54 protein-coding genes and 1 pseudogene (1 of these 55 running past the window's edge) are annotated in these 57671 nt (G+C 58.8%); 48 read left to right on the top strand and 7 right to left on the bottom strand.

Annotated elements, in window-relative coordinates; all coding sequences use genetic code 11:
- The 14 genes and pseudogenes from alaS to F4V54_RS01005 all read left to right on the top strand — a co-directional run.
- Nucleotides 1-2579, top strand: partial view of an alanine--tRNA ligase gene (gene alaS / locus F4V54_RS01070; protein ID WP_150385949.1) — the 3' portion only. The gene continues 91 nt to the left of window position 1, outside the view; 2579 of the gene's 2670 nt are visible here — the last part of the coding sequence; its start codon lies off the left edge, out of view; the stop codon is at nt 2577-2579.
- Between the two features lie 152 nt (nt 2580-2731).
- The gene (gene ruvX / locus F4V54_RS01065; protein WP_034663503.1) at nt 2732-3277 is read left to right on the top strand and encodes a Holliday junction resolvase RuvX; all 546 of its coding nucleotides are present in this window, start codon (nt 2732-2734) and stop codon (nt 3275-3277) included.
- Between the two features lie 2 nt (nt 3278-3279).
- The gene (gene mltG, locus F4V54_RS01060) at nt 3280-4434 is read left to right on the top strand and encodes an endolytic transglycosylase MltG (protein WP_150385948.1); all 1155 of its coding nucleotides are present in this window, start codon (nt 3280-3282) and stop codon (nt 4432-4434) included.
- 17 nt (nt 4435-4451) lie between these two features.
- Nucleotides 4452-5324 (top strand): shikimate dehydrogenase, encoded by an 873-nt coding sequence (locus tag F4V54_RS01055; protein WP_150385947.1) that lies wholly within the window; start codon nt 4452-4454, stop codon nt 5322-5324.
- Between the two features lie 35 nt (nt 5325-5359).
- The gene (locus F4V54_RS01050; protein ID WP_150385946.1) at nt 5360-5833 is read left to right on the top strand and encodes a prepilin peptidase; all 474 of its coding nucleotides are present in this window, start codon (nt 5360-5362) and stop codon (nt 5831-5833) included.
- Nucleotides 5834-5864: 31 nt separating this feature from the next.
- Nucleotides 5865-7085, top strand: a complete 1221-nt coding sequence (gene aroC / locus F4V54_RS01045; RefSeq protein WP_150385945.1) for a chorismate synthase — start codon at nt 5865-5867, stop codon at nt 7083-7085.
- Nucleotides 7078-7704 (top strand): shikimate kinase, encoded by a 627-nt coding sequence (locus tag F4V54_RS01040; RefSeq protein ID WP_249041185.1) that lies wholly within the window; start codon nt 7078-7080, stop codon nt 7702-7704. Before aroC ends, F4V54_RS01040 begins: the two co-directional genes overlap by 8 nt.
- 64 nt (nt 7705-7768) lie before the next feature.
- Nucleotides 7769-8836: a 3-dehydroquinate synthase gene (gene aroB, locus F4V54_RS01035; RefSeq protein ID WP_150385944.1), complete on the top strand. Its 1068-nt coding sequence runs from the start codon at nt 7769-7771 to the stop codon at nt 8834-8836.
- Between the two features lie 17 nt (nt 8837-8853).
- A complete protein-coding gene (aroQ, locus tag F4V54_RS01030; RefSeq protein WP_034663514.1) occupies nt 8854-9288 on the top strand; it encodes a type II 3-dehydroquinate dehydratase in 435 nt (144 codons plus the stop codon).
- Entirely contained in the window at nt 9285-10376 is a 1092-nt protein-coding gene (locus tag F4V54_RS01025; protein ID WP_150385943.1) for a M24 family metallopeptidase, read from the top strand. Before aroQ ends, F4V54_RS01025 begins: the two co-directional genes overlap by 4 nt.
- Before the next feature lie 91 nt (nt 10377-10467).
- Complete coding sequence (gene efp, locus F4V54_RS01020) at nt 10468-11031, top strand: elongation factor P (RefSeq protein WP_150385942.1); 564 nt, start codon at nt 10468-10470, stop codon at nt 11029-11031.
- A gap of 77 nt (nt 11032-11108) precedes the next feature.
- The gene (gene nusB, locus F4V54_RS01015; protein ID WP_102723807.1) at nt 11109-11705 is read left to right on the top strand and encodes a transcription antitermination factor NusB; all 597 of its coding nucleotides are present in this window, start codon (nt 11109-11111) and stop codon (nt 11703-11705) included.
- A gap of 14 nt (nt 11706-11719) precedes the next feature.
- Nucleotides 11720-12568 (top strand): PPK2 family polyphosphate kinase, encoded by an 849-nt coding sequence (locus F4V54_RS01010; protein ID WP_034663523.1) that lies wholly within the window; start codon nt 11720-11722, stop codon nt 12566-12568.
- A 104-nt stretch (nt 12569-12672) separates the two neighbouring features.
- Nucleotides 12673-14012, top strand: a pseudogene (locus F4V54_RS01005) (integrase core domain-containing protein).
- A 108-nt stretch (nt 14013-14120) separates the two neighbouring features.
- Here F4V54_RS01005 and F4V54_RS01000 read toward each other — a convergent pair.
- Nucleotides 14121-14324, bottom strand: a complete 204-nt coding sequence (locus tag F4V54_RS01000) for a hypothetical protein (protein ID WP_146014987.1) — start codon at nt 14322-14324, stop codon at nt 14121-14123.
- Nucleotides 14325-14608: 284 nt separating this feature from the next.
- On the opposite strand from F4V54_RS01000, the gene F4V54_RS00995 reads away from it, so the two are divergent.
- The 5 genes from F4V54_RS00995 (at nt 14609) to F4V54_RS00975 (ending at nt 21844) form a co-directional block, all read left to right on the top strand.
- Nucleotides 14609-15301, top strand: a complete 693-nt coding sequence (locus tag F4V54_RS00995) for a hypothetical protein (RefSeq protein WP_150385941.1) — start codon at nt 14609-14611, stop codon at nt 15299-15301.
- A gap of 79 nt (nt 15302-15380) precedes the next feature.
- Nucleotides 15381-16379 carry a substrate-binding domain-containing protein gene (locus F4V54_RS00990; protein WP_150385940.1) on the top strand — a complete coding sequence of 333 codons (999 nt, stop codon included), beginning with the start codon at nt 15381-15383 and terminating at the stop codon, nt 16377-16379.
- On the top strand, nt 16376-17428 hold the full coding sequence (locus tag F4V54_RS00985) for an ABC transporter permease (RefSeq protein ID WP_034663527.1): 1053 nt from the start codon (nt 16376-16378) through the stop codon (nt 17426-17428). The genes F4V54_RS00990 and F4V54_RS00985 overlap by 4 nt, the downstream gene beginning before the upstream one ends.
- 3 nt (nt 17429-17431) lie before the next feature.
- Nucleotides 17432-18190: an ATP-binding cassette domain-containing protein gene (locus tag F4V54_RS00980; RefSeq protein WP_150385939.1), complete on the top strand. Its 759-nt coding sequence runs from the start codon at nt 17432-17434 to the stop codon at nt 18188-18190.
- 192 nt (nt 18191-18382) lie between these two features.
- Nucleotides 18383-21844 carry a Cna B-type domain-containing protein gene (locus tag F4V54_RS00975; protein ID WP_211359440.1) on the top strand — a complete coding sequence of 1154 codons (3462 nt, stop codon included), beginning with the start codon at nt 18383-18385 and terminating at the stop codon, nt 21842-21844.
- A gap of 76 nt (nt 21845-21920) precedes the next feature.
- Here F4V54_RS00975 and F4V54_RS00970 read toward each other — a convergent pair whose 3' ends face one another.
- From F4V54_RS00970 to F4V54_RS00960, 3 genes are read right to left on the bottom strand one after another with little or no spacing between them, the layout of a single operon-like run.
- Nucleotides 21921-22193: a hypothetical protein gene (locus F4V54_RS00970; protein ID WP_034663532.1), complete on the bottom strand. Its 273-nt coding sequence runs from the start codon at nt 22191-22193 to the stop codon at nt 21921-21923.
- Between the two features lie 14 nt (nt 22194-22207).
- Nucleotides 22208-22690, bottom strand: coding sequence for a YbjN domain-containing protein (locus F4V54_RS00965; RefSeq protein ID WP_034663535.1), 483 nt, complete (start codon nt 22688-22690; stop codon nt 22208-22210).
- 1 nt (nt 22691) lies between these two features.
- Nucleotides 22692-23159: a YbjN domain-containing protein gene (locus tag F4V54_RS00960; protein WP_034663537.1), complete on the bottom strand. Its 468-nt coding sequence runs from the start codon at nt 23157-23159 to the stop codon at nt 22692-22694.
- A 164-nt stretch (nt 23160-23323) separates the two neighbouring features.
- On the opposite strand from F4V54_RS00960, the gene pyrR reads away from it, so the two are divergent.
- The 11 genes from pyrR (at nt 23324) to metK (ending at nt 36317) form a co-directional block, all read left to right on the top strand.
- On the top strand, nt 23324-23878 hold the full coding sequence (gene pyrR, locus F4V54_RS00955; RefSeq protein WP_034663539.1) for a bifunctional pyr operon transcriptional regulator/uracil phosphoribosyltransferase PyrR: 555 nt from the start codon (nt 23324-23326) through the stop codon (nt 23876-23878).
- Complete coding sequence (locus F4V54_RS00950; protein ID WP_034663540.1) at nt 23875-24822, top strand: aspartate carbamoyltransferase catalytic subunit; 948 nt, start codon at nt 23875-23877, stop codon at nt 24820-24822. The genes pyrR and F4V54_RS00950 overlap by 4 nt, the downstream gene beginning before the upstream one ends.
- On the top strand, nt 24800-26119 hold the full coding sequence (locus tag F4V54_RS00945) for a dihydroorotase (RefSeq protein ID WP_150385938.1): 1320 nt from the start codon (nt 24800-24802) through the stop codon (nt 26117-26119). The genes F4V54_RS00950 and F4V54_RS00945 overlap by 23 nt, the downstream gene beginning before the upstream one ends.
- Before the next feature lie 78 nt (nt 26120-26197).
- Complete coding sequence (gene carA, locus F4V54_RS00940) at nt 26198-27391, top strand: glutamine-hydrolyzing carbamoyl-phosphate synthase small subunit (protein WP_034663546.1); 1194 nt, start codon at nt 26198-26200, stop codon at nt 27389-27391.
- A gap of 15 nt (nt 27392-27406) precedes the next feature.
- On the top strand, nt 27407-30775 hold the full coding sequence (carB, locus tag F4V54_RS00935; RefSeq protein ID WP_150385937.1) for a carbamoyl-phosphate synthase large subunit: 3369 nt from the start codon (nt 27407-27409) through the stop codon (nt 30773-30775).
- Nucleotides 30776-31624, top strand: a complete 849-nt coding sequence (pyrF, locus tag F4V54_RS00930) for an orotidine-5'-phosphate decarboxylase (RefSeq protein ID WP_150385936.1) — start codon at nt 30776-30778, stop codon at nt 31622-31624.
- Nucleotides 31625-31858: 234 nt separating this feature from the next.
- Nucleotides 31859-32179 carry an integration host factor, actinobacterial type gene (gene mihF / locus F4V54_RS00925; RefSeq protein WP_034663551.1) on the top strand — a complete coding sequence of 107 codons (321 nt, stop codon included), beginning with the start codon at nt 31859-31861 and terminating at the stop codon, nt 32177-32179.
- A 3-nt stretch (nt 32180-32182) separates the two neighbouring features.
- Nucleotides 32183-32773 (top strand): guanylate kinase, encoded by a 591-nt coding sequence (gene gmk / locus F4V54_RS00920; RefSeq protein WP_150385935.1) that lies wholly within the window; start codon nt 32183-32185, stop codon nt 32771-32773.
- A gap of 6 nt (nt 32774-32779) precedes the next feature.
- Nucleotides 32780-33088, top strand: a complete 309-nt coding sequence (gene rpoZ / locus F4V54_RS00915) for a DNA-directed RNA polymerase subunit omega (RefSeq protein ID WP_034663556.1) — start codon at nt 32780-32782, stop codon at nt 33086-33088.
- Nucleotides 33089-33695: 607 nt separating this feature from the next.
- Entirely contained in the window at nt 33696-35012 is a 1317-nt protein-coding gene (coaBC, locus tag F4V54_RS00910; RefSeq protein WP_376998115.1) for a bifunctional phosphopantothenoylcysteine decarboxylase/phosphopantothenate--cysteine ligase CoaBC, read from the top strand.
- 90 nt (nt 35013-35102) lie between these two features.
- Entirely contained in the window at nt 35103-36317 is a 1215-nt protein-coding gene (gene metK, locus F4V54_RS00905; protein WP_102724484.1) for a methionine adenosyltransferase, read from the top strand.
- 12 nt (nt 36318-36329) lie between these two features.
- On the opposite strand, the gene F4V54_RS00900 is transcribed toward metK, so the two are convergent.
- Genes F4V54_RS00900 through F4V54_RS00890 form a run of 3 tightly spaced genes read right to left on the bottom strand, consistent with a single transcriptional unit; the run spans nt 36330 to nt 38564 of the window.
- Nucleotides 36330-37235: a hypothetical protein gene (locus F4V54_RS00900; protein WP_102724485.1), complete on the bottom strand. Its 906-nt coding sequence runs from the start codon at nt 37233-37235 to the stop codon at nt 36330-36332.
- 2 nt (nt 37236-37237) lie between these two features.
- Entirely contained in the window at nt 37238-37642 is a 405-nt protein-coding gene (locus F4V54_RS00895; protein ID WP_034663561.1) for a hypothetical protein, read from the bottom strand.
- A 40-nt stretch (nt 37643-37682) separates the two neighbouring features.
- Nucleotides 37683-38564 (bottom strand): polysaccharide deacetylase family protein, encoded by an 882-nt coding sequence (locus F4V54_RS00890; RefSeq protein ID WP_102724486.1) that lies wholly within the window; start codon nt 38562-38564, stop codon nt 37683-37685.
- 158 nt (nt 38565-38722) lie between these two features.
- Between F4V54_RS00890 and F4V54_RS00885 the strand changes: the two genes are divergently transcribed.
- From F4V54_RS00885 to secG, 18 genes are all read left to right on the top strand, one after another.
- Complete coding sequence (locus tag F4V54_RS00885) at nt 38723-40738, top strand: primosomal protein N' (RefSeq protein ID WP_150385934.1); 2016 nt, start codon at nt 38723-38725, stop codon at nt 40736-40738.
- Between the two features lie 32 nt (nt 40739-40770).
- Nucleotides 40771-41283 (top strand): peptide deformylase, encoded by a 513-nt coding sequence (gene def, locus F4V54_RS00880; protein WP_034663566.1) that lies wholly within the window; start codon nt 40771-40773, stop codon nt 41281-41283.
- Nucleotides 41284-41311: 28 nt separating this feature from the next.
- Nucleotides 41312-42238 (top strand): methionyl-tRNA formyltransferase, encoded by a 927-nt coding sequence (fmt, locus tag F4V54_RS00875; RefSeq protein ID WP_102724489.1) that lies wholly within the window; start codon nt 41312-41314, stop codon nt 42236-42238.
- Nucleotides 42235-43686, top strand: coding sequence for an RsmB/NOP family class I SAM-dependent RNA methyltransferase (locus F4V54_RS00870; RefSeq protein ID WP_102724490.1), 1452 nt, complete (start codon nt 42235-42237; stop codon nt 43684-43686). The genes fmt and F4V54_RS00870 overlap by 4 nt, the downstream gene beginning before the upstream one ends.
- Nucleotides 43687-43793: 107 nt before the next feature.
- Nucleotides 43794-44456: a ribulose-phosphate 3-epimerase gene (rpe, locus tag F4V54_RS00865; RefSeq protein WP_102723273.1), complete on the top strand. Its 663-nt coding sequence runs from the start codon at nt 43794-43796 to the stop codon at nt 44454-44456.
- Nucleotides 44457-44468: 12 nt separating this feature from the next.
- Complete coding sequence (ribD, locus tag F4V54_RS00860) at nt 44469-45470, top strand: bifunctional diaminohydroxyphosphoribosylaminopyrimidine deaminase/5-amino-6-(5-phosphoribosylamino)uracil reductase RibD (RefSeq protein WP_249041181.1); 1002 nt, start codon at nt 44469-44471, stop codon at nt 45468-45470.
- Nucleotides 45470-46072, top strand: a complete 603-nt coding sequence (locus F4V54_RS00855; RefSeq protein ID WP_034663578.1) for a riboflavin synthase — start codon at nt 45470-45472, stop codon at nt 46070-46072. The genes ribD and F4V54_RS00855 overlap by 1 nt, the downstream gene beginning before the upstream one ends.
- Nucleotides 46069-47316, top strand: a complete 1248-nt coding sequence (locus F4V54_RS00850; RefSeq protein ID WP_150385932.1) for a bifunctional 3,4-dihydroxy-2-butanone-4-phosphate synthase/GTP cyclohydrolase II — start codon at nt 46069-46071, stop codon at nt 47314-47316. The genes F4V54_RS00855 and F4V54_RS00850 overlap by 4 nt, the downstream gene beginning before the upstream one ends.
- Nucleotides 47317-47342: 26 nt before the next feature.
- The gene (gene ribH / locus F4V54_RS00845; RefSeq protein WP_150385931.1) at nt 47343-47840 is read left to right on the top strand and encodes a 6,7-dimethyl-8-ribityllumazine synthase; all 498 of its coding nucleotides are present in this window, start codon (nt 47343-47345) and stop codon (nt 47838-47840) included.
- A 91-nt stretch (nt 47841-47931) separates the two neighbouring features.
- Nucleotides 47932-48468: a PH domain-containing protein gene (locus F4V54_RS00840; RefSeq protein WP_034663585.1), complete on the top strand. Its 537-nt coding sequence runs from the start codon at nt 47932-47934 to the stop codon at nt 48466-48468.
- 4 nt (nt 48469-48472) lie between these two features.
- Nucleotides 48473-50554 carry an excinuclease ABC subunit UvrC gene (gene uvrC / locus F4V54_RS00835; protein WP_150385930.1) on the top strand — a complete coding sequence of 694 codons (2082 nt, stop codon included), beginning with the start codon at nt 48473-48475 and terminating at the stop codon, nt 50552-50554.
- A 55-nt stretch (nt 50555-50609) separates the two neighbouring features.
- Nucleotides 50610-51485, top strand: coding sequence for an RNase adapter RapZ (rapZ, locus tag F4V54_RS00830; protein ID WP_052092722.1), 876 nt, complete (start codon nt 50610-50612; stop codon nt 51483-51485).
- Nucleotides 51486-51552: 67 nt separating this feature from the next.
- On the top strand, nt 51553-52554 hold the full coding sequence (locus tag F4V54_RS00825; protein ID WP_102723279.1) for a gluconeogenesis factor YvcK family protein: 1002 nt from the start codon (nt 51553-51555) through the stop codon (nt 52552-52554).
- Nucleotides 52555-52589: 35 nt separating this feature from the next.
- Complete coding sequence (gene whiA, locus F4V54_RS00820) at nt 52590-53561, top strand: DNA-binding protein WhiA (RefSeq protein WP_249041180.1); 972 nt, start codon at nt 52590-52592, stop codon at nt 53559-53561.
- A gap of 151 nt (nt 53562-53712) precedes the next feature.
- Nucleotides 53713-54723: a type I glyceraldehyde-3-phosphate dehydrogenase gene (gene gap, locus F4V54_RS00815; RefSeq protein ID WP_034663592.1), complete on the top strand. Its 1011-nt coding sequence runs from the start codon at nt 53713-53715 to the stop codon at nt 54721-54723.
- A 134-nt stretch (nt 54724-54857) separates the two neighbouring features.
- On the top strand, nt 54858-56078 hold the full coding sequence (locus F4V54_RS00810) for a phosphoglycerate kinase (RefSeq protein ID WP_034663595.1): 1221 nt from the start codon (nt 54858-54860) through the stop codon (nt 56076-56078).
- A 28-nt stretch (nt 56079-56106) separates the two neighbouring features.
- Entirely contained in the window at nt 56107-56907 is an 801-nt protein-coding gene (tpiA, locus tag F4V54_RS00805; protein ID WP_150385928.1) for a triose-phosphate isomerase, read from the top strand.
- A 105-nt stretch (nt 56908-57012) separates the two neighbouring features.
- Nucleotides 57013-57249, top strand: coding sequence for a preprotein translocase subunit SecG (gene secG / locus F4V54_RS00800; RefSeq protein WP_034663599.1), 237 nt, complete (start codon nt 57013-57015; stop codon nt 57247-57249).
- Nucleotides 57250-57671: the final 422 nt, after the last annotated feature.

The following is a 57671-nucleotide window of genomic DNA, read 5'->3' as shown; positions in this document are numbered from 1 at the left end:
ACCCGACGCTGCTGTTTGTGAACGCCGGTATGGTGCCTTTCAAGCCGTACTTCCTTGGCCAGCAGAATCCGCCTTTTGAAAGTGGAACCGCAACTTCTATTCAGAAGTGCGTGCGCACCCTGGATATTGAGGAAGTGGGCATTACCACCCGCCACAACACTTTCTTCCAAATGGCTGGCAACTTCTCATTTGGTCAGTACTTCAAGGAAGGCGCCATCACTCTGGCGTGGGAGCTGTTGACTAAGCCTCGAGACAAAGGCGGCTTTGCACTTGATCCGGAGCGCTTGTGGGTGACCGTGTTCACCCAGGACGATGAGGCAGCGCAGATTTGGGAAAAGAAGATTGGCGTGCCAGCCGAACGCATTCAACGCATGGGCATGGAGGATAACTTCTGGTCCATGGGCGTGCCTGGCCCGTGCGGTCCCTGCTCAGAGATTTACTACGACCGTGGTCCGGAGCACGGTAAAGAAGGTGGCCCGATCGCTGATGACAACCGTTATATGGAGATCTGGAACCTCGTGTTCATGGAGTCCATTCGCGGTGAAGGCGATAAGAAGGGTGGCTTTGAGATTCTCGGGGAGCTACCGAACAAGAACATTGATACCGGCTTGGGTATTGAGCGTTTGGCCTGCATCCTCCAGGGCGTAGACAACGTCTACGAAACTGACCTGCTGGCGCCGGTGATCACCAGTGCGGAAAACCTCACCGGCACGAAGTACGGGGGAAGCCATGAGTCTGATGTACGTTTCCGTGTCATTGCGGATCACTCTCGTACCGCGATGATGATCATTCTCGATGGTGTGACGCCGTCTAACGAAGGCCGTGGCTATATTCTCCGCCGCCTGCTGCGCCGCATCATCCGCTCCGCACGTCTGCTGGGTGCGCAGAGCCACACCATTGAGACGTTCATGAACACCATCATGGACACCATGACTCCTTCCTTCCCGGAGATTGCTGACAACCGTGAGCGCATTCTGCGCGTCGCTGTGGCTGAAGAGAAGGCATTCTTGAAGACGTTGGAGTCCGGCACACACCGCTTCGATGAAGCAGCTGCGCACGTGAAGGAATCCGGCGCCACTGTTCTGTCCGGTGAGCAGGCATTCGAACTGCACGACACCTACGGTTTCCCGATTGACCTCACACTGGAGATGGCAGCGGAAGCCGGCTTGGACGTGGACATGGATGCTTTCCACGCCGCGATGGAGGAGCAGCGCAACCGCGCGAAAGCTGACAGTAAAGCCAAGAAGACCGGCAATATTGATGAATCGTTGTATCGCGAATGGGTGGATGCGCACCCGACTGAGTTTGTCGGCTTTGAAGAACTCGAACATGACTCCAAGGTCATCGGCCTTGTTCGTGGTGGGGCGAAGGTCAACGAAGCCGCCCAGGGTGATGAGGTTGAGGTCATTCTTGACGTCACTCCAATGTATGCGGAGGGTGGCGGGCAGCTGGCTGACCGTGGCCGCATTGTCATCGGCGATACCGTTCTGACAGTTCATGATGTGCAGAAGGTGGGCAACAAGAAGCTCTGGGTGCACAAGGCAACCGTGGAAAACGGTGGTTTAGATGTAGGTCAGGTTGTGCGCGCCGAGGTTGATCCGAAGTGGCGTCACGGCGCACGCCAGGCACACACCGCTACCCACCTCATCCACGCGGCTTTGCGCCAGGTGCTTGGCCCCACAGCAGTTCAGGCTGGTTCCATGAACAAGCCGGGTTACCTGCGCTTTGACTTCAACTACACAGAGCAGCTCAGCCCGGCGCAACTGGAAGAGATCTCCCTCATTGCCAACCAGGCAGTGGACGCAGACTTTGCTGTGAATACCTTTGAGACCTCCCTGGCAAAGGCCAAGGAGATGGGTGCTATGGCTCTGTTCGGCGAGAACTACGGCGACCAAGTACGCGTGGTGGAGATTGGCGGCCCGTTCTCCATTGAGCTGTGCGGTGGTACTCACGTGGAGCATTCCTCCCAGATCGGCCCGGTGGCCGTGCTGGGTGAATCCTCCGTTGGTTCCGGTGCACGCCGTATTGAGGCGTACTCAGGCATGGACTCTTTCTCCTACTTTTCCAAGGAAGCAGCTATTGCTAATGCCTTGGCAGGGGAGATGAAGACTCCGTCTGATCAGTTGCCGGACCGTATTGCTCAGTTGGCAGAGCGATTGCGTGCTGCTGAGAAAGAAATTGAGAATCTGCACAAGCAACAGTTGGCTAGCCAGACCGGAGAGTTGCTCAACAATGCGGAAACCATCGGCGGTGTGAAATTCCTCGGCGTCAAGCTCCCGGATGGTGTGGGCGGCGGAGACCTGCGCACCATGGCACAGGATTTGCGTGGCCGTTTCGGTGAAACCGCAGCGGTCATCGTGCTTGCCTCCGATAACGGCGGCAAGGTCCCATTTGCCGTGGCGGCAACCCCGGCTGCCGTCGATAAGGGCATTAAGTCTGGCGCTTACGTTGGTCTCTTCGGTGGCTACATCGGCGGCAAGGGCGGCGGCAAGCCAGACCTGGCGCAAGGCTCCGGGTCGGATGCTGCTGGTATTGGTGCTGGCTTCAACGCTGTGCGGGAGGAGCTTGGCCAGCTCTAGTTTGATTTAGGATAGAGTGCTTCCAAGGTCACGAAATGATTACGTGACACACCCAGCAGCGGGTCTGTGGCGGTGTTTTTACCAACTACCGTGGTGGGGGCACACGCACAGCTGCCGCACATCTGACACACAATTGAGGTTCACGCGAGTATATGAAGGTACATCCGGATACGCCTGGGGTTGATGATCCTGGGGCAGGCCGCCGCATCGGCATTGATGTGGGCACCGTACGTATTGGTGTCGCTTCCTCTGACCGCGATGGACTGCTTGCCACCCCCGTGGAAACGGTGCCTCGCGTGACCGGTTTCAAGGACCGTGATGGTGAGGATATTGAGCGGCTGCTGGAGATCATTGAAGAGTACGAGGCGGTTGAAGTGGTCGTGGGTTTACCGCGCGACCTCAAGGGCAACGGCTCTGCGAGTGTGAAACATGCCAAGGAGATCGGGTTCCGCATCTCTCGGCGTAGTGAAGTTCCAGTGCGGTACGCAGATGAACGTTTGACCACGGTTGCTGCAACCAACGCTCTGCGTGCGTCGGGAGTGTCGGAGAAGGCAGGACGTGCGGTGATTGACCAAGCAGCTGCGGTGGCAATCCTGCAATCCTGGCTTGATGGTCGTGCCAACGCACTCGCCGCACAGCAGGACCAGAACCCAACTTCCGCTGACCCTTCTCTGCTGAATAACCCCAAGGAGATCTAATCGTGAGCACGGCACAAACCTCTCTCGGGCGCACCCGCGGTGTCGCGGTACTCATCGTGTCCATTTTGCTGATTCTCGGAGCAGTGGTGTACATCGGTGTTGCCCGTTCCACCTCCTCGGGCAGTGACTTCAATGGGGACGGTAATGGTGTGGAGAAGATTGTAGAGATCCCCGAGGGCTCTAATCTGACCGCTCTTGGGCCAACGCTGGAGGAGCTAGGCGTCGTTCGTTCTAACCGGGCTTTCCAGACCGCGGTGATGGCTAATCCAGATGCGGATAACATTAAGCCGGGCTTTTACCGCCTGCAGGAGAAGATGAGTGCGAAGTCCGCTGTTGCTGCCTTGCTGGACCCGGCCACCCAGGTTGAAATGTTGAAGATTCCAGGTGGACAGACGCTTAACGATGTCCGCGTGGTGGGGGGAGACGTTCGTTTTGGCATCTTCTCCAGCATTGCCCGCGTGACGTGTGGTGAGGACGGCAAGGCTGAGGGGTGCATCCACGTCGATGAGCTAAAGGAGGTCGCCGCCCAGGCGGATGCTTCTGAGCTTGGTGTGCCGGAGTGGGCGCTGGGCCAAGTCGGCGCACGAGTGGGTGATCCGAAGCGCCTTGAGGGGTTGATCGCCCCGGGTGAGTACGTGGTGGACCCACATGCTGATGCGAAAGCGATTCTGACCGATCTGATCACACGTTCCACAAACACGTACAACGCCACCGACATCGTCGGCCGCGCAAAGGCGATTGGTCTGAGCCCGTACGAGCTACTTATCGCAGCCTCCCTGGTGGAGCGCGAGGCGCCGGCAGGGGAATTTGAAAAGGTCGCTCGCGTGATTCTCAACCGTCTTGACTCTTCCATGCGGCTTGAGTTCGACTCGACGGTGAACTACGGCCTTGAGTCCGTTGAGGTTGCTACCGGTGACTCGGACCGTCACCGTGAAACCCCGTGGAATACCTATGCCAAGGATGGTCTCCCCGATACACCGATTGCTTCACCTTCGGAGGAGGCAATCCGTGCGATGGAGAACCCGGCTGAGGGTGATTGGCTCTTCTTCGTCACCATTGACAAGGACGGCACCACGTTGTTCACCAACACGTTTGATGAACACCAGGAAGCAGTTCAGCGGGCTTATGAGTCCGGAATCCTGGATTCCCAACGCTAGTGAACGAGTCGGTTGACATGGCCGTTATTGAACACCGCGCAGCCGTACTAGGTAGCCCCATCGCTCATTCGCTGTCATCGGTGCTGCACTCGGCAGGCTATGCCGCGGCGGGCCTGGATGGCTGGGAGTACGAGCGCATTGAGTGCTCGGCTGAGCAGCTGCCGGACATCGTTGGCAATGCGGATGAGAGCTACCGGGGTTTCTCGGTGACCATGCCCGGCAAGTTCGCGGCACTGGCATTCGCGGATGAAGTCACGGATCGGGCGCGCACAATCGGCTCCGCTAACACATTGGTGCGTGAGTTTCGCGGTGGCAGTACCTTCTGGCGTGCTGATAACACGGACTGCGAGGGCATTTCCGGTGCACTCAATGAGCTGGTAGGTCCAGAGAAGAAACTTGGACATGTGCTGCTCATCGGCAGTGGCGGCACCGCCCGTCCGGCGCTTTGGGCGCTGGTCCAGCGTGGCGTGGATAAGGTCACGGTACTCAATCGGTCGGACCGTTCAGAAGAACTTGCTCCTTTGTTGGAGGGTACGGGGGTGGAAACGGACTTCATCAACTTTGAGCGTGATCTCCGGGATCTTGCCTTGAGCGTGGACGCGATTATCTCCACGGTGCCAGCAAAAGTTCTGGAAACTCGCTTTGCTGAGCTGGGTCACGCGCCAGTCCTGGATGTGATATATGATCCTTGGCCGACACCACTGGCTACCTGTGCTGCCTCCAACGGTCACATGACTGTGGGGGGATTGGTTATGCTGGCCTGCCAAGCCTATTCCCAGTTTGAACAGTTCACCGGTGTGGACGCGCCGCGAGAGGAGATGCGGGAAGCATTGTTCCGCCACGTCGGCTGGGTCTCACCGACTGGTGTGACGCGACAGAATCGGCTGTAGGATTAAGCCATATGCCCTGATCTGGGGGGATCAACATGTTTGGGGGATTGATCGCTCACACATATCTAGTGGCGCTGGCCGTCGCCACGCTTGTAGCGCTTGTGTGGACAGTGGCACTGGTTGTTTGGGATGTGCGTGAGCAGCGCTTGCCTAATGCGCTTACTCTTTCCGCAGCAGCAGTAGCGGTGACGGTGTGCTTCTTCTATCCCACGGGGTGGTGGGGGTTGCTGTGGCCAGGGATGTTTGTGGCCGTAGCATTGGCCGCGCCCAACACGAACCCCGGAATCAGGACACATGCTGGAATCGGCGGCGGGGACATCAAACTCGCCGTGTCACTTGGGGTTGCTGCAGCGCTGGCGGGTGGTGTCATGGGCGTGCTGGGGGCGATGTTGTTGAGCAGTGCTATCACGGTGTTCGTCCTTCTTATGGCCCGCCAATCCGGCATGGCTCATGGCCCGTCGATGCTTATTGCAGCTTGGCTGGTGGTCATTGCGTGCGCCCTTGCGTGAGACTGTGTAGCCAATGTGAGACAATGCCTGCATGCTTCGATGGACTACTGCAGGTGAATCCCACGGTCAGGCGCTTATCGCGATGGTTGAGAATATGCCGGCCGGGGTCACTGTCTCCACTGAGGAGATCGGCCACCAGCTTGCCCGCCGCCGCCTTGGTTACGGCCGTGGTGCGCGCATGAAGTTTGAGCAGGACGAGCTTACGGTTCTTTCCGGTGTGATTCACGGGAAGACGATTGGTAGCCCGATTGCTGTGATGATTGGCAATACGGAGTGGCCGAAGTGGACCACCATCATGTCCCCGCATGAGCTGGACATGGATGACCCGGAGGTGGCCAAGGCTATGAACTCTGGCCGTGGTGCGGCACTGACTCGTCCGCGCCCAGGTCACGCCGATTTCGCTGGCATGATCAAGTATGGCTTTGATGCGGCGCGCCCGGTGTTGGAGCGGTCGTCCGCACGCGAAACTGCGTCGCGCGTGGCGGCCGCAACGATCGCGCGTTCTTTCCTGCGTGAGGTGCTGGGTGTTGAGGTGCTCTCACACGTCATTTCCATCGGTGTGTCTGAGCCGTACACCGGCCCGCTTCCCACGTTTGAGGATATTGAGCTTATCGACGCCTCCCCGGTCCGCGCCTTTGGCACCGATGCTGAAGCGTCCATGATCGCGGAGATTGAGGCGGCGAAGAAACAGGGCGACACGCTCGGCGGCATCGTCGAGGTCATAGTGGAAGGACTGCCGATTGGTCTGGGTTCCCACGTCTCTGGTGAGGCACGTCTGGATGCGCAGCTGGCTGCAGCACTCATGGGTATCCAAGCGATCAAGGGCGTTGAAATTGGCGATGGCTTTGAGGAAGCGCGCCGTCGTGGCAGTGAGGCCCACGATGAGATGGTGCGCGATGGTCATGGTGTGAGCCGTGAGACGAACCGTGCTGGTGGCCTCGAAGGTGGAATGACCAACGGAGAAGCCCTGCGTGTTCGTGCCGCAATGAAGCCGATTTCCACCGTTCCGCGAGCACTGAAGACGGTGGATATGTCCTCCGGTGATGCAGCAACAGCGATTCACCAGCGTTCGGACGTGTGCGCGGTGCCGGCTGCTGGCGTGGTTGCGGAAGCTATGGTGGCACTCGTGCTCGCACGTGCTGTTTTGGAGAAATTCGGTGGTGACAGCATCGAGGAAACAAAGCGCAACGTCGAGGCGTATAAGCAGTACGTTGCAGAGCGTCTTGCTTTTGAAGGGAACAGCGATGACTAGCTCGGAGTTCCCAGTGCCCAAACCTGGCCCGCGTCGCCCAACCACACCGCCAGCGCCTGCGGAGAACCTGGGGGATGTTGCGGATGGTAATGCCGGGGAGCATGTTGTCCATGGCTCCCCACGCGTTGTTCTTGTCGGGCCTCCCGGTGCCGGCAAATCCACCATCGGCCGCCGCCTTGCCCGTGCGATGAACCTGCCACTGGTGGATTCGGACGAACTCATCGCTCAAGGCGAAGGCAAGCCCACCGGCGAGGTGTACTCAGAGCTCGGTGAGGAACGCTTCCGCGAAGTGGAAGCTGAATACGTTGCGCGCTCCCTGGCATCTGGTGGTGTCGTGAGCCTGGGTGGTGGGGCCGTGGTCACCGAATCGACCCGCCAGCTTTTACTAGCGCACACCGTCGTGTGGATTGATGTGTCGGTGGAAGAAGGCGTACGCCGGACGTCCGGTAATGATTCCCGCCCGGTACTCAACGCCGAGGATCCGGTTGAGCACTACCGTTCGCTTCTGGAAACACGTGAGCCGTTCTACCGGGAGGTAGCAATGCACCGAGTGCGCACGGATTCACGTCCACCACAGCGCCTCGTTGCGGAGATTCTCCACCTCATTGAATCGCGCTAACCCACCCACGGGTAGCAATAATCAACGCATCACAACCAACAAACAGCACAGAAAGCGTTTCACCATGGCGGTTATCAGTGTCACTGGCCCCAACCCGTACAACGTGCACATTGGTGCCGGACTGGACGAGCAGATCGCCTCGCGCGTAGCGGAAACAGGCGCACGTCAGGTAGCGATCATTCATCAAGGTCCGCTTGCTCCGGTCGCGGAGCGACTGCGAGGTCTCATCGCTGCAATGGGCGTGGAGGTCACTCTCGCGGAGATCCCTGATGCGGAGGACGGCAAGTCCCTGCCTGTGCTCAGTGGTTTGTGGGATCTCTTCGGTGAGAAGAATTTCTCCCGCCAGGATGTTGTGCTTGGCCTCGGCGGTGGCGCGACCACGGACCTGGCTGGCTTTGCAGCCGCAACGTGGATGCGTGGCATCAAGGTCATCCAGGTTCCTACGACGTTGCTTGCCATGGTCGATGCGGCTGTGGGCGGGAAGACCGGCATCAACACGGACGCGGGCAAGAACCTCGTCGGTGCCTTCCATGAGCCGGATTCCGTGTTCATTGATCTGAACCGCCTGGACACCCTCGCGCATGAGGAATTCGTGGCGGGTTCCGCCGAGATCATCAAGACCGGTTTCATCGCGGACCCCGTCATCCTGGAGATCTACCAGCAGGGCGATGATGTGCCGAAGAACAAGATTGGTGAGCTCATTGAGCGATCAGTCGCTGTTAAAGCCAAGGTGGTTAGTGAGGATCTGAAGGAGTCGTCGTTACGCGAAATCCTCAACTATGGGCACACGCTCGGGCACGCTTTGGAGAAACGTGAGGAATATCGCTGGCGTCACGGCAATGCTGTTGCCGTGGGCATGATGTTCGTCGCAACGCTGGCAAAGAATAGGGGGCTTATTAGCGATTCTGTGGTGGCCCTCCACCGCGACATTCTCACGAGCGTGGGGCTTCCGGTGACCTATGACCCGGATGCTTTTGATGAGCTGTATGAGGGCATGACGCACGACAAGAAGAACCGCGACGGGCGCATCCGTTTCGTCGTGCTGGAAGGCATTGGCAAGCCATCGCGCCTGGAAGATGCGACGATTGAGGAGATGGGTGAGGCGTACACTGAGCTCACGCAACTGAAGTAGTAAGCAAGGAGGGTGCCGTGAAGGTTTACGTGCTCAATGGGCCAAACCTGAACCGGTTGGGAAAGCGCCAGCCGGAGATCTATGGCTCGACGACTCTCGCGGATGTTGAGCAGCGTCTGCGCGCGCTCGCCGGTGACCAGGTGGAGCTTATCTTCCGCCAGTCCAATCATGAAGGCGAGCTTATCGACGTGGTGCATGAGGCCGCCGATAACGCAGCCGCCGTGATTATCAACCCCGGTGGATTCACACACACCTCCGTCGCCTTGCGCGATGCGCTGGCTGAGATCAGCGACGGGGCCGGGTTCATTGAAGTGCACATCTCCAACGTGCACGCGCGTGAAGAGTTCCGCCACCACTCGTACTTGACGCCCATCGCCATTGGCGTGATCGCTGGCCTAGGTGTGGATGGCTACGAGCTTGCACTTGAGTACTTTTTGAGGAGGCCCAGATGAGCTTTGCTGACTCCCGGTTCCTGCCCCGCCGGCGCACTCTGTCCGCGCAACTAGCGGGAAAGCGCATTGATTCCTTCTTGGTCACGCATCCGACGAACGTGCGCTACTTGTCTGGCTTCTCTGGCTCTGCTGGTGCGTTGTTGGTGAATAAGGACCTCTCTGCTTCTATTGCAACGGATGGGCGTTACACGACGCAGATCGCCGATGAGGTTAAAGACATTGAGGCGATGATCGTGCGTAATGGGGCAGAAGCCTTGCTTGCTACCGTGCCGGAAGGCTGGCGCGTGGGCTTCGATGCAGCGCGCACCACCGTGGCTGAACTCGAAGCGATGAAGAAAGCATGCCCGGATGGAGTGACCCTTGTTCCCGTCGATGGGGCTATTGAGGAGATCCGGCTGCGCAAGGACCGCTACGAGCTGGCTCGGTTGGAAGAGGCAGCGCAGATTGGTACCGATGCGCTCACAGGCTTGATTGAGGCAGGGGAATTGCGTGCCGGCCGCACGGAATGCGACGTGGCCGCGGACCTTGAGTACCGCATGCGTCTGCTGGGTGCGGAGCACCCGAGCTTTGACACTATTGTTGCCTCCGGCCCGAATTCAGCGTTGCCGCATCATGGTGCGGGAGAGCGTGTCATTGAGGATGGGGACATTGTCACCATCGATTTCGGTGCGCATTACCGCGGCTTCAATTCGGATATGACCCGTACGTTCACCATCGGTCACGTCTCGGATTTTGCACGTGAGATCTATGGAACTGTACTCGAAGCCCAAGAGGCGGGTGTACGTGCCGCCACCGCCGGGCGTGCGTTGGTTGAGGTGGACAAGGCCTGCCGCGACATCATTGAGCAGGCCGGTTACGGCGAATACTTTGTTCACTCCACCGGCCATGGCATCGGCCTGGACGTGCACGAAGGCCCTGCCGCATCAACGCGTGCAAAGGGCTCGCTGGAGGAGAACATGACGCTGACCATTGAACCGGGGATCTACGTTCCAGGCCGCGGTGGTGTGCGTATTGAGGACACCCTGGTGATTACGTCGGGTGCTCCGCGTGTCATCACCACATTCTCAAAAGAGCTCACCGTCCTCTAACAAGCCACGCTGCCTGAAGCATGTGCTGATCAGTGGTGTAGCATGGGCTTGTTTTTAACAAAGCCAGATCCACTTCAAGGGAGATTATTTCGTGGCAACCACCGCTGATTTCAAGAACGGCCTTGTGCTCAAGGTTGACGGCAAGCTCCAGCACATCATCGAGTTCCAACACGTCAAGCCGGGTAAGGGACCCGCTTTCGTGCGTACGAAGCTGAAGGACGTCGTCTCCGGCAAGACCGTGGACAAGACCTGGAACGCAGGCGTCAAGGTGGAAACCGCAACGGTGGACCGTCGCGACATGACTTACCTGTACAACGATGGCCAGAACTACGTGGTCATGGACGACAAGACCTACGAGCAGTACGAGCTGCCGGAGGACAAGTTCGGTGATGCTGCTCGCTTCCTCTTGGAAAACATGCACGTGCAGGTTTCTTTCCACGAGGGTGAGGCTTTGTTTGCTGAGCTGCCGATCTCCGTGGACCTAAAGATTGAGCACACCGATCCGGGTCTGCAGGGTGACCGCTCCACCGGTGGCACCAAGCCGGCCAAACTGGAGACCGGCGCGGAGATCCAGGTGCCGCTGTTCCTGGAGACCGGCAATGTGGTCAAGGTGGACACCCGCACCGGTGAGTACCTGTCTCGCGTGAACAACTAGGCATTTGTCCTAGTTACTTCCATTGAAGCGGGCTCGAGCTGGGCCCGCTTCTCCCAACTTTTCTGTTTTTCTAAAACATGTCTGATTACAAACGTCATGGTGCGCGTTATCGCGCACGCCGCCGCGCTGTAGACATCCTCTTCGAAGCTGAGACCCGCGATGTGGATCCGGTGGCAATCGTCGAGGACCGCATCGCGCTGGCCGAAGACCCCGCTAATGCCGTGGCCCCCGTTGCTGAGTACACCCGTGAGATCATCTCAGGTGCTGCGGAGAGCCTCGATGAGATCGATGAAGCGATTGCTCGCTTCCTGTCTGAGGACTGGGAACTTAACCGCCTTCCTGCCGTCGACCGCGCCATCTTGCGTGTCGCAGCGTGGGAGATTCTCTACAACCCCGATGTGGCGCCATCCATCGTGATCTCCAACGCGATGGAGATGTCCGTGGAATACGCCGGCGACACAGCCTCGCCGTACATCCATGCCGTGCTCGACGACATCATCCAGGCGCACTCCGCCGAGGCTCCCGATATCATCACCGGGGAGACGGGCCTCATCGGCTTCACCGAGGAAGACGCAGAGGCAGCATCTACCGAGGAGGCCATTGATTCAGAAGCGAGCGCTGAACTAGAACCGGGTTTTGACACCGACCAAGAAGCTGCACAAGAGCAGGAGTAGGAGGGAGACTTATCGTGGCCAAGGTTTCCATTAAAGAAGCAGAAACACTCCGCGTTGGCGAGGACTTTGTGCTCGCGGACGTCGACCCAGCGTCAACGCCGGGTGTGAGTGAAGACAACGTCGATGATGCTTTTGATGAATTCGACGATGAGCTCGACGAACTCCAGGAATGCTTGTACGCCAATGGGCGTGCGGGCAATGAGAACGCCGGTTCCATTCTCCTTGTCCTGCAGGGAATGGATACCGCCGGCAAGGGCGGCATCATCCGTCACGTTGTGGGTGAGACCATGGACCCTCAAGGCGTGCACATCAAGGCCTTTGGCAAGCCAACGGAGGAAGAACTCAAACATGACTTCCTCTGGCGCATTGAACCGCATTTGCCCAAGCCAGGCATGATTAGCGTGTTTGACCGTTCCCACTACGAGGACGTCTTAGTCCAACGCGTGAAACAGATGGCGCCACCGGAGGAGATTGAGCGGCGCTACGGTGCCATCGTTGACTTTGAGGCGAAGGCAGCTGCCAACGGCACGAAGATCATCAAAGTCATGCCGCACATCTCCAAGGAATTTCAAGGGGAGAACCTGCGCAAGCGCATTGAGCGCCCGGATAAGCACTGGAAGTACAACCCGGGAGATATTGATGATCGTCGGCTCTGGGACGAATTCCAAGAAGCATACGAGATCGCACTCAAGCGCACATCCACCGATGTTGCCCCCTGGTACTGCATCCCTTCTGACAACAAGGACTACTGCCGCACAGTGGTGAAGACCCTCTTCGTCCAAGCCCTGCGCGATCTCAACCTGGAATGGCCCAAGCCTGACTTCGATCCCGAGGTTGAGCTCAAGCGTCTAGCGGAGTCCTAGCCACCGCTTGTGATGTCTAGTGGCTTTTTGGACACGGAGTCCAGGAGGTTTTTGGACGGGATGTCTAGTGGCTTTTTGGACGGTTACGGCGGTGGAATAGCCGGATGGCTATTCCATTGCATAAGCGCAGAAAGATCGCAGATTTCGATCCCGTTCGTGACGGCAAGACGGTCACACAGTTTTGCAAAGAATTGGGGATCTCGCGACAGACGTACCACAACATCAAAAACCGGATAGTGCAGAAGGGCCGAGCAGGTATTGTGCCGGATTCGACTGCCCCGAAGAATCCGGTTAAGAAATTTGACGAAGCCGACAAAATCGCAGTTGTCCACGCCAGGCAACAGTTGATGGAGCAAGGCTTGGATTATGGCCCTTGGTCGATCTACTACTTCTTGTTCGACTCTGTCGGTGCCGATCGGGCCCCGTCGCGTTCCACTATCGCCTCTTCGACCAGGCGCACACGCTCGTGACGATTTACCAGATCATCGATGATGCCAGCAGATTTGATGTCGGAACCACAGCATTCGCTCTACCGGAAAACGGTACTGATGCGCGCGCTGCGCTCACCGCTGCGTTCGCCGCCTACGGCAAACCTCAAGAAATCCTTTCTGACAATGGCGATGCGTTCGCCACCTACCACCGCGGTTTTCTCTCTGCTACTGAAACTTGGCTCGCCAGCCAAGGTGTACTTGCTATTGCTGGTTTCGCCCCGACAACCCAGGGAAAAGACGAGCGATCTCACCGTACGTTGACCCAGTTCCTCGATGCACGCCACCCAGTCAGCCTTGCTGAGGTCAACACATATCTGGCTGAATATCGCCAGGTTTACAACGAGCGACGACGCCACCAATCACTACTGGTCGGCAAGATGCACATTACACCACGCCAGGCTTTCGATACTTTCCCCAAGGCACCGTCGCCTACGCATCCACTTGATCCTGATCAGATCTGGGCCCGCGTAGTTGCCTATAACCAGGCGCACAATCCACAAGCTGTATCCGACATGCTAAACGGCCCCGCGGAAGCGGCAACTTCACACGAGGCCAACACCGATGACATGGCAGCTCAGCAAGACATACCTCCCACCGATACCCCTACGTTAACGATGCCTACGACACATTCAACAAACCATTGGGGCATCCCAGAGCAACTCTGTGTGAGCAAAGATGGCGTTGTACGCGTGTGCGGATTCGGTCTCTACATTGGTCTGAGGTTTAAAAACCGCAGGCTCTACTCCACGGTCACAGCCGATAACACTGCGGAGTTCTACACGGCCCATGACGGTGAATTCCTCTTCAGCGTGCCCCTGCCGATCACGTTGAGCCACCGGCCACCAGGTGGTCAGGTCAACATCAACCTCGTCGACGGAATGAAACACCGCCAACCACCCCAGATGAACCCGAAACTATCCAAGCCCCGACCGAAACGCAGGCTACAACCATAAGCCGCTAGAAATGTCCAAGAACACCATGGATTCCGTGTCCAAAAAGACACCGGACTCCATGTCCAAAAACCCTATGGACTTAACAGTCCTAGCCACCGCTACTGGCCACTAGTCCCACCAGATACCGGCGTCCGCGTCGCGGTACACAGCGGAGACAATGTCCGCGGTCTCGATCTCGTAGCTATTGATGGACACGATGTCTTGGCCGATGAGTCGTTTAGAGGCCGGTAGAAATCTGGTCAGGGGAGTCAACGTAGACCGAAGATGGCCGGGAACGTTGGTCGTTGGAAAGGTTGACGGGTTCGATGCCACCGTGAAAAGGATTTGTGTGTGCTGTGGCGGTGTTCGAGGTGCCGAAGTCAATCGCGAGCGCCCAATCGGACGAGGACATGCCTTGTTGCTCCCCCCCCCTTTTTTAGGTGATTGAATCTGGTTAGGGGAACAAAAAGAAAGCAACAGTGTCACTTATAGTGGCAGGCCGACGAGCATGAAAACCCCGGCCGCAAAGGAGCACCGCGTGTAGCCTTGCGGGAACACGATTTTTCCGGAACCTGGCACGACTGAGACGACGAGACATTGCGAGGGAAGTGGAGCGAATGCGCAAGGCTAAAGCAATTGCGATGGTACTAGCCGCAACGGCGCTGATGGTGGCTGGCTGTTCGGGGAGCGATGAACAAGGCGAAGGAGAACAAAACACCACACAGAACAGCGCCGCGCGAAGCGATGCTGACACAAGTGACACCCAAGACCAAGCGGATCCCGGTGCCTGCACCACCGAGGTGAGCATCAAGGCACTCCTGGACGAGATGCCGGATGAGCTCGTGGGTTTGCCGTATGACCCGGACTACAGCACGATGATGGATGAGGGGTGGAATCACTATTATCAAAACGGCCCTGAGCAATTCTCCGTTGGCGTTTCGTACTACGACGAAGGCCTGGGGCAGGATCCATGCCCGAGTGACCCGAAGAAGGCGGCCCAAGACGAGCGAAAGCTGCACATGGAAAGCTACCAAGAGCAGCAAGAGCGTGACGGGGAGGCAGTGCTGCCGTGGGATGAATTCGATTTCACGGTGGGGGACCGCTACTTCGCGTGCGCCAAGCACCCGGAGGCAGACCTGCGCCAGTTCTTCTGCTCAACGAGTTTCGGTAACGCTGCGGCAACCACGTACATGTTCCGTCATTCGAAAGGCGACGACCAGGATGTTGAGGACATGAAGGAAGCCATGACTGAGCTGACACAGCTGTTGGACAAGCAGCCAGTGGGGCCAGGATTGTCCGACCTCAACTAAGACCCAAAGCCCGGCTACTTAATCGGTAAAGAACGATTGGGATGCCGGGTTTTCCGCTGTGACGGGGCACACTGGGTGAATGAAAAGTTTCTCTAAGCTGTACAAAGTCGCGGCACTGACGGCTGCGGTGAGTCTTACTATGGCGAGTTGCTCTTCCACGGGTGGCGCTCAGCGTGACGGTGAGGCCAGCGGCACCGGTGGCGGTGGGGTAGACACCCCGCGTTACGTCGTGGCCATGGTTACCCACGGTGCCCCGGGCGACACGTACTGGGATCTCGTGCGCAAAGGTGCAGAGGATGCGGCGAAGAAGGACAATATTGAGCTGCGTTACTCTTCCGACCCGCAGGCGCCGAACCAGGCGAACCTGGTGCGCTCCGCTGTGGATTCCAACGTGGATGGCATTGCGGTGACGTTGCCGAACGCGGAGGCTATTGGCCCAGCAGCCCAGCTTGCTACGGAGGCAGGAATTCCGGTTGTGGGCCTGAACTCTGGCATGAAGGAGTATGACAAGTATGGGATTACTGGTTTCTTCGGGCAGGATGAAACTGTGGCCGGCACGGCAGCGGGTGAGCGCCTGAAGGAAGAAGGCAAGTCCAAGGTGCTGTGCGTCATCCATGAGCAAGGCAACTCCTCCCAGGAGGCACGCTGTGCTGGTGTGAAAGAGGGCCTCGGTGGCGAGGTTGAGCTCCTCTACGTCAACGGCCAGGACCTGACTTCAGTTCAGTCGACGATTAACTCCAAGCTGGCGCAGGACAAGTCCTTTGACACCGTCTTTGCGCTCCAGGCACCGGTGGCTATGCGCGCGACGGAGGCTGTGAAACAGTCTGGCTCCAAGGCCCAGGTGGCTACGTTTGATACGAACGCTGAGCTGGTGGACGCCATCGCGGATGGTCGCGTGGCGTGGGCCGTGGATCAGCAGCCGTACCTGCAGGGCTACCTCGCGGTGGATTCGCTGTGGGTGGCTAAGCGCAACGGTGGCACCTTCGGTGGTGGCCAGCCGGTGTACACGGGCCCGAGCTTCGTGGACAAAGACAATGTGGAGAAGATTGCTGAGGCCGCCAAGGCAGGCCTTCGATGAGCCAGACAATCACAGACGAATCGACTGAGAGTAACTCGGACGATCGGCTACGTACCCACACCGGCCTCGCCAAACTGATCAGGCGCCCGGAGCTGGCCAGCCTGCTCGGCTTTCTGGTCATCTTGAGCCTCTTCCTGGCGGTCGCCCCGGCGTTCCGTTCGTTTGAGGCGATGGCCACGATTCTGTATGCCAGTTCCACGCTCGGCATCGTGGCTCTCGCCGTGGGTTTGCTCATGATCGGTGGGGCGTTTGATTTGTCCTCCGGTGTCGCAGTGACCACCGCGGCACTAGCGGCGTCGATGCTTAATTACAACCTGCATTTGAACTCGTGGGTGGGCGCGGGCCTCGCACTTGTCATCGCACTGGCCATCGGTGCGCTTAACGGCATTTTGGTCACCCGCACCGGCATTGATAGCTTCCTCATCACCCTCGCCGCGTTCCTCATGTTGCAGGGCCTTAACCTCGCTGTAACCAAGCTGGTCACCGGTCAGGTGGCCACGCCATCAATCGCCGATATGGAGGGCTTCGCCTCTGCGCGCACCTTCTTCGCTGGCAGCTTCCACATTGGCAATGTGCGTATCAGCGTCACGGTGATCTGGTGGTTGCTGTTTGTCGCGATTGCGTCGTTTGTTCTTTTCCGCACGAAGTTCGGTAACTGGATCACCGCTGTCGGCGGTGACGAGGATGCCGCGCGTGCTGTCGGTGTCCCCGTTCGCCTGGTCAAGATCGTGTTGTTCATGACGGTCGGCTTCGCCGCATGGTTCGTGGGCATGCACACGCTCTTTGCCTTCGATTCGATCCAGGCAGGCCAGGGCGTGGGCAATGAATTCCTGTACATCATCGCCGCCGTCATCGGCGGGTGTGCGATGAAGGGCGGCCGCGGCACGGCGATCGGCACGATGATCGGCGCGCTCATCTTCGGCATGACCAACCAGGGCATCGTCTACGCGGGATGGAATCCGGACTGGTTCAAGTTCTTCCTCGGCGCGATGCTCCTGTTCGCGGTGCTCACCAACACCTCATTCGCCAACATCACGAAGGGGCGGTAGGCCATGTCCATCATTGAATTGCGCGACATCACCAAGTCATACGGCACCTTCGACGCACTTCGCGGTGTCAATCTCAACGTCAACGCCGGCGAAGTCACCTGCGTGCTTGGCGATAATGGCGCGGGTAAATCGACGCTCATCAAAATCCTTGCGGGTTTGCACGCACCAACGAGTGGGCAATTGCTTATCGACGGCTCACCGGTCACCTTCACATCCCCCCGCGATGCCCTGGATGCCGGTATTGCCACGGTGTACCAGAACCTGGCCATCGTTGATGAGTTGAGCGTGTGGCGGAACTTCTTCTTAGGGCAGGAGATCACGGGTCCATTTGGCATGCTGAAGCAGGAGGAGATGAAACGCATTTGCTCCGAACAGCTCGTGGAGATGGGTATTGACATCCCGGATGTCAATGTTGACGCCGGGAACCTCTCCGGTGGCCAACGCCAGGTCGTTGCCATTGCCCGCGCTGTGTACTTCGGTGCCCGGGTGATCGTTCTCGATGAGCCGACAGCAGCACTCGGTGTGAAGCAGTCCGGTGTGGTGCTGAAGTTCATTGCTGCGGCACGGGACCGCGGTGTCGCCGTCGTCCTGGTGACCCACAATCCGCACCATGCTTATCTGGTGGGAGACCACTTCATGATTCTGAAACTCGGCCGCCAGGAACTCGACGCCGCCCGTGATGAGGTCACTCTGGACGAGCTCACTCGGGAAATGTCCGGCGGTGCTGAACTCGAAGCACTTAGCCACGAACTAAAAAGTTAGGCGAGGTTTTTCGCTGTCACTTGGGTAAAAGTGCCTAAAAGTCGAGATTTCCGACATAACGAGTATGTTTATAGCTAAAGTTTGTCTGGCATTGAGCTGAGTTCGGGATTCAGATTTAGTGAAGGTTTTGAAGTGACAGGGTTGAAAACATTTGGACGCGGGCTGCAAAGCAAAGTTTTAGTGCTTTTCGCCATGCTTCTCGCAGTGTTCATGGTGCTTGCACCGCAATCGGTTTACGCGACTGAAACTGATGGCGCCAACACGGAGACTGCTGGTCGGGATGCCGCAACGGTTGCGGACACGCCTGCAGAAGAGGACGCCACGACCGACGAGCCAGCTAGCGTCGCAGACTCCAATGGGGCGGCAGCTGGTTTTGGAACCAAGGCTTATGAGTTCATCGGTGAGTGGAAGCAGCAGCCGAGGGAGGTGATCTCCGGACTTGATGTTCTGTCGATGGTGTGGTGGATGGATATTAACGATTCAGCACCGGCACCAGGCAATAAGCCGACCAATGACAACCTGCTCACGGTGACCGTTGAGAATGCTCACTTCGGTGAGATCCCCAGTCAGTGCTTGAGTGGGGACAAGGGCGCTTCCAAGTTGTCAGAGGACAAGCGCACCCTGACCTGTGACATTGGAGAGCGCGATGAGGGTACCGCGCAGATGGTGCTTTCTGGTGTCAAGGTTGATGGGCCCGGCAAGTCCAAGGTGACAGCTAAGGCAACCTTCCGCGGCCTCGAAGCTGAGCTGCCTGAGATTCCCGTTATTGCTCCTTTCCTCATGGACGCCAAGTTTGATGGCGGTGCAGCAACCTCCCTGACTGGTGAGCCGGACACCTTCCAGTTCATGAACTTCCCCTTCTCGCTGGCGCATGCAAAAGGTGCAGCAAAGGGGCCGGAGAGCGTCAGCTATGACATCACGATCAACGGCGTGAAGGACGAAGAGATCACGCTCCAGGATGTCGCCTGCGCACCGATCGATCGTGTGCAGCCGGGATACCCATTCTCAGCTCTTGGGAAGCCGGAGAATCAAACCACGAAGTTCCCTACCTGTGAGTTCACAGCCGTGAAAGGCAAGAAGAACACGTTCCGTTTGACGCTGTCTGATCTGGATTACACGTCTAAGCGCGCTGAGCTGGATTCAAACGGCGTACTTCTGCCGCAGGTTCAACCCAAGCACCCACGTGAAGTTATTACTGCTGGTGAATTGCGCGTGAAGGTGCCGTATATCACCTCCGGGCCAAACAAGAATGAGGACACCAATATTCACCTAAAGGCGTCTGCTCCGATGTACACCGCTGAGGACGGCTCGACTGCTCAAGACGATCCTTCCAATAATGAGAACAAGGCACCCTTGGTTCGTGGTAATTGGACCGGTGCATGGGTGGTTGCTTCACAGTGGCCAAAGGCGTACCCAGGTATTGGTTGGTCCGATACCTCCCGCGCACCAGCCGGCGCCACCGTTATGTCGGTGTCGGGTATTGGCCCACGCCGTGTTGTGAACTCGGCTAACCAACCGGGCGGTTTTGCGGACACCTGGATCTGCAACACCCTGGATACGAAGCGCGTTGACTTCGTTGATGCCCGCGTGGTGGCTGACCCGCAAGCGAAACCAAATGTCTACTACGGCGAGAACATCGAGGATCTGAAGATTCTGTACTACACGGGTGAGGTGGAGGATCCGAACCTGTTCGAGTGCGGAACGAAGGAAACGCCGTTCGATGAAGGCAAGGACGAAAAGGATGGCTGGAGTTACACCAAGCCGGCTGATCTGTCCACTGTTAAGGCCGTGAAGGTGCGCGTGCCACACGACAAGGTTCACTTGTCCAAGCTGCCTAAGTCTTTCTTCTATCTAGTCATCGAGCAGCGGATCCACGATGATGCGAAACCTGGGGATGATGTTTGGGCGTTCACGTCGGTGCTGGAGGAAGACCACACTGAATGGAAAATGGACTTCAATGCTAAGCGTTATTTCCACCGCTTTACCGATAAAGATGACGCTAAAGAGGAGATCACGCCTTCGTTCGCGAGCCCTGGTGTGGTAACTGACGGTGTGCGTTACCCGTACACGGGGCCTGGCCGTGACCTTTTGCGTGTGGTGGGTTCCCTGCCTGTTGTAGCGAAAGACGCAGCGCAACCGGAGTACGGCCCGGGTGAAGAAGCTGATTTCACTATCCGCTATGGCCTGGAATCTGAGATTGCCAATATGCCTAATGATCAGGTGGTGATCAAGGACACGCTGCCGAAGGGGATGGAGTACATCGCTGGCAGTGCTGACGTTGAACCCGAAGTGTCAACGAACGCCAAGGGTGAGCAGGTGCTTACGTGGACAAAGGAGGACGTTGAGCCGAACTTGCGCGTCCTTGAGGAGGGCAACCCGGGCGTTATCAACTACAAAGCCACCATGCCGAAGGATGCAAAGCCCGGTGATGTTCTGACGAATGAGGTCACTGCAACGAGCCAGGGCCAGACGCGCAAGGCACAAGCGAAGGTGACAGTCCCGCGTGCCGGCTACACGTCACTAAAGAAGAACGTGGCTGAGTCCGTTATTGAAACCGCCCCGAATGGAGTGGCTTCTAATGAGTGGACGATTGAACTTACCTCAAAGGATCCAACGAAGTCGAACCTGACGGATGTTATTGACGTGCTTCCTGCCAACGGCGATGCTCAGGGATCGAAGTTTGAGGGCAAGCTCAAGGTCACAAACGTCGAAGGTCCAGAAGGCGCGAAGATCTACAGCACTACTGTTGATCCAGGGAAGATTGACGAGGATCCGAATGCCGAGGTCAATGGTGCGACAGGCCGGCCGTCACGCATCTGGACGGAGGGTGTGAAGGAAAATGCTACTGCCGTTCGGGCGATCACCAACGCGCCTTTGGCCTTTGGCGATACACAGAAGATCACCATTAAGACGGAACTGCATAGCGCTAAATCTGGCGACATCGTAGTGAATAAGGCCGTTGGCCGCGCTGAAAACACGAAGCTGCGTATGCGCACCTCTGCCCAGTTCACCGTCCGTACACCGGTCGACGTCAATGTTGAGAAGGTGTGGAAGGACAACAAGGGTGCGGACCTACAGGACACTCCGAAGTCCGTCAAGGTTCAGCTCATTCGCAAGCAGGGTGAAGAAAGCACCCCTGTGGGTGACAAGGTTGAACTCAATGCTGACAACAAGTGGAAGCACACGTTTGCAAAACTGCCAGCTGCAGTGGATGAGGAACCCGTCACCTATACGGTGCAGGAAGACGAGATTGAAGGATTCACCTCCAAGGTCGAGGTGAAGAATGTCGACGGCGACTACCAGGTCATGGTGACGAACACCCGTAAACCAGAGCCAAACCCGACACCAACCCCGACTCCGACACTAACCCCGACGCCGACGCCAACCCCGGCTCCGACACCAACCCCGACGCCAGGTCCCTCCGGTACCCCGACGCCAACGCCGGGTACATCGGGAACCCCAACGCCAGGTCCGTCGGGAACCTCGACGCCGGGTACATCGGAAACTCCAACTCCTGGCCCAACGCCGGAGCAGCCGAGCGGTCCTAAGAAGGAGCTCGCACGGACTGGTGCTGCTGTCATGGGACTGGTGGCATTGGCACTGGCCGCGATTGGCGGCGGAACACTACTGATGCTTAGGTCGCGGAAGCAGTAGACTCACTGCACTCAAAGCGCCACAAAGTTAATGGGTCCGACTGGTTGAAACCAGCCGGACCCATTATCTGTTCAGATCACGCCACAAACAAAACCACGACTGCACCGACAACCAGTGTGATGAGAACACCAATCAGGATGAGCAAAGGGAGCCCCAGCGTGAAAGCAGTGACGATGGTGGACAGAATCCCGCCAGTGGAGGAATCGTTTTTGTCCATCGCTTGGTACGGGTTGGGCTGGCTGTAGGGTTGCTGGATGTCATAGGGTTGTTGCTGGTGGTAAGGGGTGCCGTAGGGCTGGTTGTCCTGCGGTTCCTGGGGCGGGTAAGCGTTGCCGTACGGGGTGGTCATGGTGGGGCTCCTGTTCAAGGGGTGTTAGCAGTGCCGTCAGCGTCGTCGGCAAGCTCGGCTTGGGCTTGGCTGATTTGCTCGGAGAGGGCGACCATCGCATTGTGGGCGTCGACAACCGCCTTGACGGCGCGGACGGAAGCGGAACCAAGTTGCTCGTCGGTCATGCCGGCGGCCACGGACACTTCGGCTTCGGTGCGGATGACGAGGTTCTCCGACTTGTTGCCCACGATGGCGCGCGCACCGATGAGGGTGGAGTTCACCTCATTGGCAGCGAGGTAGTAGTTCGCGTCAGGGGAGTCGGCGGCGGTGTCCGTGGAGGAATCGGCGCGGACGATGAATACGGAGTCGAGCAAGACAACGAGAAGCTCCAGCTTGTCGTGGGTGCCTTGCGCCACGCGCCCGGTGGGATCAGCGGTGATACTGACACCAGACTGGGAGAAAGCGTCAACAATGCGTTCAATGGTGACCAAGTTGGGGGTCGAATTCGCGGTAGTCACTTTAGTTCTCCTCCCACGTCACGGCAGTTGGGAAAGATTCAGCCAAGAAGTTGAAAGCCTGCAGCGTCGCATTGATTGAGGTGATGATGAAGGTGCCCAGCTGATTCGTCGATAAGCCACGGCTCACATCAAGCGACCGGATACCGGTGATGGCTAGGGTGTTTTCCTCACTCTGGAAGAAACGCAGAGTCGGCGTGAAATGCGTCTGGTTGTACTCATTCGTGGCGTACAACAGCGAGGACACATCCTCCGGTGCGAACTCTCCACGCCACACAGACTCGAAGATGAGCTTGCCATCGTCGAAGGTGAACACCATCGCGGCGTTGATAAAGCCTGTTCGAACAACGGGTTCTTCCAGGCGGTACTCCAAGCCCTCACCCTCAAGCACGGCGGCGATGTCAGCGAGAGTGACCTCGCGGACCCGATCATCCGCTGTGAGCTCCGGAGTGGGGTTCTCATTGGTGGTCATGGCACCTAAGGTTACCTGTCTTGGCTCCATGCTGGTGGGCTCGCATCAAGTGGTGCTTCTGCCGGGCAAATAGTGCTAATGTTGCGAATGTCTACCAAGCATTGGCAGGCGCTAAAAAGAAGCATCCTTTAAATTCCGCACAGAGAGGCGGGGAAGGAGGTTCGATGAGTGCCACGAAGTTGCTTGACGCTAGTGACGTCTCGCGTACGATCGCACGCATCGCGCACCAAATTATCGAGAAAACAGCGCTCGATGCACCTGGTGCTCCAACGGTGATTCTGTTGGGCATCCCATCTGGGGGAGTGCCCTTGGCCCAGCGCATAGGCGCGGCGATTGAGGAATTTGCGGGGGTGAACGTCCCTGTTGGAAGCCTGGATGTCACCCTGTACCGCGATGATCTGCGCCGCCGCCCACACCGTGCATTGGCGCCCACGGACATTCCAGGAGATATTAATGGCGCAACCATCGTGTTGGTTGATGATGTGCTGTTTTCGGGCCGCACTATCCGTGCCGCACTTGATTCTTTGAGTGATATCGGCCGCCCCAACATCATTCAGCTCGCCGTCCTCGTGGACCGTGGCCACCGTGCCGTGCCCATTCGCGCAGACTACGTGGGCAAGAACATTCCCACCGCACTCAGTGAGGATGTCACTGTGACGCTCACGCCTATCGACGGTGAAGATGCAGTCCTCCTCATGAAAGAGGGTGAGGAAGAATGAAGCACCTGATCAGCATCGCGGACTTGAGCCGTGAGGAGATCATCGGGCTGATGGATGAGGCTGATCGCTTCCGCGAAGCCCTGGAGGGCCGCGAGATGAAGAAGCTACCCACCCTGCGCGGGCGCACCATTTTCACGCTGTTCTACGAAAACTCCACCCGCACCCGCTCCTCCTTCGAGACGGCAGGTAAGTGGATGAGCGCGGATGTGATCAACGTGTCTGCGTCCAACTCCAGTGTGAAAAAAGGCGAGTCGCTCAAGGACACGGCAGCGACCCTGAAGGCTGTGGGTGCAGATGCGATCATCATGCGCCACCCATCTTCCGGCGCACCGAACCTGCTGCGTGAATGGGTGCCGGGCGCCGCAATTGTTAACGCCGGTGATGGCTCGCACCAGCACCCGACGCAGGCACTGCTTGATGCCGTGACGATGCGCCAACACATTGGCGATGTAGCAGGAAAGAAAGTCCTCATCGTCGGTGACATCTTGCACTCCCGTGTAGCACGCTCCAACGTGGACCTTTTGTCCACGCTCGGCGCAGAGGTTGTGCTCGTTGCGCCGCCGACTTTGCTGCCCACTGGTGTGCAGAACTGGCCGTGCCGCGTGGCCTATGACTTCGACGTGGAGCTCGCCTCCGCGGACACCCCCGCAGTGGTGATGATGCTGCGCGTGCAGGCAGAGCGTATGAATGGTGGTTTCTTCCCATCCCACCGTGAATACGCCACCTTGTATGGGCTTTCCCAAGACCGTGCGGACGCGCTCGGCAACGACACCCTGATCATGCACCCGGGACCGATGCTGCGCGGCATGGAAATCAACTTCAATGTGGCCGACCGCGATAACACCGTGGTACTGGATCAGGTGACTAATGGTGTGTACACCCGCATGGCGGCGCTGTTCACTCTGCTAGCCAGCGGGGACGATGCGCTGGAAGGAAAGGAGTAGGGCAGTGGCAACACTCGCTTTGAATAACGTCCGCCCCTACGGCGAAGACGAAACGAACATTCTCATCGACGTGGACGCGGGTGTCATCGACTCCATCGGTGATGCGCCGTTCACAGATGCAGCTGAGGTCGTGGATTGTGGTGGCAAGGTGCTGCTCCCGGGCCTCGTGGATGTGCACGTGCACCTGCGCGAGCCGGGCCGCGAGGACACGGAGACCATTGCGACGGGCTCTGATGCCGCGGCTGCTGGTGGTTTCACCGCCGTGTTCACCATGGCGAACACTCAGCCCGTTATTGATCAGCCTTTCCTCGCCGATGCCGTGTGGGAAAAAGGTCAGGCCTACGGCAAGTGCGATGTGTACCCGGTGGGCTCTATCAGCAAGGGACTCGGCGGGGAAACACTCACCGAGATCGGTCTGATGTCCCGCGGGCACGTGCGGATGTTCTCCGATGATGGCCGATGCGTCAATGACCCGCAGCTGATGCGCCGCGCTATCGAGTACGCCAAGGCCTATGACGTCGTGCTGGCACAGCATGCTGAGGACCACCGCATGACTGAAGGCTCGTGTGCCCACGAAGGTGAAAACGCTGCCCGCCTGGGGCTGCGCGGTTGGCCACGTGTGGCAGAAGAATCCATCGTTGCACGCGACCTGATTATGACCCGTGACTACGGCGGGCGCTACCACCTCTGCCACGCCTCCACCGAGGGCACCGTATCCCTCCTGCGGTGGGCAAAGGAGCAGGGGATTGACGTCACCGCCGAGGTCACCCCGCACCACTTGCTGCTTACCGACGAGAAGCTGGAAACCTACGACGGTGTCTACCGCGTCAACCCACCGCTGCGTGAGAACAAGGACACGTTTGCGCTGCGCGACGCGCTTCTGGACGGCACGATTGACGTCGTGGCCACCGATCACGCACCGCACGGTTCCGAAGACAAATGCGTCGAATTTGAAAACGCCAAGCCCGGCATGATCGGCCTGGAAACCTCCCTGGCCATCATCGCCCACATCTTCGTCGAATCCGGACTGGCGGACTGGCGCTTCGTGGCCAAGGTCATGAGCGAGCGCCCGGCAGAGATCCTGCGTCTGTTGGACCACGGCCGACCGATTGCTGTCGGCGAGCCGGCCAACCTCACCCTCGTCGATACGCAAGCGCCATGGACCGCACGCGGCGAAGAGATGGCATCCAAGTCGAAGAACACCCCGTACGAGGGCTCTGAATTCAACACACGCGTCACTGCAACTTGGCTGCGCGGTAAGCAAACCTACGAGGCAACGGACAACCAAAAGAACTGACCAGCACAAGCGCCGTCATCCGAGCGCCGGCGCTGTCCATCAACGCGAGAATAGAACGAGAAGAAAAAGGAAACACACATGAGCACCGACCACATTCCCGCCGTGCTGGTCCTAGCCGACGGCACGACATTCCCAGGCTTTGCCTTCGGGGCGGAGACCGTCGAACCTATTTTCGGTGAAGCAGTCTTCACCACCGCCATGACCGGCTACCAGGAAACGATGACGGACCCGTCCTACCACCGCCAAATCGTCGTCGCTGCAGCTCCGCAGATCGGCAACACCGGCTGGAACGATGAAGACAATGAGTCCCACGACAACCGCATTTGGGTTGCCGGCCTGGTAATCCGTGACCTGGCTAAACGCGTGTCCAACTGGCGCGCGAAGCGCAGCCTCGAAGATGAGATGATTTCCCAGGGCATCGTTGGTATCCATGGCGTGGATACCCGCTCCTTGGTCCGCCACCTGCGCAACTACGGCTCCATCGCCGCGGGGATTTTTGTGGGGGAGGACGCACAGGGGAACGTCGATAAGCTTGTTGCGCGCGTGAAAGAGCAACCCGCGATGTCGGGCGCGGATCTTTCTGCGGAAGTCTCCACTACCGAGCCGTACGTGATTGAGGCTGAGGGAGAGAAGAAGTACACCGTCGTCGCGTACGACATGGGTATCAAGTCCGCTACGCCGCGCCACTTCGCGCAGCGCGGAATTGAGACCATCGTGGTCCCGGCGGGCACTTCCTTTGCTGAGATTGCGAAGCACAACCCGGATGGCGTGTTCATCTCTAACGGCCCGGGCGACCCGAAGACTGCCGATGACATGGTTGCGGTCACCCGTGACGTGATCGCCAGCGGCACCCCGCTTTTTGGCATCTGCTTTGGTAACCAGATCCTTGGCCGCGCACTCGGACTGGACACCTACAAGCTCAAGTTCGGCCACCGCGGTGTGAATATTCCGGTGAAGAACCACGTGACCGGCAAGATCGACATCACCTCCCAGAACCACGGCTTCGCGGTCACGCTTCCGGAGGGATTCACCGCCCAGGACGTCAAAAACGGCAAGACCTTCGACACGGACTTCGGCCCGGCACTGGTCACGCACACGTGCCTTAACGACGGCGTTGTTGAGGGCGTCGCCCTGCAATCCGGCAAGGCCTACTCCGTCCAGTACCACCCGGAATCCGCGGCAGGCCCGCACGACGCGAACCCGCTCTTCGACCAGTTTGTGGCGCTCATGGACGACCACAAGGCCGCGAAGAACGCATCCGAGCAGAACTAACCAGGAAGGAAAACCATGAAACGCGAAGAAATCAACCACGTCCTGGTCATCGGCTCGGGCCCGATTGTCATCGGCCAGGCCTGCGAGTTCGACTACTCGGGTACCCAGGCATGCCGCGTGCTCAAAGAAGAAGGACTGCGCGTCACCCTGATCAACTCCAACCCGGCAACGATCATGACCGACCCGGAGTTCGCTGACCACACCTATGTGGAGCCGATCGAGCCGGAATACATCGATCGGATCCTTGCCCGCGAGGCGGAGCAGGGCCACCCGGTTGACGCAATCCTGGCCACCCTCGGTGGACAGACCGCACTCAACGCTGCGATCCAGCTTGACCGTCAAGGCATCCTGGCAAAGCACAATGTCGAACTTATCGGTGCGAATATTGACGCGATTGAGCGAGGTGAGGACCGCCAGAAGTTCAAGGACATCGTGGCCAAGATCGGCGGAGAATCCGCTCGCTCCCGCGTGTGCTTCAACATGGACGAAGTCAAGGACACGGTGGCGGAACTCGGTCTGCCTGTCGTCGTCCGCCCGTCTTTCACCATGGGTGGCCTTGGCTCGGGCCTGGCTTTCACCATGGAGGACCTTGAGCGCATCGCCGGCGATGGCCTTGAGGCCAGCCCGGAAGCGAATGTGCTGATCGAGGAATCCATCCTCGGCTGGAAGGAATTCGAGCTGGAGCTCATGCGTGACGGCGACGATAACGTCGTAGTCATCGCCTCCATTGAGAACGTCGATGCACTCGGTGTGCATACGGGCGATTCCGTCACCGTTGCACCGGCTCTCACCTTGACGGACCGCGAATTCCAGACAATGCGCGACCAAGGCATTGCCATCATCCGTGAAGTCGGTGTAGACACCGGTGGCTGCAACATCCAGTTCGCCGTCAATCCCGTTGACGGCCGCATCATCACCATTGAGATGAACCCGCGCGTATCGCGCTCTTCCGCGCTCGCGTCGAAGGCGACGGGCTTCCCAATCGCCAAGATCGCCTCGAAGCTGGCCATTGGCTACACCCTCGACGAGATCACGAACGACATCACCGGTGTCACCCCGGCTGCTTTCGAGCCGACGCTGGACTACGTGATTGTGAAGATGCCGCGCTTCGCCTTTGAAAAGTTCCCGGGCTCCGACGAGACCCTGGGCACCTCCATGAAGGCAGTGGGTGAGGCCATGGGCATTGGCCGCAACTACATCCAGGGCCTGAACAAGGTCATGCGCTCCATGGAAGACAAGCCGAACGGTTTCTGGACCAAACCTGACGAGTACTTCGCTGGCGAGCGCGCAACGGATGTCAACGCTGTGCTCGAGGACCTCAAGGTTCCCACGGACAAGCGCCTCTACGATGTTGAGCTCGCTTTGCGCCTGGGCGCCACGATCGAGCAGGTCTACGAGGCAAGCGGTATCGACCCGTGGTTCCTCGCCGAGCTCGAAGCGCTGATTGATTTCAGGGAGCAGCTTATTAGCGCCCCAGTGCTTGATGCTGACCTTCTCCGCGAGGCTAAGGTCTTCGGGCTTTCCGACGCGCAGATTGCGGCACTGCGTCCTGAACTCGCTGGCGAAGACGGTGTGCGTTCCCTGCGCTGGTCGCTGGGTATTCACCCGGTGTACAAGACCGTGGATACCTGCGCTGGCGAGTTCGAGGCACAGACCCCGTACCACTACTCGGCGTATGAGTATGACCCGAATGCAGAAACCGAAGTGCGCGTCGCAAGCTCCGCGCAGGAAGAAAAGGAAAGCGAGCGCGCAAAGGTAATCATTCTGGGCTCCGGCCCGAACCGTATTGGTCAAGGTATTGAGTTTGACTATTCCTGTGTTCACGCGGCACTCGAGCTGTCCCGCGTTGGGTACGAGACGGTGATGGTCAACTGCAACCCGGAGACCGTGTCCACGGACTACGACACTGCTGATCGGCTGTACTTCGAGCCACTGACCTTTGAAGACGTCATGGAGATCTACCGCGCTGAAGCTGCCACCGGCACCGTCGCTGGCGTGATTGTGCAGCTTGGTGGACAGACCCCGCTTGGTCTTGCACAGAAGCTTGCGGACGCGGGCGTGCCCGTCGTGGGCACTACGCCAGAAGCCATCGATTTGGCTGAGGATCGCGGTGAATTTGGCAAGGTCCTGGAGGCCGCAAACCTTCCGGCACCGGCTTACGGTACCGCCACCTCCTTCGAAGGTGCGCGTGAGGTGGCCAATCGCATCGGCTACCCGGTGCTGGTCCGTCCGTCCTACGTGCTTGGTGGCCGCGGCATGGAGATCGTCTACGACGAGGAGAACCTGCGCGACTACATCAACCGCGCAACCGAACTGTCCCCGGACCATCCGGTGCTGGTGGACCGTTTCCTGGACAACGCCATTGAGATTGACGTGGATGTGCTGTGCGATGGCACCGAGGTCTACCTCGGTGGCGTGATGGAACACATTGAGGAAGCCGGTATTCACTCCGGTGACTCTGCATGTGCACTGCCACCGATGACGCTGGGCCCGGACGATATTGACAAGGTCCGCCGCTCCGCCGAGGCACTGGCCCACGGTATTGGCGTGAAGGGTCTAATGAACGTGCAGTTCGCGCTCAAGGACGACATCCTCTACGTCATTGAGGCCAACCCGCGTGCGTCCCGCACCGTGCCGTTCGTGTCCAAGTCCACGGGTGTACACTTGGCCAAGGCTGCTGCCCGCATCATGCTTGGCGCAACCATCGCGGAGCTGCGTGAAGAGGGCATCATTCCATCGACTTATGATGGTGGCTCCCTACCCCTCGAGCACCCGATCGCGGTTAAGGAAGCGGTCCTACCATTCACCCGCTTCCGTCGTCCAGATGGTGCGGTGCTGGACACCATCCTCGGACCGGAGATGAAGTCCACCGGTGAGGTCATGGGCTTGGCACCATCCTTCGGCGTTGCCTTTACCAAGGCCGAGGCAGCAGCGTTTGGCGAGCTTCCCACCGAAGGCACCGTCTTCGTGTCCCTGGCTAACCGCGACAAGCGCACGCTGATCTTCCCAATTCAGCGTCTGTCCACCATGGGCTTCAAGGTCTTGGCTACGGAGGGCACTGCCCAGACGCTGCGGCGCAACGGCATTGAGTGTGAGGTTGCTTTGAAGGCCTCCGCTGTCCGCGCCGGTGCTGAAGGTACGTCCATCGTCGACCGCATCCTGGACGGCGAGGTTGATCTAGTGCTCAACACCCCAGCTGGCTCCGCGGGTGCACGCCACGATGGCTATGACATCCGCGCCGCGGCAGTGGTTTCCAACGTGCCGATCATGACGACGGTGCAGGGCGTCACCGCAGCGGTCCAGGGCATCGAATCCCTCCGCGCGAATGAGATCACAGTGACCAGCCTCCAAGAACTTGAGCATAACGTTCAGGCAGGGGAGTAGATGAGCCAGAAGGAGAGCCCGGTGGATACAGGTGCCGGTTTTGGTGCCCGGCTTGTCGCCGCAGGAGCAGACTACGGCCGCTTGTGTGTTGGTATTGACCCGCATGAGCAGCTTCTCGCTGCGTGGGGGCTAAGCAATGACGCTAAAGGTTTGCGTGAATTATCCCTGCGTTGTGTGGAAGCGTTCGCTGGACACGTTGCCCTGATCAAGCCACAGGTAGCTTTCTTCGAGCGGTATGGTTCTCAGGGCTTCGCTGTCCTGGAGGAGGTCATCGCTGCGGCAAAGAGTAGTGGAACCCTCATCGTTGCCGACGCTAAGCGGGGAGATATCGGATCCACTATGGCTGGCTATGCGGCAGCTTGGCTTGGTGATGAATCCCCGCTGTGCTGCGATGCTGTGACTCTCACCCCGTACCTCGGGGTGAGGTCGTTGGCTCCCGCTATTGAGCTGGCAGGGGAGAACAGGCGCGGTGTCTTCATCATGGCGGCTAATTCCAACCCGGAAGCAGAAGCCTTCCAGGAGCAGCTCCTGGGCACCACTGGTGATACGGTTGCCCAGCACATGATTGATGAGTGTGCGCAATACAACCAAGCTGATAACGGTCACGTTGGTCACGTCGGTGTTGTCGTGGGGGCAACGGTGAAGAACCCACCACGGTTGGATCACCTCAATGCGCCGGTGCTCATGCCCGGTGTGGGGGCGCAAGGTGCAACGATGGATGATGTTGCACGCATTGCTGGCGCAGACAGTCATCTTGTTTTTCCGAATGTTTCCCGTTCAATTCTCTCCGCTGGACCTAATACTGAAGACCTGCGCAAACGTGTAAAAGAACAGGTCGCAGGCGCTTAAGCTGGCCCTAGTTGGCGAATAACCTAAAACTGCTGGTAGGTTGAAAACGCCGACGCGGTGACATGCCGAAACACGGTATCGTTCACCGCGTCAAGTAAGATCCAGTGTTAAACTGAACCGCGATCGGCCAATCACACAGTTGTAATTAGAAAAGCGGCTGTGCAATAGTGTCGAGTCGGTTCAAACACAGAATCGTGAAAACTAACTACCCCTACTATTTATGGAGGAACCGAAGTGGCCCTTCCCCAACTAACCCCGGAGCAGCGCCAGGAAGCTCTGGCTAAGGCTGCAGAGGCACGTAAGCAGCGCGCAGAGCTCAAGGCATCCCTGAAGCGCGGCGAGACCAACCTGAAGGAAGTTCTCGAGAAGGCTGAGTCCAACGAGATCATCGGTAAGACCAAGGTCTCCGCTCTCCTGGAGGCTCTGCCGAAGGTGGGCAAGGTTAAGGCACGCGAGATTATGGAGGAGCTGGAGATCGCTCAGACCCGTCGCTTGCGTGGCCTCGGTGAGCGTCAGCGCCGTGCTCTGCTCGAGCGTTTTGGCTTCGCGGACTAATCGGTGACAACCGTGAATAAGAAGGGTCGGCTTGTTGTTTTGGCTGGCCCTTCTGCCGTCGGTAAGTCAACTGTGGTTCAGCGGCTCCGTGAAGCAGTGGAAGACCTGTACTTCTCTGTTTCTATGACCACGCGTGATCCTCGTCCGGGTGAGGTTGATGGCAAGGACTACTTCTTTGTCACGCCTGAGGAGTTCCAGGACAAGATCGACGCAGGTGAGATGCTCGAGTGGGCTGATATTCACAGTGGGTTGCAGCGTTCAGGCACCCCATCGGGGCCAGTGCGTGAGGCTATGGAAGCTGGTCGTCCTGTGCTTGTTGAGGTGGATCTCGCTGGCGCTCGCAATATCAAGATGCTCATGCCGGAGGCGACGACAGTTTTCCTCGCCCCGCCGTCATGGGAAGTGCTGGTTGATCGATTGACTGGCCGCGGGACTGAATCTCAGGATGTCATTGAGCGTCGCCTTGAAACAGCTCGTGATGAGTTGGCCTGCCAGGATGAGTTTGACACAATCATTGTGAACAACGATCTGGATGAGGCGGTTTCAGACATTAGTGATATTCTTCTGTCCGTTAATCGTCCAACGAATGAATAGGTGTAAGTGAGCAACGTGACCAACGATCTGGCTACTTCGGCTGATGTCGATGTCAAGGAGCAGGTGTACGACACGCCTGAAGGCATCACGGCACCGCCTATTGATGAGCTGTTGACCAAGGTGTCTTCCAAGTACGCTCTGGTGATCTTTGCCGCTAAGCGCGCACGTCAGATCAACAGCTACTACCAGGAGCAAGATGAGGGTGTGTTCGAGTTCATCGGCCCCCTGGTCACCCCACAGCAAGGGGAGAAGCCTCTGTCCATTGCTCTGCGTGAGATCGAGCATGGTCTCTTGGAGCATGAGGAAGGCCAGTAAGCCTTAGCTCATCCATCGCAGCGCGGGTCTCCGGCAAAGCCGGGGCCCGCGTTTTGCTGTCAAAGTGCGTCTAGCTTTCTGAGAATTGCTTAAAAGATTATCGACGGTCCCCGCGCCCTATATCTCCGCTTCAGGCCCTTGACGTGCTTATATGTTTTCCCTATAACACTTATAGCCCCCCGAATGGGGGTGAAAAGCTAAGGAATCGTTCAGGAAAATTTAAGGCAAACTTGCTGGTCAACGCCTTGCTCCAACCAATGTCCACTTAAGTGGACAATTTAATGTTTCGAAACTGAGAAAACCGTGCCATATTCAAAGGGCAGCCGGTCAGTGCCGGGGCCAAACGAAGATGTGAGGATCCACCTAGACGTCGGGGGTAGGCGGAAGTGAAGCACAGGGGCTTCTCCTGCATCATGGGGGTCATGTTGACCCTGGTGCTGGCTGGTTGCACTCCCCTTCGGGGCGTCGGGGGAAACAACAGCCGAAACTGACGGCAACACGGACGCAGTGACTCCCGCTAAAACCACGCCGCTAGTTTGGAGCCGGTGGCATAGTCTGCTGGACGGCGAAAAGGTTGCGGTGATGGTGGCAGGTAAGCTCGGGGGCCATGAGTGACATGGCTGCACATAACCTGGACACTGCTGAGGCCACCGGTGCTGATGCCGGGGTCGGCGGAGATAAAAAGAGGCCCCTCAACGTTGTTGTGGGTGTCTCCGGGGGAATTGCCGCGTACAAGGCATGTCACTTGGTGCGTGAGTTCACGGAGGCCGGGGATAGCGTGCGGGTTGTGCCTACGCCGTCAGCGCTGAACTTCGTGGGTGCGGCAACGTTTGAGGCACTGTCTGGCCACCACGTGGACACGGGGGTGTTCAGCCGTGTGGATGAGGTGCAGCACGTCCGCGTGGGTAAGGAAGCGGACCTGATTGTCGTCGCGCCGGCCACGGCGGATACGATCGCACGTATCGCTGCGGGTCGCGCAAATGACCTTCTTACCGCGACGGTGCTTGTGGCCACGTGCCCGGTGGTGCTAGCGCCGGCGATGCACACGGAGATGTGGGAGAACCCTGCAACCCAGGACAATGTGGCAACGTTACGTCGCCGTGGCCTCATTGTGTTGGAGCCTGCGCATGGGCGTTTGACCGGCAAGGATACCGGTCCGGGCAGATTGCCGGAGGCATCGCAGATTGCGGCGATGGCGCGCACAATTGTGGCGGTAGGGACGTTCACTCGGTCACTGGAAGGCAAGAAGGTGGTGATCTCCGCGGGCGGCACGCAGGAGAATATTGACCCAGTGCGCTTCATTGGTAACCGGTCTTCCGGCAGGCAAGGGTTTGCGCTCGCAGACATCGCGGTTCATCGTGGCGCGAATGTAACCATCGTCGCGGGGGACACCGATGAGTTGGAGACACCTCCTGGCGCAGAGATCATCCGCGTGCGCTCCACGCGCGACATGAAGGAGGCTGTCGACGCCGCGGCGGTGGGCGCTGACATTGTGATCATGGCAGCTGCTGTCGCCGATTACCGCCCGGAAACTGAGGCTGATTCCAAGTTGAAGAAGGGGCAGGCGGATGATGTCTTATCGACGCTGCGGTTGGTGGAGAATCCGGATATTTTGAGGGGGCTCGTCGATAAGCGAGAGGCTGGCGAGACGTCTGCGACGATCGTTGGCTTTGCGGCGGAAACTGATGATCCGCTGGAAAATGGCCGGGCGAAGTTGGCGCGCAAGGGCGCGGACATGCTCATGGTGAACTCCGTGGCGGGAGGAAAAGTCTTCGGTGAGCTGCGCAATAGTGGCTGGCTGCTCGGTGCGGATGGATCGACGGAAGACATTGAGGATGGGCCGAAACACGTGGTTGCGGCACGGATGTGGGATGCGATTGAGAAGATCACGTCCGGTGACGGGGAGTCGATTCGACAGGATTAGACAGCTTAGTCTATTCTTGGGTGCGCACAGTCGCCGTAATGGCGCGCGTTTCTTTTGACAGCCGTCTCACCTGTAAGGACCTGCAAGCCCATGACCGACCCGTTCTACCGCCTATTCACCAGTGAATCCGTCACTGAAGGCCACCCGGACAAGATCTGCGATGCGATCTCCGACACGATCCTGGATGACATGCTTGCCCAGGACCCGCTGTCCCGCGTAGCAGTGGAAACGATGGTGACTACGGGCCAGGTTCACGTGGTGGGTGAGGTGACCACGCAGGCGTACTCCAACATTGCAAAGCTGGTGCGCGACAAGCTCGTGGAAATCGGGTTCACTTCCTCCGAGGTTGGTTTTGATGGCCGTACCTGTGGCGTCAACATTGCTATCGGCGACCAGTCCGCGGAGATTTCTGACGGTGTGACTGATTCCCTTGAGGTGCGCACCAATGAGTCCACCGGCGAGGAAGATCAGTCCGGTGCTGGTGATCAGGGACTCATGTTCGGCTACGCCACCGATGAGACCCCGGAGTTCATGCCGCTGCCGATTTCCACCGCGCACCGTCTGTCGCATCGCCTCACACAGGTGCGCAAGGAGGGCATCGTTTCCGGTCTGCGCCCGGATGGCAAGACACAGGTGACTTTTGCTTATGACGGCGACCGGCCCGTCTACCTGGACACCGTGGTCATCTCCTCCCAGCACGATCCGGAATTCACCGGCCAGGAACTCGAGGACGCACTGCGCACCCATATCCTGGAGTGGGTCATTGAGGACGCTGGCCTGGGCCAATACTACAACGCAGACACCACATTGCTGGTCAACCCTTCTGGTTCCTTCGTGCTGGGTGGCCCAATGGGTGATGCTGGTCTGACCGGCCGCAAGATCATTGTGGATACCTACGGCGGTATGGCTCGCCACGGTGGTGGGGCCTTCTCCGGTAAGGACCCCTCAAAGGTGGATCGTTCCGCCGCGTATGCGATGCGCTGGGTGGCTAAGAATATTGTGGCGGCTGGCCTGGCACGTCGCGTTGAGGTGCAGGTTGCGTACGCCATCGGCCGTGCCACGCCGGTCGGCCTGTACGTGGAGACCTTCGGCACTGCCGCTGATGGCCTGACCAACGAGTCGATTCAGCAGGCAGTGGACAAGGTCTTTGATCTGCGTCCGACCGCCATCATCCGCCAGCTGGATCTGCTCCGCCCGATCTACTCCGCAACGTCTGCCTACGGCCACTTCGGCCGCACTGATGTGGCGTTCCCGTGGGAGGAGACCAACAAGGCCGACGACCTGCGTGCGGCGGCGGGGATATAGGGAATAGAGAGGTTACTTGAGGGTGGGCCGGGCATCGTCGGAAAGCGATTCAGCGCTATCTTGCTCGGCCCATTTTTCTTTTTCTGATTCTGACTTGCGGTGATTGCGCAGTGCGATGAAGCCGAGAGCAATGCCGATGACCACCGGCACCCAGATTTTGGAATATTCAGCTAGCAGCTCAACCCATTCAGGAATCTCGGGAAAGGGGATATGTGGAAGCGTGATATCTGGCGTGGGCAACGTCAGATGGGGCAGGTGGGGTACAGGTAAATCCAGGTGTGGCAAGGTGACATCTGGTAGCTCCCAATCCGGGATGAACTGAAGAATCCAATCAAGAAAACGCGACAGAACTGGGGCAAGCAGCAACACGAGGAGGGCCCAGCCGCCTTTGCCAAGACCCTCGACGATGGGGATCGCCGTACGCCGCAATGCGCTGGACTCCATTGCTTGTCTGCGTTTCTCACCCCGTGAACCTTGCGGTGGATCAAACTCAACGACGGATGACCCCTCACGGAAATCAACGTGCAAGATTTCTTTAAAGGGACTGGCCAGAATTTTCACGTGCGGCTTGTCCCGGTCCACACCCAGGGAGATCATCGGCTCGAGTTTGGTTGGTTCTTTTTGGGAAAAGAGGCTGTACCGGCCGGACTCCAATTGATCGTAGCGATGTTGAGGCACGCCATCCACGAGGATTTCTACCCGTGTCTGCGGGTTGATCAGGCGGGCGTGGATCCGTTCTTTCACAGAGCTGTCGCCGGTGAGGCGGTGGCCCGCTTTCTCTTTGCCAGGCCAATCTTCATCGATCCGGGCAAAATCAGGGTCGAAACCCGTTCGAATCTCAATGAGGCCATAGCGGGGATGGTGCAGTGACCATTCCTCTAAACCGGAAGCGCAATCGTAGTGTTCGAGTGAGCCCATTCCTAGCCCCTCGCCTGCGACACGGTGTTGGCATCGGCGTGGTTGAACTTCGTGCCAATCGCCTGCCCGGCAAACATCCCGATGGCAGCGGTAGCAGCGCACCCCAGTGCATAGAGAAACGTTCCGTCATTGAAATAGAGAACTTTGGCCAGCCAGAACCCCACGCCCGCGAAAAACGGTAAGGAAAACGTGGTGCGGTATGTCCACCCGTCAACAAAACCGGCCAGCGCAGCGGTACCAAACAAAAAGATGAGAACCGGGACCAGGGCTTTCTCTGCACCAAAGGCCGGTATCAGGACCCAGGGACCCAGGACGTAGGCCACGAGCATGAGAACAGGGGTTGCGTACTGCCACCCGGAGCGGTCTGTCTCAGTATCGTCGGATTCTGCTTTGCGGGGCACGGTCATGGTGCAAGACTACCAACGGGTGCTCCACTTCGATGAGGCACTAAAAGTCGCTCAAAGAGGTGTAGGTGACACCTACCTGGGGTGCTCCGATAAGCTCGTCCAAGCTCACTGGGCGCAGGCCCTTGGCGCGGAGACCATCAATGACACACTCAGCTGCATTTACGGTACTGAGGTGGATATCGTGCATGAGAATGATAGATCCTGCCTGTGCCTGAGCCACCGCGATAGAGCACGTCTTTGATGCGTCACGGTGCTGCCAATCAACCGTATCCACGTCCCACAAAGCTAGGGCCTGGCCACGTCCGCCCACGATTTCAGCAACGCGCGCATTTGTTGCACCGTAAGGCGGGCGCATCCACGTGGGGTGGGGCGCGCCAGCACTGGTGATCGCATCATTTGCGGCATCGAGCTGCTTGGCCACCCCGGCATTGCTTAAAGCTGTGAGCGGGGGATGGGTGTTGGAGTGATTCCCAATGTCATGGCCCTCTTTGTGCATGCGCCACACGATCCCCGGGTACTCCTTGGCGTTCACTCCGATGAGGAAGAACGTGGCATGCACGTGCTTCGTCTTCAGTATGTCCAAAAGTGTGCTGGTGTTGGGTACGGGGCCGTCGTCGTACGTAATGGCAACGCAGTTCTCGCACCCCTTGGCTTTAAAGTTTTGCTTCTGGCCTGGCGCGCGCGACACCAGCGGAGCAAGGGGTGTCAGAGCAAGCGGGAGCGGAGAAACACCGACACGGAAAGTTGAATCAGGGGCCTGGGGGAGAGGAGCAGATAACGCGGACCCGATGCCAACCAACATCGGGATAGGAGCCGCACTCGTGGTGGCAATCGGGGCAGCATTCGCGGTGACAGAAAGCGCAGTGAACGCGGTGAGCCCCGTGAGCAAAGCTAAGGCGCTCGTAGTGAGCGAACGTTTCATGGTTAAACGCAAACTCCAACAAAGTCGCACCGGGTGCGCTTAAGCAGACGGTGAAGCAGAAACATGAGATGGATAGATGATGGATAGATTATGCCTTCTGCCAGGATGAAAGACGAAACGTCGCGGGGGTGTCGCACCACCCCGCTAGGATCAAGGCCATGTCAAAAACGCTCGCCGCTGATCTACCCGTGGTGCGCGTGCTGCCGCTCCTTGGTCTGCCGCATTTAGACCGGCCGTTTGATTACTTAGTCACCGAAGAGGATTCCGCGGCCGCGCAACCGGGAGTTCGTGTGCGCATTCGTTTTGCGGGCCGGTTGGCAGATGCAGTGGTTCTGGGGCGTGCGGCTACGTCTGAGCACGAGGGCAAGATCCGTTTTATTGAGCGGGTGATTTCCCCGGAGATTGTCTATCCGGAGCACATCCGAAACCTAGTTGATACCCTGGCCGATAAATATGCCGCGGTGCGCTCCGATATCCTGCGTACCGCAATCCCGCCACGCCACGTGAAAGCGGAGCAAACCGATACGACCTCGGCGTGGGAAGACCAAGGCACCGCGAAAGAACCTGACTTATCCGCGTGGAGTGCATACGAGTACGGGGAATCCTTCGTGGACGCCGTCATCACCGGAACACTCGCCCGCGCCGCGTGGCAGATAGCCCCCGGTGATGATTGGGCGGCGGCCCTTGCGGCCCTAGCTGCCAAAGTGGCTATTGACGGCGCGGGTGTACTGATTGTCCTTCCCGACCAAAAAGACGTGGACCAGATGGCAGCGGCGCTAGCGGAACATGTGGGACCAAAGCAGATCACAACCCTGACGGCCTCCCTTGGCCCACAGGCACGGTACAGCAGGTTTCTGTCAGTTCTGCACGGGCAGGGGCGCCTGGTTATCGGGACGCGCTCAGCCGCTTTCGCGCCCGTGAAAAACCTGAAGCTGGCGGCGGTCATGTTCGACGGGGATGACTCACTAGTAGATCCGCGTGCCCCATATACCCATGCCCGGGAGGTTCTGACAACGCGCTCAGCAGTGGAGAAAGCCTCCCTCATCATTGGCGGCTACGGCCGCACCGCGGAGACACAACTGCTCGTAGAAGCCGGCTGGATGCACTCCCTTGTTGCGCCACGAAATACAGTGCGCACGCGCTCCCCGCACATCCATGCGGCGGGGGATAGCGAATTTGAACTGCAACGTGATCCACGCGCAGGCGCAGCACGGTTGCCCTCAGCTGCTTTTGTGGCGGCACGGAGCGCCCTGGTTGAGAACAAACCAGTTTTGTTTCAAGTCCCACGCGCCGGGTACGTCCAATCTCTAGCCTGTGGGATCTGTCGCGCCCCAGCGCGCTGTCGCGCCTGTAATGGTCCGCTCGGTTTGCCCAGTGGTGGGGAAGCAGCTGCACCAACCTGCCGGTGGTGTGGGCGTATTGATAGTGCTTACTCCTGCCCGTCCTGCGGCTCGCACCGTTTGCGCGCCGTTGTGTTGGGCACTCAGCGCACAGCGGAGGAACTCGGCCGCGCCTTTTCCCCTGCGACTGTGATCTCTTCCTGGGGTGACCGCATCCATGCAGAGATCCCGGACAAAGCTGCCGTGGTCGTGGCCACTCCGGGTGCGGAGCCACGCGTGGAGGACGGCGGTATGTACGGCGCTGCCGTTCTCCTGGATACTTGGGCTTTGCTGGGTCGCCCCGATCTGCGCGCCACGGAAGAGACCATGCACAAGTGGATGGCAGCAGCCACGCTGGTGGCGCCACACTCCAAAGGCGGCGATGTAGTGGTAGTCGCGGACCCATCTCTGCCCGTTGTGCAGCACCTCATCCGCTGGGATGCGCCGGGGCACGCGGCATTGGAGCTCGCTGCCCGCAGGGAGGTCCGCTTCCCACCGGCGGTGCATATGGCAGCTGTGGACGCACCACGCGAAGCGCTCGAGGACTTTCTGGAGCACACCGATTTGCCTGATCAGGTAGATATCCTGGGGCCAGTTGACCTACCACCCGGGGTGGACCTGCCAGGCGAGTGGGACCGGTCCAAGTTAGGGGAGGCGCAACGCGTGCTGATCCGCACGCCACTTTCGACGCGTAACGCGCTGGGCAAGGCTCTGCGCGCCGGGAATGTGAACCGCGCGACCCGCAAGCAGGATGCGCCACTGCGTATTCAGATCAACCCCATGCACATCGGTTAAACCCCGAGCGGGGGCTAGGTAGACTCGCGCTCATGACTGTTCGCCCTATCCGTATCTTCGGTGACCCGATTCTCAACACTGAAGCACAAAGCATTGAGCTTTTCGACGTTACCCTAGCCACCCTCGCCTCCGACATGCTCGAAACCATGGACGCTGCTGGTGGCGTTGGTCTTGCAGCGAACCAGATCGGGTTGGCTAAGCGCATTTTTGTCTACGACTGTGATGGGTTGCGTGGTGCATTGGTGAATCCGGTGTGGGAACCCGTGGGTGACTATGCACAGATTGGCATGGAAGGATGCTTGTCTATCCCGGATGTGCAGGCGGAAGTGGTCCGCCATGAATCCGTGATTGCGCGGGGTTTTGATGTTGACGGCCGCCCCGTCACCATCAGCGCCAGTGGTCTGCTGTCCCGCTGCATCCAGCATGAGACGGACCACCTGGATGGTGTTTTGTACCTGCGGCGTCTTGACCCGGAGGTTCGAAAGGAAACGATGGAGATCATCCGCGGTATGGACTGGTTTAACGCCGGCGAAGAGCAGCAGTAGTCGCGGGTTAGGGAAAGGATTACAGATAATGCGCCTTGTTTTTGCTGGAACACCTGAGCCGGCGGTTGTTGCGTTGGAAAAGCTCATTGCTTCTGACCATGAGGTTGTCGCCGTACTGACCCGCCCCGATGCGAGGCGGGGCCGCGGGCGTACCCTGCACCCGTCGCCCGTCAAGGCTTTGGCATTGGAGCACGGCATTGAGGTTCTCACCCCGACCACGTTGAAGAGGAACGAGGAGGTGAAGGCCCGACTGCAGGAACTCGCCCCGGATGCCATCCCAGTGGTCGCCTACGGCAGCCTTATTCCAGAGAACTACCTGGGCATCCCCACACACGGATGGGTGAACCTGCACTTCTCGCAGCTGCCACAGTGGCGCGGTGCCGCACCAGTTCAAGCAGGTATTCTGCACGGCGATGAGTACAGTGGCGCCACCACTTTCCGTATCGACGCCGGCCTGGACACCGGTGACATCATTTGTCAGGTGTCTGAGCCGATTCGCTCCACCGATACAGCGGATGATTTGCTTACGCGCCTGGCCTACAGCGGCGCGGATCTTCTCGTGCGCACCATGGATGAACTCGCTGCTGGTACAGCCACACTCACTCCGCAGGAGGGGGAGGCGAGCTATGCCCCGAAGATCACCAAGGACGACGCACGCATCAATTGGACCGCACCCGCTATTGAGATTGACCGTGCGATCCGCGCCTACACCCCAGGCCCAGGCGCGTGGACAATGCTCGACGGCCAACGTGTCAAAGTTGGTCCAGTGGTTGTCGACGACTGTTTGTCACCCACCAGCCCCGGTCATGTGACCGTGTCCAAGAACACCGTGACCGTGGGCACTGGGACGACCCCGGTGGTGTTGCAGATGATCCAGCCCCCAGGGAAAAAGATGATGGTCGCTGCCGATTGGGCGCGTGGCCTACACAGTGCTGAAGGAGTGGTGTTCGAGTGAGCGGCGGATTTAGGTCACGCACCAAGAGCGCACAGAAGCAACCATCAAAGCCGGCAAGAACTTCGACCCGGGAGAAAGCCCCACAGACTGCCTCCCAGGTGAAAGCCATGGGGGACAAGGCGCGCGAAGTTGTCTTCGATGTTCTGCTCCGTGTCGCGGTGGAGGACGCCTACGGCAACTTGGTCCTTCCACAACTGCTACGCGAGCGCAGCATCACTGGTCGCGATGCCGCCTTTGCCACAGAACTCGCTTACGGTGCGATGCGCACACAGGGCGTGCTCGATGCCGTGATCCGTGATTGTTCTTCACGGCCGCTCGCGGATCTTGATCCGGCTGTTCTTACCGCCTTGCGCATTGGTGTTTATCAGTTGCTGTATACCCGAGTGGACGCGCACGCGGCAGTGGACACCTCGGTCCGTCTCGTCGAAGCCGCTGGTCATCCGAAGGCCAAAGGCTTTGTTAACGGAATTCTTCGTACCGTCACCCGGACCGAACCCGCGCAATGGATCAAGAAGCTCAGTCCAGCCGATCCACTGGCTGCAGTGGCTTTCCATACGGCACACCCTGAGTGGATCGCACGTTCTTTTGCCACCGCGCTTGGAGTCAACCCAACTGGTGCTGGCGCCGAGGAACTCGAAAAGGCACTCGTTGCAGATTCCGAGCGCCCCGTGGTCCATCTAGTTGCTCGCCCCGGTGAACTCTCCGCGGAAGAATTAGCTCTCACCACCGGCGGGGAAGAAGGCAAGTACAGCCCCTACGCGGTCTATTTGGAAAGCGGTGATCCTGGTGCCCTTCAGCCCGTGCGCGATCGGATGGCCGCTGTCCAAGACGAGGGCTCCCAGCTCATCGCCCGTGCCGTGACTGAAGTCCCGGTGGAATCCGATGCCGGTCGCTGGCTCGACCTGTGTGCTGGTCCCGGTGGTAAAGCAGCCCTCATGGGAGCCATCGCCGCCATTGACGGAGCACACGTGGATGCCGTTGAGGTCAGTAGCACCCGCGCAGACCTCATTCGCAAGACTACGCAGGATCTTCCCGTCACCGTTCACGTTGGGGATGGTCGCAATCCCGGTTTGGAACCTGGCTATGATCGTGTCCTCGTTGATGCTCCTTGTTCCGGCCTCGGTGCGTTACGCCGTCGCCCGGAAGCGCGCTGGCGAAAAGCCGAAAGCGACATTGCAGAGCTCAACGTGCTGCAGGAAGATCTACTGGCCTCCGCTATTGAGCTAACTAAACCCGGTGGCATTGTCGTTTATTCGACATGTTCCCCCGATGTCAGGGAAACACGCGGGATCATAGATAAGGCCCTGACTGCCGGGGCCGTTGAGGAACTCAACGCGCACGAGTTCACCTGCGGCATGGAGGGCGTGGGCCCCCACCGAAGCGTTCAGATGTGGCCACACCGCCACGGGACGGACGCGATGTTCTTTGCGGTTCTGCGCAAGCAGTAAAGGATTGTGAAAGACTTAGCACCCCAACCCATCCTGCCCCTGTGTTTCCGCAGGTCACTAAAAACGGGCATGTTAAATCCTTCACCCGCACGAAGTAGAGTGGTGGCATGATCTACATTGCTCCGTCAATTCTGGCCGCTGATTACGCCGCTCTCGGCGCGGATGTGAAGAAGGTTCCTGCCGCTGACCTCATCCACGTGGACATCATGGATGGCCACTTTGTGCCCAACCTTTCGTTCGGTCCGGACGTGACCAAGGCGGTTGACGGGGTGACAGACCAGTTCTTGGACATTCACATGATGATCGAGGAGCCGGAGCGCTGGTTCGAGACGTACATCAAGGCCGGTGGCGATCGTCTTGTGTTCCACATTGAGGCGACGGACAACCATATTGCTGCCGCGAAGCAGCTGCATGACCTTGGCGTTCAGGCAGGTTTTGCTATCAAGCCGGGTACCCCGATCGAGCCTTACCTCGATGATATTGAGCACTTTGAGCAGGTCATGGTCATGAGCGTGGAGCCGGGCTTCGGCGGGCAGAAGTTCATGCCGGAGGTGCTGGGTAAGGTGGCTACCCTGCGTGAACGCATTGAGGAGGCTGGCTTGTCCACGATCATCGGCATCGACGGCGGCATCTCTTCATCCACCATCGAGCTGGCTGCCGAAGCTGGCGTGAATGCATTCGTCGCTGGTTCCGCTGTCTTCGGTACTGAGGATCCGGCTGGGGCAGTGGAAACCTTGCGTGACCTGGCCACTATTGCCGCAAACCGCTAAATGGAGCCCCCTATGGCTGAGGCGGTGCAGTCCGCCATGATTGCTGCGCACAATGCTGGTCAAAAGGTGCGTGGCACGACGAGCCCTAACCCGCCGGTGGGCTGTGCCGTCTTTGATGACAGCGGCATTATTGCCACGGGTGCCACTGAACCACCGGGAGGCCGTCACGCGGAAAGGGTCGCGCTTGATCAAGCCACCACCATCAATCCCGAAAGAATAAAAGGGGCCTCCCTGGTCGTGAGTTTGGAACCGTGTAACCACACTGGCCGCACGGGACCGTGCACTGAAGCGATCGTGGCAGCAGGAATCGCCCACGTGTACTACGTGAAGGATGACCCGAACCCCCAGGCAGCTGGCGGTGCGGACTACCTCCGTGCGCACGGGGTTCAGGTTACCCAGGTGGACTTCCCGGTTGATGGCCTTGAACCGTGGCTGGACTCGGTGCGTTACGGGCGTGTGTCTGTGACGGCAAAGTTTGCAGCCACTCTGGATGGCTTCACTGCGGCTCCGGATGGAACAAGCCAATGGATCACGGGGCCAGAGACTCGCCAGTACACGCACTTTGACCGGGCGATGCGTGATGCCATCGTGATCGGCACTGGTACCGCGATTGCGGATAATCCGTCCCTCACCGCGCGCGACCGTGACGGCTCGCTTTTAGCAAACCAACCCCGCCGCATTGTGGTGGGCACGCGTGAGGTGCCGGAAGGTAACCTGACCAGGCTGGGTTTCGAGCAGTATTCAACACCGGAAGAAGCTTTTCAGGCACTGTATGAATCAGGAGCACGAGATGTGCTCGTGGAGGGCGGTCCAACTCTTATGCGTAGCGTGTTTGAACTTGACGTCGTGGACCGTATTACAGCCTACGTCGCTCCGATGCTCTTTGGCAGCGGACGCGGACTGCTGGATGGGCCGCTCGTAAACACCATCGGCGAGGCGAAGCGCTACACGCTGTACGACGCGTTTTGCCTCGGCGAAGATGCCGTCATCGAACTATGTAGGAAGGACAACTGATGTTCACGGGTTTGGTTGAAGAAATCGGCCGGGTGGACAAGCTGGAGCAACTCACCGACGCGGTCCGGCTGACAATCCATGGGCCAACAGTCACAAGCGATGCAGCACCGGGGGATTCCATCGCGGTGGACGGAGTCTGCCTGACCGTCGTGGACAAGCTCACAGAGGGGTTTACCGCTGACGTCATGCAAGAAACTTTGAACCGCTCTCGCTTGGGTAGCTACAAGGTGGGGTCCCGCGTCAACCTTGAGCGAGCTCTGACGGCCGGGGAAAGGCTGGGTGGTCACATTGTTCAGGGCCATGTGGACGGGGTCGGTGAACTGATCAGCCGTGCGTCATCTGAGCACTGGGAGGTGCTGCGGTTCTCCCTTCCCGCGGACTTGGTCCGCTATGTGGTGGAGAAAGGCTCGATCGCCATCAATGGCACATCGCTCACTGTTTCAGCTGTTGGGGAGGATTTCCTGGAGGTTTCCCTCATCCCCACAACCTTGGCGGAGACGACCTTTGGGGACATGGTGGTGGGGGAGCCGGTGAACCTCGAGGTGGACGTGGTGGCCAAGTATGTTGAGAAAATGGTTGGGGGTTACCATCTACAGCCATGATGGACTCGCTGCGCCTTGATTCTGTGGAAGATGCTGTGGCGGCCATCGCCCGAGGTGGTGCGGTGGTCGTGGTGGATGATGAGGACCGCGAGAACGAAGGTGACCTCATCTTTTCTGCACAGCACGCCACGCCGGAAATGGTGGCGTTCATGGTCCGCTATTCCTCCGGCTATATTTGCGTAGCCATGGAGGATGAGGCGGCAACCCGCCTGGATCTTCCGCCGATGGTCGCACGTAATGAGGACGCGCGTGGCACCGCCTATGCTGTCACTGTTGATGCGGCCACGGGGACCACGGGCATTTCCGCTACTTCGCGCGCGGAGACGATTCGACGGTTGGCTGACCCCGAGAGCGCGCCGACCGATTTCACTCGTCCCGGTCATATTGTGCCGCTGCGTGCGCGAACCGGTGGAGTGCTCGTGCGCGACGGGCACACAGAAGCGTCCGTTGATCTCGCCCGGATGGCTGGTTGTACACCGGTGGGTGTGTTGTGTGAGCTTGTGTCCGAGAAGGACCCGACGGACATGGCGCGTGGGCCTGAACTGCGCGAGTTTGCGGATGAGCACGGTTTGCCGATGATCTCAATCGAACAGCTCATCGCGTACCGCCGCCGGACGGACCGTATCATCGAGCGCGCCGTCACCACCACGTTGCCCACAGAATTTGGTGTGTTCACAGCGTACGGTTATCGCTCGATTATCGACGCCACTGAGCACATCGCCCTCGTCTGCGGCGACGTCGCGGACGGGCAAGATGTACTCGTCCGCGTCCACTCCGAGTGCTTGACCGGTGATGTGTTTGCCTCGCAACGCTGTGATTGTGGGCCGCAGCTGCACGAGTCCATGCGCAAGATCCAAGAAGCTGGCTGTGGCGTGATTATTTATGTCCGTGGGCATGAAGGTCGTGGCATTGGGCTCTTGCACAAACTGCAGGCGTACCGGCTGCAGGAAAATGGCCTAGATACCGTGGACGCAAACTTGGAGCAGGGATTGCCGGTGGATGCGCGGGAGTACTCCGTTGCCGGCCAGATCCTGGCGGACCTGGGTATTGCGTCGGCCGAGATCTTGTCCAACAACCCGGACAAGGTCGAGGCTTTGAGCGGATACGGCCCGATTATCTCCGGCCGCACTCGTATTGAGATCGCACCGAACAACTGCAACATCCATTACCTGCGCACCAAGCGTGACCGCATGGGGCATGATCTGCCACTCGTGGCTGAGTGGGAAAACGTGCAGGGGCACTAGGAACAAAAGCGAAGGGAAGGCTCAATATGGCAACTAGTGGAACACCAGTGCCGCGCCACATTTCAGCTGAGGGTTTGACCGTTGCTGTGGTGGTGACGGAGTGGAATGCGGAGATCGTCGATAAGCTGCGTGAGCGTGCACTGGCAGCAGCGCGTGAAGCGGGCGCAAAGGCAGAGCTTTTTAGCGTGGCCGGTGCGCTGGAACTACCCGTTGTTGCGCAGGCGTGTGCACGGCGTTTCGATGCCGTGGTCGCGCTCGGCTGTGTTATTCGCGGTGAAACCGCCCACTTTGAGTACGTCTGTGATTCCGTGACCGAAGGCTTGACGCGTGTGGCGCTTGATGAGCAAGTTCCGGTGGGCAATGGTGTGCTCACCGTGGAGAACGTGCAGCAGGCCCTTGCGCGCACGGGCGGGGCAGGAGCCAAGGAGGACAAGGGCGCGGAAGCAATGGATGCCGCACTGTCTACCGCATTGACCCTCGCGCGCGTGCGGGCTTTTGCCCCGCGCACCCACGACCACTGGTGATGGATATTTTCGCCCGCGTGACAGCGTGGGTAGGATGACGTGAGAAACCCCAGCGAACAAAACCGTCGAACAACAACCACGGAAGAGTGCAGTGACTGACACAAACAGCGCACCGGGACGAAGCATCAGTGACCGGGACCTGGCTTATTACAACGCGTTGGATCCGCATGCGGTGACATCGACGAAGCCGTGGGAGCTGGAAATTACCTCGCCGGCACTGAAGCGTGTTGCCCTGCTGTTGGTCGTACTGATCATGGCCGTGCACATCTTCATGGGCATCGTGGTGGACGTGGAGTTTACGGGTGCGGCGGTGAGCACCATCGATAAGTTTGCCTTCCCCGGTATTGGCTTGATTCTGTCTGCTGCAACATGGATTGGGCTGTCCCGCCCGCGGGTGCGTGTGAATGAGGATGGGGTAGAGGTGCGCAATATCATTGGCACCCGTTTCTACCCGTGGCTGGTTGTCTACGGTCTGGCGTTTCCGCAGGGCTCCCGCATGGCGCGGTTGGAACTGCCCGAGTTCGAGTATGTTCCGCTGTGGGCCATTCAGTCCGCGGACAAGGAGCGGGCAGTTGCTGCGGTGAAGGACTTCCGCGCGTTGGAAGCCCGCTATATGCCAGAGGACTAGCCACATGGCTAATCCAGCAACCTACCGTCCCGCCCCAGGCAGCATCCCAACGGAGCCTGGGGTGTACAAGTTCCGCGATGCCTCCGGGCGCGTGGTGTACGTGGGCAAGGCAAAAAACCTGCGTGCCCGCCTGAACAACTATTTCCAGCCGCCAGAGCAGCTCCACCCCCGTACCCGCCAGATGGTGTTCACGGCCGCGAAGGTGGAGTGGACGGTTGTGGCTAGTGAGGTGGAAGCGCTCCAGTTGGAGTATACCTGGATCAAACGTTTCGACCCGTGGTTCAACGTCATGTACCGCGATGACAAGACGTATCCCATGCTCGCAGTCAGCGTGAAAGAGGACTACCCGCGCGCGTTCTTCTACCGCGGTCCGCGGCGCAAGGGCGTGCGCTACTTCGGCCCCTTTTCCCATGCGTGGGCTGTGCGCGAAACGCTAGATCTGCTTACTCGCGTTTTTCCTATCCGGACGTGTTCCAATGGTGTGTTCAAGCGACACGAGCAGTTGGGACGGCCGTGTTTGTTGGGGTACATCGATAAATGTTCCGCGCCGTGCGTGTCCCGTGTGAGCGAGGAAGAATATACAGACATCGTGGACGGGTTCATGGGCTTCATGTCCGGCCGTACAGATACGCTGGTCAAAACGTTAACCAGCCAGATGCTGGAAGCCAGTGAAAACCTAGAGTTCGAAAAAGCAGCGCGGCTTCGTGACGACCTCGGGGCCGTCAACAAAGTCATGGAGCGCCAAACCGTCGTGCTGAGCATGGACACGGACGCAGACATCATCGCTTTTGATACTGATGAGCTGGAAGCCGCCGTTCAGATTTTCACGGTCCGCGAGGGCCGTATCCGTTCACAGCGTGGTTGGGTCGTGGAGAAAACCGGGGATGAGCCCGGCAGTACGGAGCGTCTCGAGGAGGGGCGGGCTGATCCTGCCTTGCCGGTGTCGATGCAGAATTTCCTCGTGCAGTACTACTCCGATGCGGTGGAGCGTGTTGAGCAGGAACGTATCGAAGATGAGCGGTTGGCTGCAAAGAAAGTGCGTCGCCGCGGTGTGGACCAGGAATCCCATGCAGCACAACGCGCCCCGATGCCGGTACCGCGCGAAATTCTCGTGGAAGTCATGCCCGAGGAACCGTCAGAGACCGAGGAGCTCCTCGAAACACTCCGGGGTGGGCCGGTGGATATTCGGGTGCCGCAGCGTGGCGATAAAAAATCGCTCATGGAAACTGTCCAGCGCAATGCCAAGGAGTCTCTGCGCCAGCACAAGCTGAAGCGTGTGGGTGATCTCACCGCGCGTTCACAGGCGCTGCAGGATATTCAGGATGCGTTGGGTCTCGATGAGGCGCCGCTGCGCATCGAGTGCACGGACATCTCCCACATTCAGGGCACCGATGTGGTGGCTTCCCTCGTGGTGTTTGAGGACGGCCTGCCCAAGAAGTCGGATTACCGCCGCTACCGCATCAAGGAAGCAGCGGGGGATGGGCGCAGTGATGATGTGGGCTCTATCGCCGAAGTCACGCGCCGCCGCTTCAAGCGTCACGCGCAGGACAAGCTGGCCAATCCGGAAGACCCAGAGCTAGATAACACCGCTTTCGCTGATGAGGAACCAGATGACGCGGTGGAAACAGCAAGCAACAAACGCTTTGCCTACCCGCCACAGCTATTCATCGTTGATGGCGGTAAACCACAGGTCAACGCAGCCCAAGCAGTTTTCGACGAACTCGGGGTCGTCGATGTCGCCCTCATCGGCCTAGCCAAGCGCCTTGAAGAAGTATGGGTGCCTTACGACGATGAACCGGTTATCCTGCCCCGCAACTCAGAAGGCATGTACCTGTTGCAACAAATCCGTGATGAAGCACACCGTTTTGCCATCACCTACCACCGCCAGCAACGCTCCAAACGCATGCGTGCCTCTGCACTCGATGGCATCCCGGGCCTTGGGCCAGCGCGGCGCAGTGATCTGGTCAAGCACTTCGGTAGCGTGAAAAAGCTGAAAGCTGCCAGCGTCGAGGACATCACCGAGGTCCCGGGGATGGGCCCCAAGCTTGCGCAGAAGGTGTATGACCATTTGCATGTGGGAGACTGAGGGGAATCGTCGATAAGCAGCTACATGCTCTGCGCATTTCGATACGATGGGGCGTATGACTTCATCTTCCGCGTCGCGCCCTGTGATCATCACCGGCATGTCCGGTGGCGGGCTGTCCTCCGCAGCGAACGTCTTTGAAGACAAAGGCTACTTTGTCTCTGAGAACCTCCCACCGCAGCTCGGCCTTGAACTCATGGACATGGCCATGGCCGAGGAGTCCCCAGTGGACAAGCTCGCCGTGGTGACAGATGTGCGCGCACGCATCTTCCGCGGGTCTCTCATGGACTTCATTGAGCAAGCACGTGAACGTGGCTACAACCCCTTCATTCTTTTTCTAGAGGCGCGCGACGAGGTGTTGATCAAACGCTTCGATAGCGTTCGACGCACCCATCCGCTGCAGGGCGACAACCCGTTGCACGTGGGCATTGCCCGTGAACGCGCTGAGCTAGCGTGGGTGCGGGAAACAGCGGACGTGATCATTGATTCCTCAAACCTGTCCATCCACGATCTGCGTCGCGCGATTGAGGCTTCCGCTGGGGACCTCGGCTCCTCGAAGCAGCACGTGACCGTGGAGTCTTTCGGTTTCAAGCACGGTTCCCCACGCGATGCCGACCTGATTTTCGACGTGCGCTTCCTGCCTAACCCATACTGGATTGAGGAGCTGCGTGACTTCCGCGGTGTGGACAAGCCCGTCAGTGACTACGTGCTGTCGCGGCCGGGTGCGGACGAATTTATTGACGGGGTTGTGGACCTGCTCAGCTCAATGATGTCTGGTTACAAACACGAAGGCAAAGACTTCGTCACTGTGGGCATTGGCTGCACTGGTGGGCACCATCGCTCCGTGGCAGTCTCCGAGGAAATTGGCCGGCGACTTAGCTCCCGAGGGGAAGTAGACGTTGCCGTGATGCACAGGGACTTAAAGCGGCACTAATCACCGAGCTCATTGCACCACCGGTGATGTAGTCAGCCCCCTTTCAGCGAGAGAAAGACCTCCCATTATGAACGCCTCTCATATCAATGTGGCTAGCCTCGGCGGTGGACATGGACTCCACCAAACCCTTCTGGCTGCGAAGCAGATCGCAGCTACGAACAATGGCGTTGTTGATCCCGGTAATTATCATGTGAACGCCATTGTTACCGTCGCTGACGATGGCGGATCGTCCGGCCGATTGCGCCGTGAGCTAGACATCGTGCCGCCCGGGGATCTCCGTATGGCACTGGCGGCACTTACCCCATCGAGCGAATTCGGCGAGGAATGGAAGCACATCATCCAGCACCGTTTTGGTGGAAATGGTGCAATGGCCGGACACGCGGTGGGCAACCTCATCATCGCTGGAATGGCGGAGGCTTATGGAGACTTGCAGCGCGCGCTAGACACCGTGGGACAATGGACCCAAACCGTTGGTCGGGTGTTGCCAGTTGCCTTGGAACCGCTCGATATTGAGGCAGATGTGGCGGGGCTTGATGATGACCCGCGGGTGGTTCGTTCGGTCCGCGGTCAGGTTGCAGTGGCCACCACGCCTGGTTCAGTCCGTCGAGTGCGTATCCTCCCCGCGAACCCGCCAGCTAATCCAGCTGCGGTGCAGGCGATCCTCAATGCTGATGTGGTGACCATTGGGCCGGGTTCCTGGTTTTCTTCCGTAATCCCACACCTTCTGATACCGGAGATTGTGCAGGCGCTGACCGATACGCAGGCTACCGTCATTGTCATTCTCAACCTCTCACCAGAAGCGGGGGAGACTCCGGGATTCACTACGGAACGGCATATCCATGTATTCAACCAGCACGCGCCGGAGTTGAAGGTGGACTACTTCTTGGCTGATTCGGGGATCACATTGTCCGAAGGGGAGCGGCGCTATCTTCAGCGGGCGGCGGCCAGTGCTGGAGCGGAAGTGACGTTTGCAGATCTCGCCGAGGTTGATGCTTCATCACAGCGCACGAGCAGGCATGATCCAGAAAAACTGGCAGCTGCCATCACATCACTTGTGCGTGGAAACTAAACTGATGTGAGCAAACGGAAAGGATGAATGCGAACGTGGCATTGACGTCGAAAGTCAAAGACGAGCTCCTGGGTGTAGCCCCTACTGGAACGGACACCCGGATCGCTGAGGCGACAGCGATGCTGCGTGTAGCTAGCGAGTTTGAACAAGGCTTGCGGGGGCTAGAAATCCGTGCCGAATTCGTTGAGCGTGCTGTGGCTGAACACCTCGCCTCAACAATTCGGGATGTATGCGATATTGACGTTGAGGTGAAAAGCATCAATGCTGGCACCCAGTCCCGGGAAGCCTGCTATGAAGTGAAAATTACAGACGGTGCTAAAGACGTGATTCGGCGTTTCCGGCTGGTCACGGCGTCCGGGCACCCAGTGGTTGGCCTGCCACGCAACATTATTTCCGGAATGATCGGTGAAGTGGAAGCCGCCTGGCGTGGTGCTTTCCTCGCGCGCGGATCTCTGACTGAACCCGGTCGTACCGCCGCACTCGAAGTTGTTTGCCCACGCCAAGAGACTGCACTGGCGCTCGTTGGTCTGGCGCGACGTTTATCAGTCGCGGCTAAGACGAAGGAAACCCGTGGCACAGAGCGCGTCTTTGTACGTGACGGTGATGGCATTGGGATCCTTCTGTCCCGCATGGGCGCACCGCGCGCGCGATTGGAATGGGATGAAAAGCGCATCAAACGCGACGAGCGGGCCAGCGCGAATCACCATGCGAATTTCGACGATGCCAACCAGCGCCGCTCCGCCCAAGCAGCGGCGGCGGCTGCAGCCCGCGTTGACCGTGCAATGACCATTCTTGGGGATGACGTACCAGAACACCTGGCTGACGCAGGCTTCCTGCGCGTCAAACACCGTCACGCCTCTTTGGAAGAGCTGGGTCGCCTGGCTGACCCTCAGATGACCAAGGATGCCGTTGCGGGGCGCATCCGCCGCTTGTTGTCCTTGGCTGACAAACGGGCGAAAGAGCTGGGTATTCCGGATACGCACGCAGCGGTGATTGAAGAAGACTAAGACGAGCCCTTAACCGCGTTCTTGGTAAATGCCTGTGACCCTGCGACCACGGGTTCAATTCTCTACACTGGGAACAAGAGGCCGCGGGTTGACTTAGCAATCGGTTCACGGTCTGGACAGCACAACCAGATAGTTTCAAGGAGTCTTTTCAGTGACCACTCGCATTGGCATTAATGGCTTTGGCCGAATTGGCCGTTCCGCATTCCGCATCATCTTGGACAAGTTCGACGGTGACCTTGAGGTTGTGAAGATCAATGACCTCACCGACAACCAGACGCTGGCTCACCTGATCAAGTACGACACCGCCTATGGGCGTCTTGGACGCGAAGTTTCGTTCGATGACACCTCGCTCACCGTCGATGGCAAGCGCATCGAGGTCACCGCGGAGAAGGACCCGGCAAACCTCGCATGGGGCGAAGCTGACGTGGACATTGTTCTTGAGTGCACCGGCATTTTCAACGACGGTGAGAAGGCTAAGGCACACATCGATGCTGGCGCCAAGAAGGTCATCGTTTCCGCGCCGGCAAAGAATGTGGACGGCACCTACGTGTGGGGCGTGAATCACCACGACTACACCAACGACCAGAACATCATTTCGGCTGCGTCCTGCACAACAAACTCCCTGGCACCTGTGGCTAAGGTCCTCAACGATGCGTTTGGTATTGAGAATGGTCTGATGACCACGATCCACGCCTACACCGGTGACCAGCGCATCCAGGATGCACCGCACAGGGACCTGCGTCGTGCTCGCGCTGCTGCACAGAACATTGTGCCCACCACCACTGGTGCGGCTCGCGCCGTGGCACTTGTTTTGCCTGAGTTGGAAGGCAAGCTCGACGGTTTTGCTATGCGCGTACCCACCATCACTGGTTCCGCTACGGATCTCACGGTGAACGTGTCTAAGGAAGTCACCGTTGAGGAAGTCAATGAGGCAGTGAAGAAGGCCGTCCAAGATCCGGAGTTTGGACAGGCACTCGAGTACACCGAAGATCCGATCGTCTCGTCCGACATTATTGCTAATGAGCATGGTGCGATCTTTGACTCTGGTATGACCCGTGTGATCGATGGCAAGCTGGTGAAGATCATCTCCTGGTATGACAACGAGTATTCCTACACGTCCCAGTACATCCGCCTGACCAAGCACGTCGCGGATAATCTCTAAACCGACCATCTCTGCGCCCCGCGCGTGCCTGAGTGACAGCCCGGGGGAGTGCCACCACACATTCCTCCGGGTTTTCGCTTATGCGCCCTCCACGTTTCCCCACCACCCCATAACTTTTGAAGGAGACATCCACCATGGCTGTACGTTCTATTGATGAGCTGCTGAAGGAAGGCGTTGACGGCCGTCACGTCCTTGTCCGCTCGGACTTCAACGTTCCGCTCGATGATGACGGCAACATCACCGACGCTGGTCGTATTGACGCATCGTTGCCGACGATCAAGGCGCTTATCGACGGTGGCGCGAAGGTCATACTCACCGCCCACCTCGGCCGCCCTAAGGGTGAGGTGAACCCGAAGTACTCCCTGAAGCCGGTTGCGGAGGCGCTGTCGGAGAAGCTTGGCCAGTACGTTGCTCTTGCTACCGATGTCACTGGTGAGGACGCACACGAGCGTGCAAACGGCCTGTCCGAGGGTGACGTGCTGCTGGTGGAGAATGTTCGGTTCGACGCCCGCGAGACCTCCAAAGACGATGCCGAGCGTGGCGCCTTCGCCGACGAGCTGGCAGCGCTTGCTGCTGACAACGGAGCTTTCGTGTCCGACGGCTTTGGAGTGGTGCACCGCGCCCAGGCTTCTGTTTACGACGTGGCTAAGCGCCTTCCGGCATACGCGGGCTACCTCGTTCAGGCAGAGGTGGAAAAGCTGGCCACGATCAAGGACAACCCGACTGCGCCGTACATCGTTGTGCTCGGTGGCTCCAAGGTGTCTGACAAGCTCGGCGTGATTGAAGCACTGGCTGAGAAGGCTGACAAGGTCATCATCGGTGGTGGCATGTGCTACACCTTCCTCACCGCCCAGGGTCACAACACCCAGGCCTCCCTGCTGCAAGAGGAGATGGTGGACACCTGCAAGGAGTTGCTGGCTAAGTACGGCGACAAGCTTGTATTGCCGGTGGACCTCGTTGCGGCATCTGAGTTTGACAATGATGCGGACCGAAAGGTCGTGGACCTTGACGGCATCCCGGAAGGTTGGCTGTCTCTTGACATCGGACCAGAGTCCGCGAAGAAGTACGCGGAAATCATCGCTGATTCCAAGACGGTGTTCTGGAATGGCCCGATGGGCGTGTTCGAGAAACCGAACTTCGCTGATGGCACCCGCGCTGTCGCACAGGCAATGATCGACGCAACCACGAACAACGGTTCCTTCACAGTGGTTGGTGGCGGCGACTCCGCCGCATCCGTCCGTACACTTGGGCTGGATGAGAGCGGTTTCTCCCACATCTCCACCGGTGGTGGGGCTTCCCTCGAGCTAGTTGAGGGCAAGGAACTGCCAGGTGTCGCGGTACTGGAAGCCAACTAACCCCGCTTACCTGTAGAAAGGATTTCTCATGGCACGTAAGCCGCTCATCGCCGGTAACTGGAAAATGAACCATGACCACCTTGAGGCGATTTCCCAGGCACAGCGTCTAGCTTTTGCTTTGCCGAAGGACTACTTCGAAGACGTGGACGTAGCGCTGACGGTCCCGTTCACGGATCTGCGCTCGCTGCAGACCCTGGTGCAAGGGGACAAGCTGCAGATCACCTATGGCGCTCAGGATGTATCCCAGCATGACGCTGGCGCATACACCGGTGAAGTTTCAGCGCAGATGCTGGCTAAACTCGATTGCACTTGGGTTGTGGTGGGCCACTCTGAGCGCCGCGAATACCACAATGAGTCCAATGAGCTTGTTGCTGCTAAGGCCAAGGCCGCGTTGGGGCAGGGGATCACTCCGATCGTCTGTGTCGGCGAGCAACTCGATGTGCGCGAGGCAGGCAACCACGTTGAGTTCGTTGTAGAGCAAACCCGTGCTTCACTCGCTGGGATGGATGCTGCAGCACTGGAGAACGTCGTCATTGCGTATGAGCCGGTCTGGGCCATCGGCACCGGTAAGAGCGCATCAGCGGCTGACGCCCAGGAGATGTGCGCCGCAATCCGTTCGCTTATCGACGAGTTGGCGGGCCCCGACGTTGCTGCCAGCATCCGCATCCTCTACGGCGGTTCCGTGAAGACGGAGACTGTCGCGGAGATCATCGGGCAGGCAGATGTTGATGGCGGCCTCGTAGGTGGAGCCTCACTCGATGGCGCGGACTTTGCCAAGCTAGTCGCAGCAGCCGGTGACGCTGTACGCCAGCAACCCCCCACCCAATAGGAATAGGTACGCCACACACCGGGGCCAGCGATGCTGGAACTAAACCGGTGCTGGTGTACCATATGACGAGTTAACCCGCACCCACATTTGGAGGCAGACACACCCATGACACTGACACTGCAGATCATCCTGGTTCTCGCATCGATCCTGATGAGTGTCTTCGTCCTCCTACACCGTGGCAAGGGCGGTGGCCTGTCCAGCCTCTTCGGTGGCGGTGTCCAGGCGAACCTGTCCGGTTCCACCGTGGTGGAGAAGAACCTGAACCGCTACACCGTCATCGTGGCGGTTATCTGGATCCTCTGCATCATCGGCCTGAACCTCATCCAGGCGTACGGCCTCTAGCTCGTACAAGCAGTAAAGCCGGGACAGTCTACGTCCCGGCTTTTGCTCGTTCTAGAAGGTTAATCAGCAGCAAGTGTGCCCGGAAACCGTGATGTGAATTAGCTGATCTGGGGAAGAATGCGGACATGCCCGGTGTGGAGGTCCTGCCGTTTCAGCCGTCAGAATGTCCGGACCCCGGTCACCTCGCCTCGGTAATCCGTTTTTGGTCGCGGGGGCCTTGTGTGGTGATGGGCTGGTTGGACGATCCGGTTTGACTATCGCCTTGAACCACGATCAGTGTCCTGGGGTTTTGCCTCGCGGCGATCGCCATTGTCAAACCGAACCACACAGCCTGTTTTTGGGCATGCCGAAAGACCAGCTGTTGCTGGCTTTCAGCATGAGGTGTGAGGTGTCTCGCTTATCTTCCGTAGAGCAGTGTCATC

This window comes from Corynebacterium tuscaniense, assembly GCF_008693065.1.
In the GTDB taxonomy this organism is placed as follows: domain Bacteria; phylum Actinomycetota; class Actinomycetes; order Mycobacteriales; family Mycobacteriaceae; genus Corynebacterium; species Corynebacterium tuscaniense.
Note: the sequence above shows the minus strand (reverse complement) of the source record. Positions and strands in the feature narration are given on the sequence as shown.

Coding starts and splice junctions, on each gene's coding strand:
- rpe (WP_102723273.1), top strand. CDS start 43,794: ATGATCTACATTGCTCCGTCAATTCTGGCCGCTGATTACGCCGCTCTC.
- tpiA (WP_150385928.1), top strand. CDS start 56,107: ATGGCACGTAAGCCGCTCATCGCCGGTAACTGGAAAATGAACCATGAC.
- F4V54_RS00975 (WP_211359440.1), top strand. CDS start 18,383: ATGCTTCTCGCAGTGTTCATGGTGCTTGCACCGCAATCGGTTTACGCG.
- F4V54_RS00895 (WP_034663561.1), bottom strand. CDS start 37,642: ATGACCGTGCCCCGCAAAGCAGAATCCGACGATACTGAGACAGACCGC.
- nusB (WP_102723807.1), top strand. CDS start 11,109: ATGTCTGATTACAAACGTCATGGTGCGCGTTATCGCGCACGCCGCCGC.
- F4V54_RS00810 (WP_034663595.1), top strand. CDS start 54,858: ATGGCTGTACGTTCTATTGATGAGCTGCTGAAGGAAGGCGTTGACGGC.
- F4V54_RS00855 (WP_034663578.1), top strand. CDS start 45,470: ATGTTCACGGGTTTGGTTGAAGAAATCGGCCGGGTGGACAAGCTGGAG.
- F4V54_RS00990 (WP_150385940.1), top strand. CDS start 15,381: ATGAAAAGTTTCTCTAAGCTGTACAAAGTCGCGGCACTGACGGCTGCG.
- F4V54_RS00950 (WP_034663540.1), top strand. CDS start 23,875: ATGAAGCACCTGATCAGCATCGCGGACTTGAGCCGTGAGGAGATCATC.
- carB (WP_150385937.1), top strand. CDS start 27,407: ATGAAACGCGAAGAAATCAACCACGTCCTGGTCATCGGCTCGGGCCCG.
- F4V54_RS00980 (WP_150385939.1), top strand. CDS start 17,432: ATGTCCATCATTGAATTGCGCGACATCACCAAGTCATACGGCACCTTC.
- F4V54_RS00945 (WP_150385938.1), top strand. CDS start 24,800: ATGCGCTGGAAGGAAAGGAGTAGGGCAGTGGCAACACTCGCTTTGAAT.
- pyrR (WP_034663539.1), top strand. CDS start 23,324: ATGAGTGCCACGAAGTTGCTTGACGCTAGTGACGTCTCGCGTACGATC.
- aroB (WP_150385944.1), top strand. CDS start 7,769: ATGGCGGTTATCAGTGTCACTGGCCCCAACCCGTACAACGTGCACATT.
- carA (WP_034663546.1), top strand. CDS start 26,198: ATGAGCACCGACCACATTCCCGCCGTGCTGGTCCTAGCCGACGGCACG.
- F4V54_RS00850 (WP_150385932.1), top strand. CDS start 46,069: ATGATGGACTCGCTGCGCCTTGATTCTGTGGAAGATGCTGTGGCGGCC.
- F4V54_RS00970 (WP_034663532.1), bottom strand. CDS start 22,193: ATGACCACCCCGTACGGCAACGCTTACCCGCCCCAGGAACCGCAGGAC.
- uvrC (WP_150385930.1), top strand. CDS start 48,473: ATGGCTAATCCAGCAACCTACCGTCCCGCCCCAGGCAGCATCCCAACG.
- def (WP_034663566.1), top strand. CDS start 40,771: ATGACTGTTCGCCCTATCCGTATCTTCGGTGACCCGATTCTCAACACT.
- coaBC (WP_376998115.1), top strand. CDS start 33,696: ATGAGTGACATGGCTGCACATAACCTGGACACTGCTGAGGCCACCGGT.
- F4V54_RS00885 (WP_150385934.1), top strand. CDS start 38,723: ATGTCAAAAACGCTCGCCGCTGATCTACCCGTGGTGCGCGTGCTGCCG.
- metK (WP_102724484.1), top strand. CDS start 35,103: ATGACCGACCCGTTCTACCGCCTATTCACCAGTGAATCCGTCACTGAA.
- fmt (WP_102724489.1), top strand. CDS start 41,312: ATGCGCCTTGTTTTTGCTGGAACACCTGAGCCGGCGGTTGTTGCGTTG.
- F4V54_RS01055 (WP_150385947.1), top strand. CDS start 4,452: ATGGCCGTTATTGAACACCGCGCAGCCGTACTAGGTAGCCCCATCGCT.
- F4V54_RS00985 (WP_034663527.1), top strand. CDS start 16,376: ATGAGCCAGACAATCACAGACGAATCGACTGAGAGTAACTCGGACGAT.
- F4V54_RS00890 (WP_102724486.1), bottom strand. CDS start 38,564: ATGAAACGTTCGCTCACTACGAGCGCCTTAGCTTTGCTCACGGGGCTC.
- F4V54_RS00995 (WP_150385941.1), top strand. CDS start 14,609: ATGCGCAAGGCTAAAGCAATTGCGATGGTACTAGCCGCAACGGCGCTG.
- F4V54_RS01050 (WP_150385946.1), top strand. CDS start 5,360: ATGTTTGGGGGATTGATCGCTCACACATATCTAGTGGCGCTGGCCGTC.
- rapZ (WP_052092722.1), top strand. CDS start 50,610: ATGACTTCATCTTCCGCGTCGCGCCCTGTGATCATCACCGGCATGTCC.
- F4V54_RS00960 (WP_034663537.1), bottom strand. CDS start 23,159: ATGACCACCAATGAGAACCCCACTCCGGAGCTCACAGCGGATGATCGG.
- F4V54_RS01025 (WP_150385943.1), top strand. CDS start 9,285: ATGAGCTTTGCTGACTCCCGGTTCCTGCCCCGCCGGCGCACTCTGTCC.
- F4V54_RS01040 (WP_249041185.1), top strand. CDS start 7,078: ATGACTAGCTCGGAGTTCCCAGTGCCCAAACCTGGCCCGCGTCGCCCA.
- F4V54_RS00900 (WP_102724485.1), bottom strand. CDS start 37,235: ATGGGCTCACTCGAACACTACGATTGCGCTTCCGGTTTAGAGGAATGG.
- aroC (WP_150385945.1), top strand. CDS start 5,865: ATGCTTCGATGGACTACTGCAGGTGAATCCCACGGTCAGGCGCTTATC.
- ruvX (WP_034663503.1), top strand. CDS start 2,732: ATGAAGGTACATCCGGATACGCCTGGGGTTGATGATCCTGGGGCAGGC.
- ribD (WP_249041181.1), top strand. CDS start 44,469: ATGGCTGAGGCGGTGCAGTCCGCCATGATTGCTGCGCACAATGCTGGT.
- secG (WP_034663599.1), top strand. CDS start 57,013: ATGACACTGACACTGCAGATCATCCTGGTTCTCGCATCGATCCTGATG.
- F4V54_RS00825 (WP_102723279.1), top strand. CDS start 51,553: ATGAACGCCTCTCATATCAATGTGGCTAGCCTCGGCGGTGGACATGGA.
- ribH (WP_150385931.1), top strand. CDS start 47,343: ATGGCAACTAGTGGAACACCAGTGCCGCGCCACATTTCAGCTGAGGGT.
- pyrF (WP_150385936.1), top strand. CDS start 30,776: ATGAGCCAGAAGGAGAGCCCGGTGGATACAGGTGCCGGTTTTGGTGCC.